Origin of the sequence: Pseudomonas sp. PSE14 (assembly GCF_029203285.1) — a bacterium.
Lineage (GTDB): Bacteria > Pseudomonadota > Gammaproteobacteria > Pseudomonadales > Pseudomonadaceae > Pseudomonas.
The window spans coordinates 4,532,270-4,588,928 of the sequence record NZ_CP115669.1 but is presented as its reverse complement, the minus strand read 5'-3'; the positions used below and the strand labels follow the sequence as shown (position 1 = coordinate 4,588,928).

General features: G+C 65.3%; 53 protein-coding genes (2 of these 53 cut by a window edge). 37 read left to right on the top strand and 16 right to left on the bottom strand.

What is annotated here, in order from left to right; all coding sequences use genetic code 11:
- On the bottom strand, positions 1-728 hold the 5' portion of the coding sequence (locus O6P39_RS20985; protein ID WP_275608352.1) for an aldo/keto reductase. 226 nt of this gene lie to the left of the window's left edge; only the first 728 of its 954 coding nucleotides appear in the window; its start codon is at positions 726-728; the stop codon falls past the left edge of the window.
- Positions 729-1,094: 366 nt separating this feature from the next.
- Here O6P39_RS20985 and dapA point away from each other — a divergent pair, with 366 nt between their 5' ends.
- Positions 1,095-1,961, top strand: coding sequence for a 4-hydroxy-tetrahydrodipicolinate synthase (gene dapA, locus O6P39_RS20980; protein WP_275608351.1), 867 nt, complete (start codon positions 1,095-1,097; stop codon positions 1,959-1,961).
- A gap of 64 nt (positions 1,962-2,025) precedes the next feature.
- Positions 2,026-2,358: a DUF5629 family protein gene (locus O6P39_RS20975; protein ID WP_275608350.1), complete on the top strand. Its 333-nt coding sequence runs from the start codon at positions 2,026-2,028 to the stop codon at positions 2,356-2,358.
- 55 nt (positions 2,359-2,413) lie between these two features.
- On the opposite strand, the gene O6P39_RS20970 is transcribed toward O6P39_RS20975, so the two are convergent.
- Both O6P39_RS20970 and leuA read right to left on the bottom strand, forming a co-directional pair.
- On the bottom strand, positions 2,414-2,890 hold the full coding sequence (locus O6P39_RS20970; RefSeq protein ID WP_275608349.1) for a hypothetical protein: 477 nt from the start codon (positions 2,888-2,890) through the stop codon (positions 2,414-2,416).
- Positions 2,891-2,964: 74 nt separating this feature from the next.
- Positions 2,965-4,635 carry a 2-isopropylmalate synthase gene (leuA, locus tag O6P39_RS20965; protein WP_275608348.1) on the bottom strand — a complete coding sequence of 557 codons (1,671 nt, stop codon included), beginning with the start codon at positions 4,633-4,635 and terminating at the stop codon, positions 2,965-2,967.
- Between the two features lie 446 nt (positions 4,636-5,081).
- Here leuA and O6P39_RS20960 point away from each other — a divergent pair, with 446 nt between their 5' ends.
- From O6P39_RS20960 to O6P39_RS20940, 5 genes are all read left to right on the top strand, one after another.
- Positions 5,082-5,483 carry a DUF2946 domain-containing protein gene (locus O6P39_RS20960; protein WP_275611996.1) on the top strand — a complete coding sequence of 134 codons (402 nt, stop codon included), beginning with the start codon at positions 5,082-5,084 and terminating at the stop codon, positions 5,481-5,483.
- A 107-nt stretch (positions 5,484-5,590) separates the two neighbouring features.
- Complete coding sequence (locus O6P39_RS20955) at positions 5,591-7,684, top strand: TonB-dependent copper receptor (RefSeq protein WP_275608347.1); 2,094 nt, start codon at positions 5,591-5,593, stop codon at positions 7,682-7,684.
- Between the two features lie 49 nt (positions 7,685-7,733).
- Complete coding sequence (locus O6P39_RS20950; RefSeq protein WP_275608346.1) at positions 7,734-9,104, top strand: PepSY domain-containing protein; 1,371 nt, start codon at positions 7,734-7,736, stop codon at positions 9,102-9,104.
- A gap of 133 nt (positions 9,105-9,237) precedes the next feature.
- Complete coding sequence (locus O6P39_RS20945) at positions 9,238-9,735, top strand: copper chaperone PCu(A)C (protein ID WP_275608345.1); 498 nt, start codon at positions 9,238-9,240, stop codon at positions 9,733-9,735.
- A gap of 103 nt (positions 9,736-9,838) precedes the next feature.
- On the top strand, positions 9,839-10,261 hold the full coding sequence (locus O6P39_RS20940) for a DUF6491 family protein (protein WP_275608344.1): 423 nt from the start codon (positions 9,839-9,841) through the stop codon (positions 10,259-10,261).
- Between the two features lie 41 nt (positions 10,262-10,302).
- Here O6P39_RS20940 and O6P39_RS20935 read toward each other — a convergent pair whose 3' ends face one another.
- The 4 genes from O6P39_RS20935 to xseA all read right to left on the bottom strand — a co-directional run bounded on the left by O6P39_RS20935 (position 10,303) and on the right by xseA (position 13,969).
- Entirely contained in the window at positions 10,303-10,692 is a 390-nt protein-coding gene (locus O6P39_RS20935; protein ID WP_275608343.1) for a DUF2809 domain-containing protein, read from the bottom strand.
- Positions 10,692-11,528 carry a M23 family metallopeptidase gene (locus tag O6P39_RS20930; RefSeq protein ID WP_275608342.1) on the bottom strand — a complete coding sequence of 279 codons (837 nt, stop codon included), beginning with the start codon at positions 11,526-11,528 and terminating at the stop codon, positions 10,692-10,694. Before O6P39_RS20930 ends, O6P39_RS20935 begins: the two co-directional genes overlap by 1 nt.
- 299 nt (positions 11,529-11,827) lie before the next feature.
- A complete protein-coding gene (locus tag O6P39_RS20925; protein WP_275608341.1) occupies positions 11,828-12,583 on the bottom strand; it encodes a M15 family metallopeptidase in 756 nt (251 codons plus the stop codon).
- Between the two features lie 6 nt (positions 12,584-12,589).
- Positions 12,590-13,969 (bottom strand): exodeoxyribonuclease VII large subunit, encoded by a 1,380-nt coding sequence (gene xseA / locus O6P39_RS20920; protein ID WP_275608340.1) that lies wholly within the window; start codon positions 13,967-13,969, stop codon positions 12,590-12,592.
- 148 nt (positions 13,970-14,117) lie between these two features.
- Between xseA and guaB the strand changes: the two genes are divergently transcribed.
- From guaB to O6P39_RS20895, 5 genes are all read left to right on the top strand, one after another.
- Positions 14,118-15,587 carry an IMP dehydrogenase gene (gene guaB, locus O6P39_RS20915; protein ID WP_275608339.1) on the top strand — a complete coding sequence of 490 codons (1,470 nt, stop codon included), beginning with the start codon at positions 14,118-14,120 and terminating at the stop codon, positions 15,585-15,587.
- An 81-nt stretch (positions 15,588-15,668) separates the two neighbouring features.
- Positions 15,669-17,246: a glutamine-hydrolyzing GMP synthase gene (guaA, locus tag O6P39_RS20910; RefSeq protein WP_275608338.1), complete on the top strand. Its 1,578-nt coding sequence runs from the start codon at positions 15,669-15,671 to the stop codon at positions 17,244-17,246.
- A gap of 239 nt (positions 17,247-17,485) precedes the next feature.
- The gene (locus O6P39_RS20905) at positions 17,486-18,889 is read left to right on the top strand and encodes a multicopper oxidase family protein (RefSeq protein WP_275608337.1); all 1,404 of its coding nucleotides are present in this window, start codon (positions 17,486-17,488) and stop codon (positions 18,887-18,889) included.
- Positions 18,880-19,410, top strand: coding sequence for a tRNA adenosine(34) deaminase TadA (gene tadA, locus O6P39_RS20900; protein WP_275611995.1), 531 nt, complete (start codon positions 18,880-18,882; stop codon positions 19,408-19,410). The genes O6P39_RS20905 and tadA overlap by 10 nt, the downstream gene beginning before the upstream one ends.
- Before the next feature lie 370 nt (positions 19,411-19,780).
- On the top strand, positions 19,781-21,037 hold the full coding sequence (locus O6P39_RS20895) for an amino acid permease (RefSeq protein WP_275608336.1): 1,257 nt from the start codon (positions 19,781-19,783) through the stop codon (positions 21,035-21,037).
- Positions 21,038-21,113: 76 nt separating this feature from the next.
- Here the strand turns inward: O6P39_RS20895 and mltF are convergent, their stop codons facing one another.
- Positions 21,114-22,586, bottom strand: coding sequence for a membrane-bound lytic murein transglycosylase MltF (mltF, locus tag O6P39_RS20890; protein WP_275608335.1), 1,473 nt, complete (start codon positions 22,584-22,586; stop codon positions 21,114-21,116).
- Positions 22,587-22,875: 289 nt separating this feature from the next.
- Here mltF and purL point away from each other — a divergent pair, with 289 nt between their 5' ends.
- The 3 genes from purL to O6P39_RS20875 all read left to right on the top strand — a co-directional run bounded on the left by purL (position 22,876) and on the right by O6P39_RS20875 (position 27,638).
- Positions 22,876-26,772 (top strand): phosphoribosylformylglycinamidine synthase, encoded by a 3,897-nt coding sequence (gene purL / locus O6P39_RS20885; RefSeq protein WP_275608334.1) that lies wholly within the window; start codon positions 22,876-22,878, stop codon positions 26,770-26,772.
- Between the two features lie 207 nt (positions 26,773-26,979).
- Positions 26,980-27,129 (top strand): CDGSH iron-sulfur domain-containing protein, encoded by a 150-nt coding sequence (locus tag O6P39_RS20880; RefSeq protein WP_331319312.1) that lies wholly within the window; start codon positions 26,980-26,982, stop codon positions 27,127-27,129.
- 191 nt (positions 27,130-27,320) lie between these two features.
- Positions 27,321-27,638 (top strand): YqfO family protein, encoded by a 318-nt coding sequence (locus O6P39_RS20875; RefSeq protein ID WP_207887456.1) that lies wholly within the window; start codon positions 27,321-27,323, stop codon positions 27,636-27,638.
- Between the two features lie 49 nt (positions 27,639-27,687).
- Here O6P39_RS20875 and O6P39_RS20870 read toward each other — a convergent pair whose 3' ends face one another.
- Positions 27,688-28,188, bottom strand: coding sequence for a L,D-transpeptidase family protein (locus O6P39_RS20870; RefSeq protein ID WP_207887455.1), 501 nt, complete (start codon positions 28,186-28,188; stop codon positions 27,688-27,690).
- A 52-nt stretch (positions 28,189-28,240) separates the two neighbouring features.
- On the bottom strand, positions 28,241-28,792 hold the full coding sequence (locus O6P39_RS20865) for an NUDIX hydrolase (RefSeq protein WP_275608333.1): 552 nt from the start codon (positions 28,790-28,792) through the stop codon (positions 28,241-28,243).
- 130 nt (positions 28,793-28,922) lie between these two features.
- Here O6P39_RS20865 and O6P39_RS20860 point away from each other — a divergent pair, with 130 nt between their 5' ends.
- Genes O6P39_RS20860 through O6P39_RS20840 form a run of 5 tightly spaced genes read left to right on the top strand, consistent with a single transcriptional unit; the run spans position 28,923 to position 32,241 of the window.
- Positions 28,923-29,528, top strand: coding sequence for a CoA pyrophosphatase (locus O6P39_RS20860; protein WP_275611993.1), 606 nt, complete (start codon positions 28,923-28,925; stop codon positions 29,526-29,528).
- 46 nt (positions 29,529-29,574) lie between these two features.
- Positions 29,575-30,099, top strand: a complete 525-nt coding sequence (locus tag O6P39_RS20855) for a gamma carbonic anhydrase family protein (RefSeq protein WP_275608332.1) — start codon at positions 29,575-29,577, stop codon at positions 30,097-30,099.
- A complete protein-coding gene (locus tag O6P39_RS20850) occupies positions 30,096-30,284 on the top strand; it encodes a DUF1289 domain-containing protein (protein WP_275608331.1) in 189 nt (62 codons plus the stop codon). The genes O6P39_RS20855 and O6P39_RS20850 overlap by 4 nt, the downstream gene beginning before the upstream one ends.
- A 53-nt stretch (positions 30,285-30,337) precedes the next feature.
- Positions 30,338-31,519 (top strand): formate-dependent phosphoribosylglycinamide formyltransferase, encoded by a 1,182-nt coding sequence (gene purT, locus O6P39_RS20845; RefSeq protein WP_275608330.1) that lies wholly within the window; start codon positions 30,338-30,340, stop codon positions 31,517-31,519.
- A complete protein-coding gene (locus O6P39_RS20840) occupies positions 31,516-32,241 on the top strand; it encodes an SGNH/GDSL hydrolase family protein (protein WP_275608329.1) in 726 nt (241 codons plus the stop codon). The genes purT and O6P39_RS20840 overlap by 4 nt, the downstream gene beginning before the upstream one ends.
- Positions 32,242-32,412: 171 nt before the next feature.
- On the opposite strand, the gene O6P39_RS20835 is transcribed toward O6P39_RS20840, so the two are convergent.
- From O6P39_RS20835 to O6P39_RS20825, 3 genes are all read right to left on the bottom strand, one after another.
- Entirely contained in the window at positions 32,413-33,726 is a 1,314-nt protein-coding gene (locus O6P39_RS20835; RefSeq protein WP_275608328.1) for an MFS transporter, read from the bottom strand.
- Positions 33,727-34,010: 284 nt separating this feature from the next.
- Entirely contained in the window at positions 34,011-35,306 is a 1,296-nt protein-coding gene (locus tag O6P39_RS20830) for an HlyC/CorC family transporter (protein WP_275608327.1), read from the bottom strand.
- A gap of 49 nt (positions 35,307-35,355) precedes the next feature.
- The gene (locus tag O6P39_RS20825; protein ID WP_275608326.1) at positions 35,356-36,156 is read right to left on the bottom strand and encodes an inner membrane protein YpjD; all 801 of its coding nucleotides are present in this window, start codon (positions 36,154-36,156) and stop codon (positions 35,356-35,358) included.
- A gap of 220 nt (positions 36,157-36,376) precedes the next feature.
- On the opposite strand from O6P39_RS20825, the gene ffh reads away from it, so the two are divergent.
- The 6 genes from ffh to O6P39_RS20795 all read left to right on the top strand — a co-directional run bounded on the left by ffh (position 36,377) and on the right by O6P39_RS20795 (position 40,406).
- The gene (gene ffh, locus O6P39_RS20820) at positions 36,377-37,750 is read left to right on the top strand and encodes a signal recognition particle protein (RefSeq protein ID WP_275608325.1); all 1,374 of its coding nucleotides are present in this window, start codon (positions 36,377-36,379) and stop codon (positions 37,748-37,750) included.
- Positions 37,751-37,894: 144 nt separating this feature from the next.
- The gene (rpsP, locus tag O6P39_RS20815) at positions 37,895-38,143 is read left to right on the top strand and encodes a 30S ribosomal protein S16 (protein ID WP_015478455.1); all 249 of its coding nucleotides are present in this window, start codon (positions 37,895-37,897) and stop codon (positions 38,141-38,143) included.
- Positions 38,144-38,148: 5 nt separating this feature from the next.
- The gene (rimM, locus tag O6P39_RS20810; protein ID WP_275608324.1) at positions 38,149-38,685 is read left to right on the top strand and encodes a ribosome maturation factor RimM; all 537 of its coding nucleotides are present in this window, start codon (positions 38,149-38,151) and stop codon (positions 38,683-38,685) included.
- A gap of 3 nt (positions 38,686-38,688) precedes the next feature.
- Positions 38,689-39,432, top strand: a complete 744-nt coding sequence (gene trmD / locus O6P39_RS20805; RefSeq protein WP_152225264.1) for a tRNA (guanosine(37)-N1)-methyltransferase TrmD — start codon at positions 38,689-38,691, stop codon at positions 39,430-39,432.
- A gap of 44 nt (positions 39,433-39,476) precedes the next feature.
- Positions 39,477-39,827 (top strand): 50S ribosomal protein L19, encoded by a 351-nt coding sequence (rplS, locus tag O6P39_RS20800; protein WP_009616363.1) that lies wholly within the window; start codon positions 39,477-39,479, stop codon positions 39,825-39,827.
- A gap of 165 nt (positions 39,828-39,992) precedes the next feature.
- Positions 39,993-40,406 carry an acyl-CoA thioesterase gene (locus O6P39_RS20795; RefSeq protein ID WP_275608323.1) on the top strand — a complete coding sequence of 138 codons (414 nt, stop codon included), beginning with the start codon at positions 39,993-39,995 and terminating at the stop codon, positions 40,404-40,406.
- Between the two features lie 70 nt (positions 40,407-40,476).
- On the opposite strand, the gene O6P39_RS20790 is transcribed toward O6P39_RS20795, so the two are convergent.
- Positions 40,477-41,154 carry a hypothetical protein gene (locus tag O6P39_RS20790; protein ID WP_275608322.1) on the bottom strand — a complete coding sequence of 226 codons (678 nt, stop codon included), beginning with the start codon at positions 41,152-41,154 and terminating at the stop codon, positions 40,477-40,479.
- A 98-nt stretch (positions 41,155-41,252) separates the two neighbouring features.
- Positions 41,253-43,097, bottom strand: coding sequence for a sodium:proton antiporter (locus O6P39_RS20785; RefSeq protein ID WP_275608321.1), 1,845 nt, complete (start codon positions 43,095-43,097; stop codon positions 41,253-41,255).
- A gap of 92 nt (positions 43,098-43,189) precedes the next feature.
- On the opposite strand from O6P39_RS20785, the gene xerD reads away from it, so the two are divergent.
- The 5 genes from xerD to O6P39_RS20760 all read left to right on the top strand — a co-directional run bounded on the left by xerD (position 43,190) and on the right by O6P39_RS20760 (position 48,419).
- Positions 43,190-44,086 carry a site-specific tyrosine recombinase XerD gene (gene xerD / locus O6P39_RS20780; RefSeq protein ID WP_275608320.1) on the top strand — a complete coding sequence of 299 codons (897 nt, stop codon included), beginning with the start codon at positions 43,190-43,192 and terminating at the stop codon, positions 44,084-44,086.
- Positions 44,087-44,311: 225 nt separating this feature from the next.
- The gene (locus O6P39_RS20775) at positions 44,312-45,040 is read left to right on the top strand and encodes a DsbC family protein (RefSeq protein ID WP_275608319.1); all 729 of its coding nucleotides are present in this window, start codon (positions 44,312-44,314) and stop codon (positions 45,038-45,040) included.
- Between the two features lie 174 nt (positions 45,041-45,214).
- Positions 45,215-46,519, top strand: a complete 1,305-nt coding sequence (locus O6P39_RS20770) for a homoserine dehydrogenase (protein ID WP_207888031.1) — start codon at positions 45,215-45,217, stop codon at positions 46,517-46,519.
- Between the two features lie 51 nt (positions 46,520-46,570).
- Positions 46,571-47,980, top strand: a complete 1,410-nt coding sequence (gene thrC / locus O6P39_RS20765; RefSeq protein ID WP_275608318.1) for a threonine synthase — start codon at positions 46,571-46,573, stop codon at positions 47,978-47,980.
- 157 nt (positions 47,981-48,137) lie between these two features.
- Entirely contained in the window at positions 48,138-48,419 is a 282-nt protein-coding gene (locus tag O6P39_RS20760; RefSeq protein WP_275608317.1) for a DUF3509 domain-containing protein, read from the top strand.
- 152 nt (positions 48,420-48,571) lie between these two features.
- On the opposite strand, the gene O6P39_RS20755 is transcribed toward O6P39_RS20760, so the two are convergent.
- A complete protein-coding gene (locus O6P39_RS20755; protein WP_275608316.1) occupies positions 48,572-49,771 on the bottom strand; it encodes a CaiB/BaiF CoA-transferase family protein in 1,200 nt (399 codons plus the stop codon).
- A gap of 259 nt (positions 49,772-50,030) precedes the next feature.
- Between O6P39_RS20755 and O6P39_RS20750 the strand changes: the two genes are divergently transcribed.
- The 6 genes from O6P39_RS20750 to O6P39_RS20725 form a co-directional block, all read left to right on the top strand.
- Entirely contained in the window at positions 50,031-51,209 is a 1,179-nt protein-coding gene (locus O6P39_RS20750) for a GGDEF domain-containing protein (RefSeq protein ID WP_275608315.1), read from the top strand.
- Between the two features lie 61 nt (positions 51,210-51,270).
- Entirely contained in the window at positions 51,271-51,810 is a 540-nt protein-coding gene (locus O6P39_RS20745; RefSeq protein ID WP_152225232.1) for a YaeQ family protein, read from the top strand.
- A gap of 68 nt (positions 51,811-51,878) precedes the next feature.
- Positions 51,879-53,594, top strand: a complete 1,716-nt coding sequence (recJ, locus tag O6P39_RS20740; protein WP_275608314.1) for a single-stranded-DNA-specific exonuclease RecJ — start codon at positions 51,879-51,881, stop codon at positions 53,592-53,594.
- 79 nt (positions 53,595-53,673) lie between these two features.
- Positions 53,674-54,417, top strand: a complete 744-nt coding sequence (gene hutC, locus O6P39_RS20735; RefSeq protein WP_275608313.1) for a histidine utilization repressor — start codon at positions 53,674-53,676, stop codon at positions 54,415-54,417.
- A 407-nt stretch (positions 54,418-54,824) separates the two neighbouring features.
- On the top strand, positions 54,825-56,498 hold the full coding sequence (gene hutU / locus O6P39_RS20730) for a urocanate hydratase (protein WP_275608312.1): 1,674 nt from the start codon (positions 54,825-54,827) through the stop codon (positions 56,496-56,498).
- 10 nt (positions 56,499-56,508) lie between these two features.
- Positions 56,509-56,659, top strand: the start of a protein-coding gene (locus O6P39_RS20725) for a CaiB/BaiF CoA-transferase family protein (RefSeq protein ID WP_275608311.1). Its footprint extends 1,022 nt past the window's final position; 151 of the gene's 1,173 nt are visible here — the first part of the coding sequence; its start codon is at positions 56,509-56,511; its stop codon lies beyond the right edge, outside the window.

Here is a 56,659-nt window from a genome sequence, read left to right as displayed (position 1 = left end):
ATGAAGTTCTTCACCTTGTAGCCGCGCACGCTGCTCTTGTTGAGGTCCGCTTCGCTGCGGTATTTGCCGGTGAGAAAACCCGCCGCGAGGGAGTAGAAGCTGATCACCCCGAGCCCCAGTTGCTTCACCGTGGGTTCCAGATTGGTCTCGTAGTTGGCGCGGTCGTAGAGGTTGTAGTTGGGTTGCAGGCTCTGGTAGTTCGGCAGCTTCAGGCGGTCGCAGAGCTCGCGGGCCTCGCGCAGACGCCGGGCATCGAGGTTGGAGGCGCCGATCACCCGCACCTTGCCGTTCTCCACCGCTTCGGCGAAGGCGCCCATGGTTTCCTCCAGGGAGGTGTGCGGGTCGTCGCAATGGGCCTGGTAGAGATCGATGTAGTCGGTCTGCAGGCGCTTGAGCGAGCGCTCCAGGGCCTGTTCGATGTACACCGCCGACAGGCCCTTGTGGCCGTTGCCCATGTCCATGCCGACCTTGGTGGCGATCTGCACCTGATTGCGCTTGCCGGTCTTCTTCAGCCACTTGCCGATCAGGATTTCCGACTCGCCGCCGACGTGCCCGGGCACCCAGCGCGAATACACGTCGGCTGTGTCGATGCAGTTGATTCCCGCGTCGACCACCGCATCCAGCAGGCGGAAGGAGGTGGCTTCGTCCGCCGACCAGCCGAACACGTTGCCGCCGAACACCAGGGGCGGAATCGCCAGTCCGGACTGGCCCAGTTCGCGACGTTTCATCTGTCAGGTCTCCCCCGGCTGCACTGTCGTTGAACCAGCATAGACGGCAGAGACGTGATAGACGTGGGACATGGTTGACAGGTGTATAGGAGCTTGCGCACTATCGGTGACCTGATTTCGCACACAGAAATTGCCCATGCTTGCCAACTTCGACTTCTCGCTGCCGCTCCCGGGCTTCTCCGCCCAGGCTGGCGTATGCGTCGTCGTTGCCAAGAAATCGAAGAAACAGTCGCTCATTTGACCGGGGCGTGCTGTCCCGTCAGATGGGCTGACAGGACACAAGGCGCCAGGTCTTCAATTCTCCCCGCTTGATTCCCGCATCCCTCCCTGACGGCGACCAGACGGTCAGCCACAAGGAGTTTTTGCATGTCTACGTTTCGTGGAATCTGGGTGGCCCTGGCCACTCCCTTCCGTGCCGGGGAAGTCGATTTCGCCGCGCTGCACAACCTGGTTTCCCGACTGCTGGAAGACGGCGTCGCCGGCTTCGTGGTCTGCGGCACCACCGGGGAGGCGGCGGCGCTGAGCCATGAGGAGCAACTCGCCGTCCTCGATGCCGTGCTGCAGTGGGTGCCGCCCGCGCAGGTGATCATGGGCCTGGCGGGCAATAACCTGCGTGAGCTGCTGGCCTTCCAGGAAGAGATCCAGCGCCGCCCGCTGGCCGGTCTGCTGGTGCCGGCGCCGTACTACATCCGTCCGTCGCAGGTGGGGCTGGAGTCCTTCTTCCAGACCGTGGCCGACGCCGCCACTGTGCCGGTGGTGCTTTACGACATTCCCTACCGTACCGGTGTGCGTATCGAGCGCGAGACCCTGCGGCGCATCGTGCGTCATCCGCGCATCGCCGCGATCAAGGACTGCGCCGGTGACCTCGAGACCACCCTGGCGCTGATCGCCGATGGCGAGGTCGAGGTGCTCACGGGCGAGGACCTGCAGATCTTCAACAACCTATGTCAGGGCGGTGCCGGGGCGATTTCCGCGTCGGCCCATGTGCGCGCCGATCTCTATGTGCGCATGCAGCGTCAGGTCGAGTCGGGCGATCTCGCCGCGGCGCGGGCGACCTTCTACCGTCTGCTGCCGTGGATCCAGGCCGCCTTCGCCGAGCCCAACCCGGCAGCAGTCAAGGCAGCGTTGGCCTTGCAGGGGGTAATCGCCGACGAACTGCGCGAGCCGATGCAGCGCTGCGCCCCGGCTACCATCGAGCGGCTGCGCGGCGTGCTGGCGGCGCTGGCGGATTAGGAGGGGAGGGCCGGCAATGGGTTTTGCTCTATCATGACGGCCTGCCCATTGCCGAGTGCCCATCATGACCACGACTCCCTACCTGCTGGACCAGCTGGAAACCGCCGACATGCTGTTGATCGACGGCCTTCACGCCTGGCAGTTCGAGCTGAACGAGTCACTGCTGGACCAGGCCGACGCTGCCGCCCACGCGGACCAACCCTTCGCCAGCGAGGAGGTGGTGCTGCTGATCGAGTCCATCGATGGCCGCGATCGCCGTCAGTGGGCCTTCACCTACAACGAGGTGATGGAGGCGCGTTATCAGGCTGGGGAGGAGACCTGGCTGCTGCATGCCGGTGACAAGGAACATCGCCTGTGCTGCCTGGGGGCCGTGACCGCCAGCGGCGACGACGAGTAAGACGTGAAGGCCCCCGATGGGGCCTTCGGTGTTTTGGGGCCTTGCCCGGCGAAACTCAGGTATTCATGCCCAGCAGGTAGGCAACGATCAGGGTAACGACGAAGATAGCCCCCCATGCCGCTAGCAGGAACAGCAGGCTGATGCCAAAGGCTCGCCAGTTGGAGAGGAACGTTCCGCCACGGCTCGCGTGCTGCTCCAATGCATCTCCGGTCACCTGTTTCGCGTATTCATGCATGGAGAGCACGGCGACGATGGTAAAGGGAGCCAGGGGGATGCCGTCCGGGAGCAGCCCAAGCAATGCAAGCCCGATAGAGATGGCAATTCCTACGTACCAGACTTGTTGAATGCGATCGTGAAGGCCCAGGTGGCGGAGGTTCTGCGTCATGACCCAGGCCCCGGCAAGCGGAGTGCCGAAAAAGGTGGCGATGCCAACAGCCCTGAGTCGGTAGAGCGCTTCGCCGCCAGCCATACTGGGCGCATTCTTCAGAACGGCGGACGGTGTCTGGAACGGATTGTCCTGCGGTGCGCTCATGTTTTCGTTCCTTCGAAAACGACCCTGGACGCGCGAGGCGTCCAGGGCAAAGGGGACAACGGTGCTACCGGGTTTTACGCGGCTTTCGCGTGGCCCAGCGTTACGGCGCGGTTCAGGGCGCTGAACAGCGCACGGAAGCTCGCGGTGGTGATGTTTTCATCGATGCCGATGCCGTGCAGCGAACGACCACCCTCGACGCGCAGTTCGATGTAGGCGGCCGCGCGGGCGTTGGTGCCGGCGCCGATGGCGTGCTCGTTGTAGTCCATGATCTCGACGTCCACCGGCAGCGAGGCGACCAGGGCTTCCAGGGTGCCCTTGCCCTTGCCGTGCCAGCGGTGCTGTTCGCCCTTGTGGGTCACGTCGATGTCGATGGCGCAGATGCCGTTCTCTTCCTGCAGGCGGTAGTTCTTCAGGCCGAACGGGGAGACGGCTTGCAGGTACTCGTTCTGCAGCAGGTTGTAGATCTGCTCGGCGGTCATTTCCAGGCCCAGGCGATCGGTTTCGTTCTGTACCACCTGGCTGAACTCGATCTGCATGCGGCGCGGCAGGCTGATGCCGTATTCCTGCTCCAGCAGGAAGGTGATGCCGCCCTTGCCGGACTGGCTGTTCACGCGAATGACGGCCTCGTAGCTGCGGCCGATGTCCGCCGGGTCGATCGGCAGGTAGGGCACTTCCCACACGGCGTCTTCCTTCTGCTGGGCGAAGCCCTTGCGGATGGCGTCCTGGTGGGAGCCGGAGAAGGCGGTGTGGACCAGGTCGCCGACGTACGGATGACGCGGGTGCACCGGGATCTGGTTGCACTCTTCGACCACCTTGCGCACGGCATCGATGTCGGAGAAGTCCAGTTCGGGATCGATGCCCTGGGTGTACATGTTCAACGCCATGGTCACCAAGCACAGGTTGCCGGTGCGCTCGCCGTTGCCGAACAGGCAGCCTTCGACGCGGTCGGCGCCGGCCATCAGGGCCAGTTCGGAAGCAGCCACGCCAGTGCCACGGTCGTTGTGGGTATGCAGGCTGATGATCACGCTGTCGCGCTTGTTGATCTGGCGGCCGAACCACTCGATCTGGTCGGCGTAGTTGTTCGGGGTGGCGCACTCGACGGTGGCGGGCAGGTTGAGGATCAGGCGGTTCGCCGGAGTCGGCTGGAACACCTCGATCACCGCGTTGCACACCTCGACGGCGAAGTCGGTCTCGGTGGAGCTGAACACTTCCGGCGAGTACTCGAAGCCCCACTGGGTTTCCGGCGCGGCGGCGGCCAGGCGCTTGATGGTCTGGCCGGCGGCCACGGCGATGGCTTTCACGCCGGCCTTGTCCTGGTTGAAGACGATCTTGCGGAAGCTCGGCGCGCAGGCGTTGTAGTAGTGGACGATGGCCTTCTTCGCGCCCTTCAGGGATTCGAAGGTGCGTTCGATGAGGTCGTCGCGGGCCTGGGTCAGCACCTGGATGGTGACGTCATCGGGAATGTGGCCGCCCTCGATCAGCTCGCGAACGAAGTCGAAGTCGGTCTGCGAGGCGGACGGGAAGCCCACTTCGATTTCCTTCAGGCCGACCTGAACCAGGCACTTGAAGAAGCGCATCTTCTTCTCGGCGTCCATCGGCTCGATCAGCGACTGGTTGCCGTCGCGCAGGTCGGTGGACAGCCAGATCGGCGCCTTGTCGATGATCTTGTCCGGCCAGGTGCGGTCGGGCAGGGTGATCTGGGTGAAGGGGCGGTACTTCTTCGACGGATCTTTCAGCATGCTCATGAGCGGAATCCTTGTTCTTTCTGGCCAGCGGGCCTGCGCGAAAAAATGAAAAAGAGATGAAACCGGGAAGAGGGTTCAGCCACGCAGTCGCGGGCTGACCAGGCGCAGGCAGGCGTGTTGGCGAAGCAGGATGAGGGTGTGTGCGGTTTTCATGAGTGCCAACCTAATGGCCTGAGAGGGTGATGGCAAGCATTCGTTAAAAATTGGTAGAAAAACTCTATTTGTTGCCTGGGATGATAAAAAATTGCTGAAATAATGTGGATTTGGCAATTTTTATTAGATGCCTTCGCTGTGCTTAACTGATTCTGCGTCCACGTGCCGCAGCGGAGCTGCGGAACTCCGTGCGATCATTGCGCACCCGCTCAAGGCGGGGCCTCCATCCGCAAGGACATTTCGTGACCCGTCGCACCCGACAAGGCATAGGAACCTGGCTGGCGCTGTTCGCCATGCTGATGATCTATGTCGGCCCGCTGGTATCCCAGTCGCTGCCGATGGATCACCCTATGCCCATGGATCACGTCATGCCGATGGAGCATGGCGCGTCCACGGCGCACGACATGGCCGACATGGACGAGATGGCCTGCTCCGACGGTCATCGCGCTTCGGGCCAGCACGCCGCCCCGGCCCCCCATGACGGGAAGCCGCTCACCGCCGATGCCTTCATGGAGAAGTGCGGCTACTGCAGCCTGCTGATCCATAGCCCCCCGCTGACGCCGCCGCCGGTCCTGCTGGACCACAGCCTGCCTGCCGTCGGTACACCCGCCGTCCAGTTCACCTCCAGCACCATTCCCGCCTCGCCGGTCTTCCCCGGCGCACGCTCCCGCGCTCCACCGACCCTGATCGGCTGATCCCTTCTCCCGAATCCATCGACCGCAGGCGCGGATGACCGCTGTTGCCTGTGCGCCGTGCGTGTCCGCGTGGAACGGGCGTATTCACCGATCATGGAATAGATGCAATGTCCCGCATGCCAATGCGCCGTCGGCCACGTGCCGTCGGCTTGCGCGCCCTGTGCGCGCTGACCGCCCTTGGCGGTTTCACTGCTGTCCCGGCCCTGGCCGAGAACGATGACCACGCCGTCCACGCCGTGGAACTGGAGCCCAGCGTCATCACTGCCGTGGCGCAGAGCTCGCCGCTTACCGTCGTCACCGACCCGAAGCAGCCGCGCCAGCCGATTCCGGCCAGCGATGGCGCCGACTACCTCAAGACCATTCCCGGCTTCTCCGCCATCCGCAACGGCGGCACCAATGGCGACCCGGTGCTGCGCGGCATGTTCGGCTCGCGCCTGAACATCCTCACCAACGGCACCACCATGCTCGGCGCCTGCCCGGCGCGGATGGACGCGCCGACCTCCTATATCTCGCCGGAAACCTACGACAAGCTCACCGTGGTCAAGGGCCCGGAAACCGTTATCTGGGGTCCGGGCGCATCGGCCGGCACCATCCGCTTCGACCGCGAGCCGGAGCGCTTCGGCGAGCTGGGATCGCGGATCAATGGTAGCCTGGTGGCCGGTTCCAACGGCCGCTCCGACCGTGTTCTGGATGCCGCCGCCGGCGGGCCGGAAGGCTACCTGCGCTTCACCGGTAACAAATCGCAGTCCGATGATTACGAGGACGGCGCCGGCGACACCGTGCCCTCACGCTGGAACAAGTGGAACGGCGACGTGGCCGTGGGCTGGACGCCGGATGCCGACACCCTGGTCGAACTCACCGCCGGCAAGGGCGACGGCGAGGCCCGCTACGCCGGACGCGGAATGGATGGCTCGCAGTTCAAGCGCGAAAGCCTCGGCCTGCGCTTTGAGAAGTCCAATCTCGGCGAGGTGCTCGACAAGCTGGAGGCGCAGGTCTACTACAACTACGCCGACCACGTGATGGACAACTACAGCCTGCGCACGCCCTCGGGTACAGGGATGATGGCGGGCCCCATGGCCTCCAACGTCGACCGCCGCACCCTCGGCGGGCGCCTGGCCGCCACCTGGCGCTGGGACGACTTCAAGCTGGTTTCCGGTGTCGATGCGCAGACCAACGAGCACCGCGAACGAATGGGCATGGGCATCAATACCTACGATGACCAGCCGTGGAACAAGGACGCGGTCTTCCACAACTACGGCGCTTTCGGCGAGCTGACCTGGTACGCCGCCGAGCGCGACCGGGTGATCAGCGGCGCGCGCCTGGACCGCGCCTCGGCCAAGGACTACCGGCAGACCACGGGATCGGGGCACATGACCCATTCCAATCCCACCGCCGACGATACTCGCGCCGATACCCTGCCCAGCGGCTTCGTACGCTACGAGCACGACCTGGCCGATACGCCGACCACCCTGTACGCCGGCCTTGGCCATGTGCAGCGCTTCCCCGACTACTGGGAGCTGTTCTCCCCTGATAGCGGCCCGGCCGGCTCGGTCAACGCCTTCGACAGCATCAAGCCGGAGAAGACCACCCAGCTGGACTTTGGCGCCCAGTACGAGGACGAGAAGCTCAAGGCCTGGGCCTCCGGCTATGTCGGCGTGATCCGCGACTACATCCTGTTCGAGTACAGCGACGGCATGATGGGCACCACCTCCCAGGCGCGGAACGTCGATGCGCGCATCATGGGCGGCGAACTGGGCGCGGCCTATGCACTCACCACGAACTGGACGACGGACGCGACCCTGGCCTACGCCTGGGGCAAGAACACCACCGACGACCGCGCCCTGCCGCAGATGCCGCCTCTGGAAGCGCGCTTCGGCCTGAGCTACGAGCGGGACGCCTGGAGCGCCGGCGGTCTCTGGCGGGTGGTGGCGCGCCAGGGCCGGGTCGCCGAGGGCCAGGGTAACGTCGTTGGTTACGACTTCGACGAAAGCCCGGGCTTCGCGGTGTTCTCGCTCAACGGCGCCTACAAGCTGAGCCAGCACTTCAAGGTCAGCGCCGGCGTCGACAACCTGTTCGACAAGGACTACGCCGAGCACCTGAACCTGGCGGGCAACGCCGGCTTTGGCTACCCGGCGGACAACCCCGAATCGATCCACGAACCGGGGCGCACTCTCTGGACCAAAGTGGACTTCTCCTTCTGAACCTGACTGGCCCCGCCAGTCGGGGCCTCCTTGCGTGGGGACATTACGAATGCAGAAGAAACCATTCGATTTCTACAACCTGGCCTGGCGCTGGCACTTCTACGCTGGGCTGTTCGTCGCGCCCTTCATGATCCTGCTGTCGATCACCGGGATCATCTACCTGTTCAAGCCGCAGCTCGACCCGCTGATGTACAGCGACCTGCTGCAGGTGAAACCGGGCGAAGTGCGGCTGTCCGCCGACGAGCAACTGATGCACCTGCATCACCAGAACCCGCAGCTGCAGGTCAGTCAGTACCTGCCGGCACCGGCGGCCGATCGCAGCGCGCAGTTCGTTGCCCAGCTCGACGGGCGCGAGGTGAACGCCTTCGTTGATCCTTATAGCGGCAAGCTGCTCGGCCTGCAGGATGCCAAATCCAACCTGCAGGCCATGGCCCGCGCGCTGCACGGCGAGCTGATGATCGGCACCGTGGGTGACCGGCTGATCGAGCTGGCCGCCGGCTGGGGCATCGTGCTGGTGGTGTCTGGCCTGTACCTGTGGTGGCCGCGCAAGCGTTCGCTGCGCGTGCTGCTCTGGCCGGACCTGTCGCGTCGTGGTCGCGCGCTGTGGCGGGAAGTCCACGTGGTGGTCGGTTTCTGGGGCTCGCTGCTGATGCTGTTCATGCTGCTCACCGGCATGACCTGGACCGGCTTCTGGGGCAAATCCTTCGCCGACGTTTGGAATCGCTTCCCGGCGGCCATGTGGAACGAGGTGCCCAAGTCGGACCTGGAGGCGCGCACGCTCAACGAGGCGCACCGCCAGACCATCCCCTGGGCCATGGAAAACACGCCGATGCCGATGTCCGGTGGCGCCCACGCCGAGCACATGGCCCACGGCTCCGGCGGCATGGCCATGCCGCAGATCAGTTTGCAGCAGGTGGTCGATAGCGCCGACCAGGCCGGCGTGACACCGGGCTATGCCATCGCGTTGCCCAAGGGGGCGGAAGGCGTGTTCACCGTTTCGGTGTTCGCCGACGACTCGCGCAACGACGCCACCCTGCATATCGACCAGTACACCGGCAAGGTTCTCGCCGACGTGCGCTGGAAGGACTACGGGCTGGTGGCCAAGGGCGTCGAATCCGGCGTGATGCTGCACGAAGGCAAGATGTTCGGCCTGTTCAACCAGCTGCTCATGCTCGGCGTCTGCCTGATGATCCTGCTCAGCGCCGTCAGCGGCCTGTGGATCTGGTGGAAGCGTCGCCCTCAGGGCCGCCTCGGCGTGCCACCGATGCCCCACGCGCTGCCGGTGTGGAAGGGCGGCGTGGTGATCATGCTCATCCTCGGCGTCGCCTTCCCGCTGGTGGGAGCCTCGCTGCTGCTGGTATGGGCGCTGGATTGGGCCGTGCTGTCGCGCTTCAAACCGCGCAGCCCGGCACTGGGTTGAGGGTGAAGCGGTTTTCCACCCTGACGCCTGCCAAGAGGCAGGCTATGCTGCGGCGCGATCGTTGCGCCTGCGGCTCGATGTTTCCCCCGCCGCAGTGGCGGATCTGATCACAAGCACAACTGGAGTCTCGAACATGCGTAAAACCCTGCTCGCTTTCGCTGTCCTGCTGGGCTTCTCCGGCGCCGCCATGGCCCACGAATACGAGGCCGGCAACCTGCACATCGACCACCCATGGTCGCTGCTGCTGCCGGCCAATTCGGTGAACGGCGCCGCCTACTTCGTCGTGGAAAACCACGGCAAGGAAGCCGACCGCCTGCTCGGCGCCGACACCGAGCGCGCCGCCAGCGCCGAGATCCACCAGCACGTGGAGAAGGACGGCATGATGAAGATGCAGAAGGTCGAGGGCGTGGACGTCCCCGCTGGCGGCAAGCTGGTCTTCGCACCCGGCCAGTACCACCTGATGCTGTTCGGCCTGAAGAAGCCGCTGGCCGATGGCGAGCGCTTCCCGCTGACCCTGCACTTCCAGCAGGCCGGCGACGTGAAGGTCGAGGTCGCCGTGCAGAAGGAAGCTCCCAAAGAAACCGGCGGCACCGACATGGGCCACGACATGCACGGCATGAAGATGGACTGACCGCCCGGCCGGCTACGCACCGCGGTGGCGGCTTGGTGGGAAAATGGGGCCGGATCCCAGGTGATCCGGCCAATGGCCACCGCCCGTGGCCGGGAGGTGCAGTATGCGCAGCGTACACGGTGCCGTCCTGCTGGCGGCTATTTCACTGCTGAGCGCCTGCAGCCAGTCCGGCCTGCATGATGACGAACTCCCGCTGGACCGGCACCTGGACAAACTCGGCCTGCGCCAGGGCGAGGCGGTGAAGTCGATCCCGGTATGGGATACCGCGGACTGGGAATACCTCGACAAGGGCCACATCATCCTTGGCCAATCGCCGGGGCGGCGTTACCTGGTGGTCTTTTCCGCGCGGTGCAACAACCTGGCGTTCAGCAATCGGTTGAATATCAGCAACACGGTGGGGTCGGTCACGACGCTCGACCGCATCATCTCGGTCGACTCGGCGGGCATCCCCGAGCCTTGCCAGATCGGCCAGCTCTACGAACTGGAGCGTGTGCCCAGGAAGCCGCAGCACGAGGGCGGCTATTGATTCGCCTCTGGGCGTTCCTCAAGGCGTGACGGCGCTGTTCTTCAGTTCCCCGCTGGCTTGACGGTCAGGCGCGTCCGGCGCACCGCGAGGATCAGGACGAAGCCGATGCAGTAGGCCAGCACATCCAGCCAGTCCGGCGTTGCGCCCAGCACGATACGCAGCGCGCGATTGCCGATCTGCCAGTGCAGCGTCGCCGCCAGAAACTGGCCGAACTCGATCAGCAACCCACAGGTAAGCGCCGCGCTGGCCAGCCAGTGTGCGGGCGTGTCCAGCGCGGCGCGCAGCAGGCAGTACAGCCAGATAACCGCCAGCACGTCGCCGCCGAAGCCGCGCAGCCAGCCGAGATGAGCACCGGCCGTGGCCAGCCAGACCAGCACGGCGAACCAGAGCAGCGCGAAGAGCGCGCTGGGCAGATGGAAGCGCAAACGCATCAGGGCTTGAATGCGCCAATGAAGATCGCCGGGTCGACGCGGGCGTCGTTCAGGCTGACGTTCCAGTGCATGTGCGGCCCGGTGGCCCGGCCGGTGGCGCCGACGCGGCCGACCACGCCGCCGCGCGGGAGCTGGTCGCCGAGTTTCACGTCGATCTTCGACATGTGGCAGAACATGCTGATGAAGCCCTGGCCGTGGTCGACGAACACGGTGTTGCCGTTGAAGAAGTAGTTGCCGATCAGGATCACCTTGCCGGCGGCCGGCGTCTTGATCGGGGTACCGGCGGGCACGGCGAAGTCCAGGCCCGAGTGCGGGTTGCGCTCCTCGCCGTTGAAGAAACGGCGCAGGCCGAAGGGGCTGGAGAGCGGGCCGTTGACCGGCTTGTCCAGCACCAGGTTGCTCGGCGTGCCGGGGCTGAAGCTGCGGTAGGCGGCGGTCTGCTCGGCCAGTTCGCGGTTGATGCGTTTGAGGTCCTCCGGCAGCGGGTTCACCTGGCGAGTGTTCTTCAGGGTGATGTGCTGCTCTTTATAGTGCTTGCTCTCGACGCTGAAGCCGAGGTTGCGGCTGGCGCCGGCCTGCTTGACGACGATCTGCTGGCTGCCGGCCTTGGTGGTCAGCGGAATGCCGACGATGGCGATCCAGTCACGGCCTTCCTCCTTTACCACCAGCACCGGTTTGCCCTGGTAGGTGGCGGTGGGCACGGCGGCGTCCTGGCCCAGTTGCACCACGGCGACGCCGCCGGGCACCGGCTTGTTCAGGGTGCGGCTGATGAAGCCTTCGGCGTGGGCGGGCAGGGCGAGAAGGGTGGCGATGAACAGGCAGAAGGGTCGGAACATTTTGCGATCCGTGGACGTGTCGGCGGATGAAGCGGGCAGTCTACACGGGCCTGTTCAGCGGGCGGGGCGATTTCGTCGAAAGCGGAACGTCGTGGCACGGCGGCTCTTCGTAGGAGCAACTGTCTTCTACCGGGTTAATCCCTGCCTGCGCTTCCCCCTCACCCCAGCCCTCTCCCTCAGGGAGAGGGAGCCGTCCGTGCCGGCTGACACTACGGTTTCATCCTGCACCGAACAGTCCCCTCTCCCGCTTGCGGGAGAGGGTTAGGGTGAGGGGCCCTTGATCTTGTAGGAGCGAAAAGCTACCGGCGCAGGCCTTCCAGTTGCTGGCGCCACAGCTGCTCCAGCGGCAGCACCTGCGCCGGGCCATAGATAGCGTGGGGCTTGCCCAGGTGCGCCGCCCACAACTGGTCGCCGTAATCGTAATGCCACCACTCGCTGGACAGGTTGCTGAAGCCCGCTGCGCTCATGGCGTTGAACAGGATTCGGCGGTTGTCGCGGATCTGCCGCTGTTGCTCGTCCGGCGCGGTGATCTCTTCGTAATGACGGGTATAGGAGCGTGGTGTGGCCTCGTCGAACAGGCTGCCCATGTCCAGCCAGCGGCCATCTCGGTCGCACAGGGTGAGGTCTATGGCGCCGCCGGTGAGGTGCGGGCTGGGTGATTCTGCACGGGTGCTGGGCGGGGCGACGAACTCTCGGGTACGGCGGGTCAGCTCGGCCGGATCGGCGTCCGGTTCGTGCTGGCGGAGGATGTCATAGAGCGTGTCGTACAGATGCTGCTGCACCGCGAACGGCCGCCAGGCATCGAGGATCACCAGGCGCAGACCGTCCGGCAGCAGACTGGCGGCCTGCAACAGGCGCTCGAACACTTCGCTGCGGGCGTAGCACTCCGGTTGTGCATTGGGGACGCCCAGGCGGTGATAGGCCGGCCACACCGCGAACCCGGTAGCGATGCTCAGCGCCTGCAGTGGCTGGCCGCATTCGACGATGGGCATGCGGAAGGCCTCGGCCCAGTCCGGTTCGGGCTGCGGCAGAATCGGTGCGAGCAGGTCGGTCATGGTTGATCAGTCCAGCAGCGACAGGGTGACGGGTGCCTGGTGGTTGTCCTCCACCCGCACCTCCAGTTCGCCTTCCGCCAGACGGGCTTTCAGGCGTTGGCCGTTCTTGGTCTGCGCAGCGCTGCGGATCGCCTGGCCACGATCGTCCAGCAGGATGCTGTAGCCGCGCCCGAGGGTCGCCAGCGGGCTGACGATGTGCAGCGTCTGCATCAGGCTGTCCAGGCGTTGGCGTTGTTCGCGCAGGATGGCATGGGTGGCGCGCGGCAGACGGGCGCTGAGGTTCTCCAGGCGCTGGCGCAGCAGGGCGAGGTTACGGCCGGGGTGCTGGGCGGCAAGACGGGTATCCAGGCGCGCGACGCGCTCCTGGCGGATGTGCAGCTGGCGCTCGAAGGCGCGGCGCAGGCGCATGTCCAGGTCGTCCAGGCGCTGGGCCTGCTGGCGCAGGCGTTCGCCGGGGTGGCGCAGGCGCCGGGCGGTGCCTTCCAGGCGCAGGCGCTCGCGGGTCAGGCGGTCCTGGATGCGCAGGATCAGCCGGCGGCGCAGGCCGTCCAGGCGCTGTTGCAGGTCGCCGCTGTGGGGCGCCAGCAGTTCGGCGCCGGCCGAAGGCGTCGGCGCGCGCACGTCGGCGACGAAATCGCTGATGGAGACGTCGGTCTCATGGCCCACGGCGCTGACAATGGGCGTCACGCAGGCGGCGATGGCACGGGCCACCGGTTCCTCGTTGAAGCACCAGAGGTCCTCCAGCGAGCCGCCTCCACGGGCCAGGATCAGCGCGTCGAAGCCCTGGGCGTCGGCCAGCTTCAGCGCGCGGACGATCTGCCCGATGGCCTCGCGGCCCTGCACGGCGGTGGGGATCAGGGTCAGCTCGACCTGTGGTGCGCGGCGGCGGAACACGCTGATGATGTCGCGAATCACCGCGCCGGTGGGCGAGCTGACGATACCGATGCGCCGTGGATGTGCCGGCAGCTCACGCTTGCGCTCGGCGGCGAACAGGCCCTCGGCGGCGAGTTTCTCCTTCAGCGCCTCGAAGGCCAGGCGCAGGGCGCCGTCACCGGCCGGCTCGACCGCATCGGCGATCAACTGGTAGTCGCCACGCCCCTCGAACAGCGAGACCTTGCCGCGCACCCGCACGGCCAGGCCGTCGCGCAGGGCCTGGCGCACGCGCAGGGCGTTCTGCCGGAACAGCGCGCAGCGCACCTGGGCGTTGCTGTCCTTCAAGGTGAAATACATGTGGCCGGACGCGGGGCGGGCGAGGTTGGAAATCTCGCCCTCGACCCAGACCTGCGGGAACACGTCCTCCAGCAGGTGGCGGGCGCGCTGGTTGAGCTGGCTGACGGTCAGAACCTCGCGGTCGAGGCCCAGCCGTTGGAAGGGATCATTCTGCATGGCGAAGGATGATAAGCGCGCCCGCGGACAGGGGCCAGCGCGCAAGGTTCAGAAGAGCTTTATTCAGATCGTCTGGTTACGTTGAGCCGCACGCCCCAGCTGGGATATAATGCCGCGCTTCCATTTTTCCCGATCGGGAGCCCCCGCCATGCTGCGCATCAGCCAAGAAGCCCTCACTTTCGACGACGTCCTCCTGATTCCCGGTTATTCGGAAGTCCTACCCAAGGACGTGAGCCTGAAAACCCGACTGACCCGTGGCATCGAACTGAACATCCCGCTGGTGTCCGCCGCGATGGATACCGTGACCGAATCCCGCCTGGCGATCGCCATGGCGCAGGAAGGCGGCATCGGCATCATCCACAAGAACATGGGCATCGAGCAGCAGGCCGCCGAGGTTCGCAAGGTCAAGAAGCACGAGACCGCGATCGTCCGCGACCCGATCACCGTAACCCCGTCGACCAAGATCATCGAGCTGCTGCAGATTGCCCGTGAATACGGCTTCTCCGGCTTCCCGGTGGTGGAAGAGGGCGAACTGGTCGGCATCGTCACCGGTCGCGACCTGCGCGTGAAGCCGAACGTCGGCGACAGCGTTTCCGCGATCATGACCCCGAAGGACAAGCTGGTCACCGCCCGCGAAGGCACCGCCCTGGAAGAGATCAAGGCCGCTCTCTACGAGAACCGCATCGAGAAGATGCTGATCGTCGACGAGAAGTTCCGCCTGACGGGCCTCGTGACCTTCCGTGACATCGAGAAGGCCAAGACCTACCCGCTGGCCTCCAAGGACGACGAAGGCCGCCTGCGCGTCGGCGCAGCCGTCGGCACCGGCGCCGACACCGGCGAGCGCGTTGCCGCACTGGTCGCCGCCGGCGTTGACGTCGTCGTCGTCGACACCGCCCACGGCCACTCCAAGGGCGTGATCGACCGCGTTCGCTGGGTGAAGGAAACCTTCCCGCACGTACAGGTCATCGGCGGCAACATCGCCACCGGCGAAGCCGCCAAGGCACTGGCTGACGCCGGCGCCGACGCCGTCAAGGTCGGTATCGGCCCGGGCTCCATCTGCACCACCCGTATCGTCGCTGGCGTCGGTGTGCCGCAGATTTCCGCCATCGCCAACGTCGCCGCAGCCCTCGAAGGCACCGGCGTTCCGCTGATCGCTGACGGCGGCATCCGCTTCTCCGGCGACCTGGCCAAGGCCATGGTGGCTGGCGCCTACTGCGTGATGATGGGTTCGATGTTCGCTGGTACCGAAGAAGCGCCGGGCGAGATCGAGCTGTTCCAGGGCCGTTCCTACAAGTCCTACCGTGGCATGGGCTCCCTGGGCGCCATGGCCGGCTCCACCGGTTCCTCCGACCGCTACTTCCAGGACGCCTCCGCCGGCGCCGAGAAGCTGGTTCCGGAAGGCATCGAAGGCCGCGTGCCGTACAAGGGCCAGCTGACCGCCATCGTCCACCAGCTGATGGGTGGCCTGCGCGCCGCCATGGGCTACACCGGCAGCGCCAACATCCAGGACATGCGCACCAAGCCGCAGTTCGTGCGCATCACCGGCGCCGGCATGGCCGAGTCCCATGTGCATGACGTACAGATCACCAAGGAAGCCCCGAACTACCGCGTAGGTTAAGGGTTTCAGGTTAATGAGTCGGACACGGGGCTGGTTGATACAGCCCCGTGTCGTTTAAGAATTTCGCTACGAGAGATGGCCATGTCCCAAGACATTCACGCTCACCGGATCCTGATCCTCGACTTCGGCTCCCAGTACACTCAGCTGATCGCCCGCCGCGTTCGCGAGATCGGCGTGTACTGCGAGATCCACCCGTTCGACATGAGCGACGACGAGGTGCGTGCCTTCGCCCCGCGCGGCATCATCCTGGCCGGTGGCCCGGAGTCGGTGCATGAAGCCAACAGCCCGCGCGCGCCGCAGGCCGTGTTCGACCTCAAGGTACCGCTGTTCGGCATCTGCTACGGCATGCAGACCATGGCCGAGCAGATGGGTGGCAAGGTGCTGGGTTCGGACCTGCGCGAGTTCGGTTATGCCCGCGTCGATGTGGTCGGCAAGGCCCGCCTGCTGGACGGCATCGAAGACCACGTCGATGAAGACGGCGTGTTCGGCCTCGACGTGTGGATGAGCCACGGCGACAAGGTCACCGAGATCCCGGAAGGCTTCCACATCCTCGCCAGCACCCCGAGCTGCCCGATCGCCGCCATGGCGGACGACGCCCGCGGCTACTACGGCGTGCAGTTCCACCCGGAAGTGACCCACACCAAGCAGGGCGGCCGCATCCTCTCCCGTTTCGTGCTGGACATCTGCGGCTGCGAAGCCCTGTGGACCCCGTCCAACATCGTCAACGACGCCATCGCCACCGTTCGCGCCCAGGTGGGTTCGTCCAAGGTGCTGCTGGGCCTGTCCGGCGGCGTGGACTCGTCGGTGGTCGCGGCCCTGTTGCACAAGGCCATCGGCGACCAGCTGACCTGCGTGTTCGTCGACAACGGCCTGCTGCGCCTGCACGAAGGTGACCAGGTGATGGCCATGTTCGCCGAGAACATGGGCGTGAAAGTGATCCGCGCCAACGCCGAAGAGCTGTTCCTCGGCCGCCTGGCTGGCGTCTCCGACCCGGAGCAGAAGCGCAAGATCATCGGCAAGACCTTCATCGAGGTCTTCGACGAGGAAGCCACCAAGCTGCAGGACGTGAAGTTCCTCGCCCAGGGCACCATCTACCCCGACGTGATCGAGTCGGCCGGCGCCAAGACCGGCAAGGCCCACGTGATCAAGTCGCACCACAACGTCGGCGGCCTGCCCGAAGACATGCAGTTCGAACTGGTCGAACCGCTGCGCGAGCTGTTCAAGGACGAAGTCCGCAAGATCGGCCTGGAGCTGGGCCTGCCCTATGACATGGTCTACCGCCACCCGTTCCCGGGCCCGGGCCTGGGCGTGCGCATCCTCGGCGAAGTGAAGAAGGAATACGCCGACCTGCTGCGTCGCGCGGACCACATCTTCATCGAAGAGCTGCGCAACTTCGACTGGTACCACAAGACCAGCCAGGCCTTTGTGGTCTTCCAGCCGGTGAAATCCGTCGGCGTGGTCGGCGATGGTCGTCGCTACGCCTGGGTCGTGGCCCTGCGCGCCGTGGAAACCATCGACTTCATGACCGCGCGCTGGGCGCACCTGCCGTACGAGCTGCTGGAGAAGGTCTCGAACCGCATCATCAACGAGATCGAAGGCATCTCCCGCGTCACCTACGACGTGTCGAGCAAGCCGCCGGCAACCATCGAGTGGGAATGATCGGGGAGATTTAACATCCCCTTAATGAAGAGGGCGGCATGCTCGCCGCCTTCTTCAGCAGGCGGGGCGGGTGAGAGCCCGTCCTTGACCTGGCGCATGAGCGGCGCCGCCGTCCTCGTGCACAGTCACCTCCGTGCAGCCGGCCGCAAGAGCCTGGCGCCGGGCGCAAACGCGCCAACCTCCGTGAAAGCCGATGGGGTCGCAAGTCCCTTGAGTCCCTTGTTCGAGGATCTGGACCCATGTCGTTTACCCGTAGACAAGTACTCGGCGGTCTCGCCGGCCTGGCCGTGCTCGGCCTGGGCGCCGGTGGCGCGCGCATCTGGCTGGCCCGCCCGCAGATTGCCGCCGAGCATGATTACGAGCTGATCGCTGCCCCGCTGGACCTGGAGCTGGTGCCCGGCCACAAGAGCCCCGGCCTGGCCTATGGCGGCCAGGCGCCGGGCGCGGAAATTCGCGCGCGCCAGGGCGACTGGCTGCGGGTGCGCTTCACCAACAAGCTGGACGAGCCCACTACCATCCACTGGCACGGCATTCGCCTGCCCATCGAGATGGACGGCGTGCCCTATATCTCGCAGCCGCCGGTGCAGCCGGGCGAGAGCTTCATCTATCAGTTCAAGACGCCGGATGCCGGCAGCTACTGGTACCACCCGCACCTGATGAGCAGCGAGCAGCTCGGCCGTGGCCTGGTCGGGCCGCTGATCATCGACGAGCGCGAGCCCACCGAGTTCAGCAGCGAGAAGACACTCTGCCTGAAGACCTGGCACGTGGACGAGGAGGGCAACTTCACGCCCTTCAGCGTGCCCCGCGAAGCCGCGCGTGAAGGCACCCGCGGGCGCCTGTCGACCATCAACGGCGAACGCACGCCGGTGATCGAGCTGCCGGCCGGCGAGATCGTCCGGGTGCGCCTGCTCAACGTCGACAACACCGTGACCTATCGCCTCAACCTGCCGGACGCCGAGGCGAAGATCTACGCCATCGACGGCCACCCGGTGGAGCCGCGCGATTTCGGCAAGGGTCCGAAGGACCAGTACTGGATCGGCCCCGGCATGCGCCTGGAGCTGGGTATCCGTGGTCCGGCCGAAGGTGCCGAACTGTCGCTGCGCAACGGGCCGGTTCGCCTGGCAACCATCCGTGGCGTGGCTAACCCGAAGGCGCCCACGGCCAAGTGGCCTGCCGCGCTGCCGCACAACCCGGTGTCCGAGCCGGACCTGAAGAACGCCGAGACCATCAACTTCAAGTTCGAGTGGGTCGGTGCCATCTCCGACTACTCCAAGGGCCAGTCGGCGCCTTCGCTGTGGCAGATCAACGGCGTGGCCTGGCAGGGTGGCGAGGAGCACAAGCACAACGCGCCGCCCCTGGCCAAGCTCAAGGAAGGCAACAGCTACATCTTCGTGCTGCGCAACATGACCCAGTACCAGCACCCGATCCACCTGCACGGTATGACCTTCAAGGTGCTGGACTCCGACCGCCGGGACATCATCCCGTACTTCACCGACACCTACCTGCTGGGCAAGAATGAGACGGCACGCGTGGCGCTGGTGGCGGATAACCCCGGTCTGTGGATGTTCCACTGCCACGTGATCGATCACATGGAGACCGGTCTGATGGGAACCATCGCGGTGGGCGAGGCATGGTGCGGCTGACGAACAGAAAGGGACATCCGACCGTGAAGGGGCTGCGGCCGATCATCGATCGCAGCCAGGATATCCCCTTCATGCGCGAAGCCCTGGCGCTGGCCGAGCAGGGCGCGGCCCTGGGCGAGGTGCCGGTGGGCGCGCTGCTGGTGCTGGATGGCCAAGTGATCGGGCGTGGCTTCAATCGGCCGATCACCTCCCATGATCCCAGCGCCCATGCCGAAATGGTCGCCATCCGCGAGGCCGCCGCCGCGGCGCAGAACTACCGCCTACCGGGCGCCACGCTGTACGTCACCCTTGAGCCGTGCAGCATGTGCGCCGGACTGATCGTCCATTCGCGCATCCAGCGCGTGGTGTACGGCACCACTGAGCCCAAGTCGGGCGTGGTGGTCAGCCGCGGTGCCTTCTTCGAGCAGGACTTCCTCAACCACCGTGTACTGGTGGAGGGCGGCGTGCTGGCCGAGGAGTGCAGTGCCATGCTCTCCGCCTTCTTCAAGGCGCGCCGGGCGAACAAGCCTCCAGTCGGTTGAGTTGTTCGATTGGGTGAACGCTCGGTCCTGGGCGATCTTGATCGAGTGCATTCACTGAATTTCATATGTTTCAGTAACTTGCTGTAATTATTGAGGCGCCTTTTCTGCGCCTAAAGTCGTATCTCGCCTCCCGGACTCCTGTTTTCTGTGTGTTATTTTGCACGTCCGCCCTCGCGGCGGCGCTGACAGGCGCGCAAGTCCAAGAACAAAAGCCAGGACGCCTGCGGCACTCCAACGATTCATGCTGCCCATGAACGACCCGGAGGCGCCCCTGTTCCTCGCTGTTCTGCAATGCCGTTGTCCTGGAAGGCCATCAGCACGCCGACGCTGGTCGCCCCGGAGCTCGTCATTAACATGTAGAGGACTTGTTATGAGCCAATCCGGGAACCCCACGTTCCAGGACCCCACCGCCAGCGAAGCGGTGGATTCGTCGGGCCTAGAGGTCAAGCGTCTGAGCTTCCTCGAAGCCGTGGCGATGATCGTCGGCACCAATATCGGCGCCGGCGTGCTGTCCATGGCCTACGCCAGTCGCAAGGCCGGCTTCATGCCGTTGCTGCTGTGGCTGGCGGTCGCCGGCATCTTCACCACCATCTCGATGCTCTACGTCTCCGAGACGGCGCTGCGTACTCGCACCCACAACCAGTTGAGCGGCCTGGCGCAGCGCTATGTCGGTTCCTTCGGCGCCTGGGCGATCTTCCTCTCGGTGGCGGTCAACAGTATCGGTGCGCTGATCGCCTACATGAGCGGCAGCGGCAAGATTCTCGCGGCCTTCTTCGGCATCAGCCCGGCGCTGGGCAGCCTGCTGTTCTTCATCCCGGCCGCCGCCGTGCTCTACATGGGCCTGGGCGCCATCGGCAAGGGCGAGAAGTTCATCAGCATCGGCATGGTCAGCATGATCCTGATCCTGGTGGCCGCCACCCTGCTGAACGAGAACACCGAGTTCGTCCGCCTGCTCGAAGGTGACTGGATCTACATGGTGCCGGTGTTCAACATCGCGGTGTTCTGCTTCTCCGCCCAGTACATCGTGCCGGAGATGGCAAGGGGCTTCAGTCATGCGCCCAGGCAGTTGCCCAGGGCGGTGATCACCGGGATGCTGACCACCTTCGTCCTGCTGAGCGTGGTGCCGATGTCGGTGATTGCGCTGACCGGCCTTGAGAACCAGTCCGAGGTTGCAACGCTGGCCTGGGGCCAGGCACTGGGGCAGTGGGCGTTCTTCACCGCCAACACCTTCGCCCTGTGCGCCATGCTGACTTCGTACTGGGGCCTGGGCGGCAGCTTCCTGACCAACATCTTCGACAAGTTCCACAAGCTCGGTCCGGAAAGCCAGCCGAAGACCCGCCTGCTGGTGCTGGCCATCGTGGCGTTGCCGCCGTTCGTGCTGGCCTACAGCGGCCTGGTGGGCTTCGTCAACGCGCTGTACTTCGCCGGTGCCTTCAGCGGGGTGATCCTGTCGATCATGCCGATCCTGATGCTGCGTTCGGCGCGCAGGAGCGGTGACTTCGAACCGGCCTGGAAATGCGGCTGGATCGCCCACCCGGCGATCCAGGTGGTGATCGTGCTGATCTACCTGTCCAGTGCCGTCTATGCGATCTGCAGTGCGCTGAACCTGTTGCCTTCGGGCTGGTGAGTCGCTCGATCGCGCCATGAAAAAGCCCGGCTGATGCCGGGCTTTTTCATGCCTGGATGCTCTTTCGTGGGGGGGCTCAGAGCTTCTCGTCCTGCGTATTGTCCTGTGGCTTGGTCTTGTTCACGCCCGGCAGGTGCAGGCCGCTTTCGGCGAGCTGGCCACCTTCCATCTGCGGCTGGGTCACCCAGGTCAGGATGTCGTAGTAGCGCCGCACGTTCTGTACGAAGTGCACCGTTTCGCCGCCGCGCGCATAGCCGTAGCGGGTCTTGCGGTACCACTGCTTCTGCGACAGGCGCGGCAGCATCTTCTTCACGTCGAGCCACTTGTTCGGATTCAGGCCCTCCTGCTCGGCGAGCTTGCGCGCATCGTCCAGGTGGGCGCCGCCGATGTTGTAGGCGGCCAGGGCGAACCAGGTGCGGTCCGGGTCCTGGATGCTCTCGGGCAATTCGTCCTTGATCTGGATGTAATACTTGCTGCCGCCCTGGATGCTCTGCCGGGCGTCGAGGCGGTTGGCCACGCCCATCGCCTGCGCAGTGCGGTTGGTCAGCATCATCAGGCCGCGCACGCCGGTCTTGGAGGTGGCATCGGGCTGCCACATGGATTCCTGGTAGCCGATGGCGGCCAGCAGGCGCCAGTCGGCTTCGAGCTTCTGGCCGCTCTGGCGGAAGTGCGGTTCGTACTTGGGCAGGCGTTGCTGCAGGTGCTGGGCGAAGGTGTAGGCGCCGACATAACCCAGTACGTCGACGTGGCCGTAGTAGCGGTCCTTCAGGCGCTGCAGCAGCCCGTCCTGCTTGGCCTTGTCGAGGAAGGCGTTGACCTTCTCCAGCAGGCTGTTGTCGTCGCCGGCCGGCAGCGCCCAGGCCAGGCCGCGGGAGTCGCCGAGGTCGAAGGCGACGCGGACGTTGGGGAAGTACACCTGGTTCATCGCCAGTTCATTGGAGTCGACCAGGGTGAGGTCGATCTCGCCGACATCCACCATGCGCAGCAGGTCGACCATTTCGTCGGCGTCGGATTCGCGATACGTGATCTTGGGGAACTGCTTCTTCAGCTCGGCCAACTGGGCGGCATGGCTGCTGCCCTTGAGCACGACGATGCGCTTGTCCTCGAGGTCTTCGGGGCGGGTAGGGCGCTGCTCGCCGTTGCGGTAGACGACTTGCGGCGTTACATCGAGGTAGGAGTGCGAGTAGCGTACCTGCGAGCTGCGGTCGCCTCCTGGCGTCAGGCCCGCGGCGGCGAGGTTGGGGCCGCCGTCGCGGCCGAGCTGGCCATAGAGGTCGTCCAGGTTGTCGGCGGTTTCGATCTGCAGCGAGACCCCCAGGCTGTCGGCAAAGCGTTTGGCCAGCTCGTATTCGAAGCCGGTGTCGCCGTTGCGATCCTGGAAGTAGGTGGCGGGGCTGTTGCGGGTGATCACGCGCAGGACGCCGTCCTTCTGCACACGCTCCAGGGCTGTCGGGACTTTCGCCTCGGTACAGCCGGAAAGCAGCAGAAAGATACAGGTCGCCAAGAACCAGGCGGTGCGACGCACGCGGGACGCAGTCAGGGCAAGCATCGAGGCAGTATACGCAAAGGCCGTGCGGCGCCATATATCGACAGCTTGACGCTTCTCTGCTAGCTGACGTGCCGTTCGTCGGCATTTTGGCGCATAACACCGGGCCAGGCGGGCTGGGAAGGGGCCGGTCGAAGCTGTTCGAAGGTTAAAAACCGATTGGATGGCGATGGTGGCGAGGAAGGCGCTGGACAGGTGCCGCCGCCCCGCGCTTTACGGTAGAATGCACGGCCTCTGTGGGCCGGCCCGCCCGGCCCCACACACTTCCCCGTCTCCAGAGGCTGTTCCGACAATGCTGATCCTGCGCGGTGCTCCCGCCCTTTCCGCTTTCCGCCACGGCAAACTGCTCGACCTGCTGACCCAGCAGGTGCCCGCCGTCACCGGGCTGTATGCCGAGTTTGCGCACTTCGCCGAGGTCACCGGAGCCCTCAACGCCGAGGAAGAACAGGTCCTCGCCCGCCTGCTGAAATACGGCCCGAGCGTCCCGGTACAGGAACCCGCCGGTCGCCTGTTCCTGGTGGTACCGCGTTTCGGCACCATCTCGCCCTGGTCGAGCAAGGCGTCGGACATTGCCCGCAATTGCGGCCTGGCCAAGATCGAGCGCATCGAGCGCGGCATCGCCTACTACGTCAGCGGTGAGCTGAGCGAGGCCGATGCGCAAGCCGTCGCCGCCCGCCTGCATGACCGCATGACCCAACTGGTCCTGGGCCAGCTCGAAGAAGCTTCCGCCCTGTTCAGCCACGCCCAGCCCAAGCCGCTGACCGTGGTGGACATCCTCGCCGGCGGTCGCGCCGCGCTGGAGAAGGCCAACCTCGACCTGGGCCTGGCCCTGGCCGAAGACGAGATCGACTACCTGGTGAAAAGCTTCGTCGAGCTGGGCCGCAACCCGCACGACGTCGAGCTGATGATGTTCGCCCAGGCCAACTCCGAACACTGCCGCCACAAGATCTTCAACGCCAGTTGGGATATCGACGGCCAGGCTCAGGACAAGAGCCTGTTCGGCATGATCAAGAACACCTATGAAATGCACCGCGAAGGCGTGCTGTCCGCGTACAAGGACAACGCCGCGGTCATGAAGGGCTACGTCGCCGGCCGCTTCTACCCGAACGCGGAAACCCGCCAGTACGGTGCCAGCGAAGAGCCGGTGCACATCCTGATGAAGGTGGAAACCCACAACCACCCGACCGCCATCGCTCCCTTCCCCGGCGCCTCCACCGGCTCCGGCGGCGAGATCCGCGACGAAGGTGCGACCGGCCGTGGCGCCAAGCCGAAAGCCGGCCTGGTGGGCTTCACCGTCTCCAACCTGAACATCCCCGGTTTCGAGCAGCCCTGGGAAGTGCCCTACGGCAAGCCCGAGCGCATCGTCACCCCGCTGGACATCATGATCGAAGGTCCGCTGGGCGGCGCCGCGTTCAACAACGAATTCGGCCGCCCGAACCTGGCCGGCTACTTCCGTACCTTCGAGCAGGCCATCGCCACCCCGCGCGGCGAGGAAGTCCGTGGCTACCACAAGCCGATCATGATCGCCGGCGGCATGGGCAACATCCGCGAAGACCACGTGCAGAAGGGCGAGATCTCGGTCGGCGCCAAGCTGATCGTGCTCGGCGGCCCGGCCATGCTGATCGGCCTGGGCGGCGGCGCCGCGTCCTCCATGGCCACCGGCGCCTCCGCCGCGGATCTGGACTTCGCCTCGGTGCAGCGCGAGAACCCCGAAATGGAACGTCGCTGCCAGGAGGTCATCGACCGTTGCTGGCAGCTGGGCGACAACAACCCGATCAAGTTCATCCACGACGTGGGCGCGGGCGGCATCTCCAACGCCCTGCCGGAACTGATCAACGACGGTGGCCGTGGCGGCCGTTTCGAACTGCGCGCCGTGCCCAACGACGAGCCGGGCATGAGCCCGCTGGAAATCTGGTGCAACGAGTCGCAGGAGCGTTACGTCCTGTCCGTCGACGCCGCCGACTTCGAGACCTTCAAGGCCATCTGCGAGCGCGAGCGCTGCCCGTTCGCCGTGGTCGGCGAGGCCACCGAAGAGAAGCAACTGACCGTAGCCGACAGCCACTTCGGCAACAAGCCGGTGGACATGCCGCTCGAAGTGCTGCTCGGCAAGCCGCCGCGCATGCACCGTTCGGTCACCCGCGAAGCGGAGCTGGGCGATGACTTCGCCGCCGCCGGCCTGGACCTGACCGAGTCCACCGAGCGCGTACTGCGTCACCCGGCCGTGGCCAGCAAGAACTTCCTGATCACCATCGGTGACCGCACCATCACCGGTCTGGTGGCTCGCGACCAACTGGTCGGCCCGTGGCAGGTTCCGGTGGCCGACTGCGCCGTCACCGCCACCAGCTTCGACGTCTACACCGGTGAAGCCATGGCCATGGGCGAGCGCACCCCGCTGGCCCTGATCGACGCCCCGGCCTCCGGCCGCATGGCGATTGGCGAGACCATCACCAACCTGGCCGCCGCCAGCATCGACAAGATTTCCGAGATCAAGCTCTCCGCCAACTGGATGGCCGCTGCCGGGCACCCGGGCGAGGACGCGCGCCTGTACGACACCGTCAAGGCTGTCGGCATGGAGCTGTGCCCGGCGCTGGGCATCACTATCCCGGTGGGCAAGGACTCCATGTCCATGAAGACCCGCTGGCAGGATGGCGATGCCGAGAAGAGCGTCACCTCGCCGATGTCGCTGATCATCTCCGGCTTCGCTCCGGTCAGCGACGTGCGCAAGACCCTGACCCCGCAGCTGCGCCTGGACAAGGGCGAGACCGACCTGATCGTCATCGACCTCGGCCGTGGCAAGAACCGCATGGGTGGCTCCATCCTCGCCCAGGTCAACGGCCAGATCGGCCGCGCTGCGCCGGACGTCGACGACGCCGAAGACCTGAAGGCCTTCTTCGCCGTGATCCAGGGCCTGAACGCCGACGGCCACCTGCTGGCCTACCACGACCGTTCCGACGGCGGCCTGATGGCTACCGTGGTCGAGATGGCCTTCGCCGGCCACTGCGGCCTGGACCTGAACCTCGATGCACTGGCCGAAAGCCGCGAGGAACTGGTTGCTGCGTTGTTCAACGAAGAGCTGGGTGCCGTCATCCAGGTTCGCAGCGGCGCCACTCCGGAAGTGCTTGCCCAGTTCAGCGCCGCCGGTCTGGAAGACTGTGTCGCGGTCATCGGCCAGCCGGTCAACGGCGCCGACATCGAACTGGCCTTCAACGGCGAGCAGGTCTTCAATGCCCTGCGCCGCGACCTGCAGCGCATCTGGAGCGAGACCAGCTACCGCATCCAGCGCATGCGTGACAACGCCGACTGCGCCGACCAGGAATTCGACGGCCTGCTCGACGAGAGCAATCCGGGCCTGTCGGTGAAGCTGAGCTTCGACGTCAACGACGACATCGCCGCGCCGTACATCAAGAAGGGTGTGCGTCCGCAGGTGGCCATCCTGCGCGAGCAGGGCGTCAACGGCCAGGTGGAAATGGCTGCCGCCTTCGACCGCGCCGGCTTCGCCGCGATCGACGTGCACATGAGCGACATCCTCTCCGGCCGCGTCAGCCTGGAGCAGTTCAAGGGTCTGGTAGCCTGCGGCGGCTTCTCCTACGGTGATGTACTGGGCGCTGGCGAGGGCTGGGCCAAGTCCATCCTCTTCAACACCCGTGCCCGTGATGGTTTCCAGGCCTTCTTCGAGCGCAAGGACAGCTTCGCCCTGGGCGTGTGCAACGGTTGCCAGATGATGTCCAACCTGCACGAGCTGATCCCCGGCACCGAGTTCTGGCCGCACTTCGTGCGTAACCGCTCCGAGCAGTTCGAAGCGCGCGTGGCGATGGTCCAGGTCCAGGAATCGCAGTCGATCTTCCTGCAGGGCATGGCCGGTTCGCGCCTGCCGATCGCCATCGCCCACGGTGAAGGCCATGCGGAGTTCGAGAGCGAGGAGGCGCTGCTGGAATCCGATCTGTCCGGCACCGTGGCACTGCGTTTCGTCGACAACCAGGGCAAGGTCACCGAAGCCTACCCGGCCAACCCGAACGGCTCGCCCCGTGGCATTACCGGCCTGACCAGCCGCGACGGCCGCGTCACCATCATGATGCCGCACCCGGAGCGCGTGTTCCGCGCCGTGCAGAACTCCTGGCGTCCGGATGAGTGGGAGGAGAACGGCGGCTGGATGCGCATGTTCCGCAACGCCCGCGTCTGGGTGGGTTGAGCCCGGTTTCCGGGTGAGACACGAAAAGGGGAAAGCTTCGGCTTTCCCCTTTTTCTTTGGGGTGTACGCCGTTTCATCCAGGACGCGGAGGAGAGGACTTTGGCTGATCAACGGCTTCCTGAAGTCCGCTCGGTCGAGGCGGGACAAATTCTGCGCCTGTGCCGATGCGGGCGGTGCCCGTGCCTCCCGGATGCCGCCGAAGGCTGTGTGGACACGCTGGAGCTGAGCGTGGGGCGCGAGCGTCACCTGTTGCTCTGCCGCTGCGGTCGTTCGGCTAATCTGCCTTATTGCGATGGTTCCCATGCGCCGGACGCGCCGGGCTTGAGAGCTCGCTGGCAGCGCTTCATGGGGCGCTGATCTCGAAGTCGGTCACAGATTTCGGACAAAGTCGCCTGAGGGCGAACGCCCACGGCACCAGGCGGTCGAACTTTCCCGATGACTCGTGAGTCATAAGAGGCAATGTGCCACTACTTATGGCAGCATTTGTCATACGTGGCGTCATTCGCCACGGCGTTTCCTGTTTCGATCTCCCTGTTTCGGAGCATTCGATGTACAAACTTTGTTTCTACGTTCCGGAGAGTCACCTGGAACCGGTCAAGAAGGCGGTATTTGCCGCGGGTGCTGGACGCATCGGTGCCTATGACAGCTGCTGCTGGCAGGCGCTGGGACAGGGGCAATTCCGGCCGTTGCAGGGCAGCAATCCGTTCATCGGCCAGGCGGGCACCGTCGAGCAGGTGGCCGAATGGAAGGTCGAGATGGTGGTGGCGGACGAGCTGATCCATGACTCGGTCAAGGCCTTGAAGGCCGCGCACCCTTATGAGACGCCGGCCTTCGAGGTGTGGCGGTTGTCGGACATGGTGTTCTGACGTAAATGAAAAAGGCGCCCAAAGGCGCCTTTTTCATTGGTGTGTCCGGTCAGGGACGGATCTCGATCAGCGTGCCGTCCTTCACCAGGCTCCAGACCTCGCGCAGGTCGGCGTTGGTCATGGCGATGCAGCCGTTGGTCCAGTCGAGGGTGGAGAAGTACCACTCGGGGTATTCCTCATCCAGCGGGGTGCCGTGGATCATGATCATGCCGCCCGGCGACAGGTTCTTTTCCCGCGCCTTGGCCACATCACGCGCGTTGGGGTAGGAGATGTGCATGGAGAGGTTGTACTTGTCGCTGGTCTTGCGCCAGTCGATCCAGTAGAAGCCTTCCGGCGTGCGGTTGTCGCCCTCGGCGAGCTTCGGTCCTTGCGGGCGCTTGCCCAGGGACACGCGGTAGCTCTTGAGAATTTTGCCGTTGCTCATCAGGTGCAGTTTGCGCTCGGACTTGAGCACGAGAATCTTGTCGATATGACCGTCGAGCGTAGGCGTCGCACTGGCGTTCGAGAACGCGGCGAAGGTAAGACAAAGGACGGCGATCAGCCAGCGCATTGAAACGTATTCCCCAGTGATCCTAATGCCTTAGAGGCGGTGTACAGGTCTTTTAGTTCTTTTTCTGTGCCAGCATCGGTGCGATGGCTTCGTTGCGCACCGGGAAGCTCCGCTTGATCCGGTCCGCAAAGTAGCATTCTAAGGTACGGCCCACGGTGGGGAAAGCCAGCTCACCCCACGGGATGTCGGATTCTTCGAACAGTTTTACCTCCAGGCTCTCCTCGCCGGCGCGGAAGTCCAGGTCGGCCAGTTCGGCGCGGAAGAACATGTACACCTGGCTGATGTGCGGCAGGTCGTAGAGGGTATAGAGCTGCAGGTCGTGGACGCGGGCGCAGGCTTCTTCGAGGGTTTCCCGCGCAGCGGCCTGCTCCAGGGTCTCGCCGTTCTCCATGAAGCCGGCGGGCAGGGTCCAGAAACCCTGGCGCGGCTGAATGGCGCGACGGCACAGCAGGATGCGCCCTTCCCACACCGGCAGGCAGCCGGCGACGATGCGAGGGTTCTGGTAATGCACGGTATGGCACTGGTCGCAGACGTAGCGCGGGCGGTTGTCGCCGCTGGGGATGCGCAGGCTCACGGGAGCGCCGCACTGACTGCAGAATTTCATGCCGTTTCCTTGTTCGAATATGCGCCCATCTTGCGCGCTGCGCCGGGCACGCAGCAAGGGGCGGGGCTTGGGCAGTTCGGTCTTTCGTGCCATGATCGTTCAATTAAAAGAATCGGCCCTTTCCCGCAGGATGTTCGGCATGCTGGACCAGCTGCGCCAACGCATACAGGCGCACACGCCTCGCGACTTCGAAACGGACCGCAGCTTCCCGGAAGCGGCGGTCCTGCTCCCCATCACTCCCCAGGAAGAACTCGTGCTCACGTTGCGCGCGACGGGGCTGTCCACCCACAGCGGCGAGGTGGCATTCCCCGGTGGGCGACGCGACCCCGAGGACGTCGACCTGATCCATACCGCCCTGCGCGAGGCGGAAGAGGAGATCGCCCTGCCGCCCGGGCTGGTGGAAGTGGTCGGGCCGTTGAGCACGTTGCTGTCCCGTCACGGTATCCTGGTCAAGCCATTCGTCGGCTTCGTCCCGGACTTCGTCGAGTACCGCCCCAATGACGGCGAGATTGCCGAAGTCTTCAAGGTGCCGCTGGAGTTCTTCCGTGGCGACCCGCGGGAAACCACTCATCGCATCGATTATTTCGGCCGCAGCTGGTACGTCCCCAGCTACCTCTACGAGGGGTACAAGATCTGGGGGTTGTCGGCGATCATGCTGGTCGAGTTGGTCAATCTGCTGCATGACGCCCGCATCGACCTGCACCAACCGCCCGCGCAGTTCATCAAGCTGAGCTGACGCCTATAAAGAGCCGAACGAGCGGCCCCCGCCTGAGGAGAAACCCATGAAGTACCGCCTGGGCTCGTCCCAAGTCGAAACCCATCCGGAAAGCTGGATCGCCCCCACGGCCACGGTGATCGGCAAGGTTCGCCTGGATGCCGGCGCCAGCGTGTGGTTCAACGCCGTGCTGCGTGGCGACAACGAGCTGATCCACATCGGCGAGAACAGCAACGTGCAGGATGGCACCGTGATCCACACCGACATGGGCTTCCCGCTGACCCTGGGCAAGGGCGTGACCATCGGCCACAACGCCATGCTGCACGGCTGCCAGGTGGGCGATTACAGCCTGATCGGCATCAACGCGGTGGTCCTCAACGGCGCGAAGATCGGCAAGTACTGCATCATCGGCGCCAACGCGCTGATCCCCGAGGGCAAGGAAATTCCCGACGGCTCCCTGGTGATGGGCTCGCCCGGCAAGGTGGTGCGCGAGCTGACCGAGGCGCAGAAGAAGATCCTCGAAGCCAGCGCCGCCCATTACGTGCACAACGCCCAGCGTTACGCCCGCGAGTTGGCCGAGCAGGAAGAATGACAGTAGAACGTCCCGTGGCCTCGCCCTGCGTGCATGTCTGCGCGCTGGATGACGCCGACATCTGCCTGGGCTGCCAGCGCAGCGCCGACGAAATCACCCGCTGGGGGCGCATGGACAACGCCGAACGCCGCGAGGTGCTCCGGCGTTGCGAAGAGCGCGCCCGCCAGCAGGGCGTGCTGATCTAGCACGCCGCCGAGCTTTTTCGTTTCAACACTTTCCCTTCCCGAGGTTTCACGCAATGCCCCGTATTGGAACTCCCCTGTCGCCGAGCGCGACCCGTGTACTGCTCTGTGGCTCCGGCGAGCTGGGCAAGGAAGTGGCGATCGAACTGCAGCGCCTGGGTTGCGAGGTGATCGCCGTTGACCGTTACGAGAACGCACCGGCGATGCAGGTGGCGCACCGTAGCCATGTGATCAGCATGCTCGACGGCGGGGCCCTGCGCGCGGTGATCGAGCAGGAAAAACCGCACTACATCGTGCCGGAGATCGAAGCCATCGCCACCGCGACCCTGGTCGAGTTGGAGAGCGAAGGCTACACCGTCGTCCCCACCGCCCGCGCCGCACAGCTGACCATGAACCGCGAGGGCATCCGTCGCCTGGCCGCCGAGGAACTGGGCCTGCCCACCTCGCCGTATCACTTCGCCGATACCTACGAGCAATATGCCGCCGGTGTTGCTGCCGTGGGCTACCCCTGCGTGGTCAAGCCGATCATGAGCTCCTCCGGCAAGGGCCAGAGCGTGCTGAAATCCGATGCCGACCTGAAGGCCGCCTGGGACTACGCCCAGGAGGGTGGCCGCGCCGGCAAGGGCCGGGTGATCGTCGAGGGCTTCATCGACTTCGACTACGAGATCACCCTGCTGACCGTTCGCCACATCGGCGGCACCACCTTCTGTGCCCCCATCGGCCACCGCCAGGTGAAGGGCGACTACCACGAGTCCTGGCAGCCCCAGGCCATGAGCCCAAAGGCGCTGGCCGAATCCGAGCGCGTGGCCAAGGCGGTCACCGAGGCGCTGGGCGGTCGCGGCCTGTTTGGCGTGGAACTGTTCGTGAAGGGCGATCAGGTGTGGTTCAGCGAAGTCTCGCCGCGCCCGCATGACACCGGCCTGGTGACCCTGATTTCCCAGGACCTTTCCGAGTTCGCCCTGCACGCCCGCGCCATCCTCGGTCTGCCGATCCCGGTGATCCGCCAGCTGGGCGATTCCGCCTCGGCGGTGATTCTGGTGGAAGGCAAATCGCAGCAGGTTTCCTTCGGCAACCTCGGCGCCGCCCTGAGCGAGCCGGATACCGCGCTGCGCCTGTTCGGCAAGCCGGAAGTGGATGGTCAGCGCCGCATGGGCGTGGCCCTGGCGCGCGACGAGTCCATCGACGCGGCCCGCGCCAAGGCGACCCGTTCGGCCCAGGCGGTCAGCGTCGAGCTGTGAGCCGCTGGGCGGGGTTGATGTGGTGGGCGGCGGCATTGCCGCTGCTGCCGCTGGCCCTGCCCATGGCCGTGCGCACCCGGCGCACGGCCTTGCGCCTGGCTCCCGCGGCGGGTGTCTGCGAAGGCGTCGCCGGCATCGAGATGCCAGGCGAACCCTTCCGTCTTCTACTGCTGGGTGAGTCCACGGTCGCCGGAGTCGGCGCATCCTGCCTGGATTTTGCCCTGGCCGGGCGCCTGGCGCTGGCGCTTTCCTGTCGGCTGGAGCGTCCCGTCGCCTGGCGTGCGATCGGGGAGAACGGTATTACCGCCGGCGAGGCCTGTGAGCGCTTGTTACCAATGGCGGCGGATCAGGATTACGACCTGGTGGCGCTGGTCTTCGGCGTCAACGATACGACCCACTTCAGTTCCAGCCAGCGCTGGTTGGGCTCTCTCAAACAACTGATCGGGCATTTCCGAACCCGTGGCGCGCGCGTGGTATGCACGGCGGTGCCGCCGCTGCAGCATTTCACCGCGCTGCCGTGGCTGTTGCGGCAACTACTGGGCTGGCGCGCGGCGTTGCTGGATCGCCAGCTCGGTACGCTGGCCCTGACGCAGGGCGCCGGTTATTGCGAGGTCAGCCTGGAAATGCAGCCGCAGTTCCTCGCCATCGACGGTTATCACCCCTCGGCGCTGGGCTATCAGGTCTGGGGCGAACACCTGGCGCAGTGGCTGGTGCAGTCGTAGGGCGTACAACCGTCCGCGGTTGTACGCCGATACACCTTGGTCTGCCGCGCCTCCGGGGCTGAGCCCGGAGCGCCTTGCATGTTGTAGGAGCGAGCTTGCTCGCGAACCGCCCAGCGCTGAAGTAGCCGGATACCTCTGTTCGCGACCACGCTCGCTCCTGCAGGTCGGACTTCAGTCGATGTTGTCCAGATCGCTCTCGCGCGTCTCCCGCAGGCACAGCACGGCCAGCAGGCTGAGTGCCGCCGCCACCGAAACGTAGCCACCCACCCAGCTCAGTCCGCCCATGCCCACCAGCTTCTGCGCGATGTACGGCGCCACCGAGGCACCGAGGATGCCGCCCAGGTTGTAGGCCGCCGAAGCGCCGGTGTAGCGCACGTGGGTGGGGAATAGCTCTGGCAGCAGCGCGCCCATGGGGGCGAAGGTAACGCCCATCAGGAACAGCTCCAGCGCCAGGAAGATCGCCACCTCGACCGAGGAGCCCTGGCTCAGCAGTGGCTGCATGGCGAAGCCGGAGGCGATCGCAGCGATACAACCAACGATCAGCACCGGCCTGCGCCCGAAGCGGTCACTCAGCCAGGCGGAGAGCGGCGTGGCGGCGGCCATGAAGAGCACGGCGAAGCACAGCAGGCCAAGGAACTGTTCGCGGCTGTAACCCAGGCTGGTCACGCCGTAGCTCAGCGAGAACACCGTGGAGATATAGAAGAGGGCGTAGCACACCACCATTGCCAGGGCGCCGAGCAGCGTCGGCCGCCAATGTCTGGCGAACAGCTCGGCGATCGGCAGGCTGGAGCGTTCGTGACGCGCCATGGCCTTGGCGAACACCGGGGTTTCCACCAGCTTCAGGCGCACGTACAGGCCGACGATCACCAGCACGGCGCTGAGGATGAACGGGATGCGCCAGCCCCACGCGCGGAACTGCTCCTCGCTGAGCAGCATGGCCAGGCAGAGGAACAGGCCGTTGGCGGCGAGGAAGCCGATCGACGGGCCCATCTGCGGGAACATGCCGAACCAGGCGCGACGGCCCTTCGGCGCGTTCTCCGTGGCTAGCAGCGCGGCGCCGCCCCATTCCCCGCCCAACCCCAGGCCCTGGCCGAAGCGCAGCACGCAGAGCAGGATGGGCGCCCAGGCACCGATGCTGTCATAGCCCGGCAGCAGGCCGATCAGGGTGGTCGACACGCCCATCAGCAGCAGCGAGGCTACCAGGGTGGATTTGCGTCCGATGCGGTCGCCGAAGTGACCGAACAGCGCCGAGCCCAGCGGGCGGGCGAGGAAGGCGATGCCGAAGGTGAGGAAGGCGCTCAGCGCCTGGGCGGTGCCCGATGTCTGTGGGAAGAACACTGGGCCGATTACCAGCGCGGCGGCGGTGGCGTAGACGTAGAAGTCGTAGAACTCGATGGCGGTGCCGATGAAGCTGGCCACTGCGACACGGGTGGTGGAGTTGGTCTGTTCGGCCGGCTGTTCGGCGTCGAAGGTGGTGCTGGTCATGCGGGTCGGTCCCTGGCAGTCCTGCTCGGCGACGACTCTGCGGTCGTGTCCGGCATCATGAAGAGGCATCGCCGTGGCGCGAGAAGGAAGCGCGGCCCGGGTCGGGGCAGGGGGACGCGGCTCGCGGCGGGTCAGGGCGAGGCCGGCTGCTTCGCAAGGCAACGACGCGGGGTCGAGGCTCGGCGGGGCGTGCGATTGACTGGCCAGCGGGGTGTCGTGGGTAGCGGCGGGCGCTGGCGGGAGGCTGGGTAAGCCGTCCGGATTATAGGGGCGGGTGGGGCCGCTCAGGCAAGCTCGTCGCGGTGCGGCGCGGGTGGCGTAGGAATGCCGGGTTGCCAGACGCGCACGCTTTTCACGCGGTTCTCGCCGGACTGGAGGATTTCCAGGCGGTAGCGGCCGATCTTCAGGCACACCGCGCAGTCGGGAATCTGTTCAAGGGCTTCGGTGACCAGGCCGTTGAGGGTCTTGGGGCCGTCGCTGGGCAGTTGCCAGCCCAGGGCGCGGTTGAGGTCGCGCAGGTTGGCCGAGCCGTCGATCACATAGGTGCCATCGGCCTGCGGGTGGATATCGGGGTTGCGCAGGGCGTCCTGGTTGCTGAATTCGCCGACGATCTCTTCGAGGATGTCTTCCAGGGTGATGATGCCGATCACCTCGCCATACTCGTCAACGACGATGCCGATGCGTCGCTTCTGCTTCTGGAAGTTGATCAGCTGGGTCGACAGCGGCGTGCTCTCGGGCACGAAGTAGGGCTCCAGGCACGCGGCCTTGAGGCTGTCCTTGGTCAGCTGGTTGTGGGTCAGCAGGCGGGCGATCTGGCGCATGTGCACCACGCCCTCGACCTGGTTGATGTCATTGCGGAACACCGGCAGGCGGGTGTGGGTGGTGTTGCGCAGCTGGCCGATGATGGTTTCCAGCTCGTCGTCCAGGTCGATGCCCTGCACCTCGTTGCGTGGCACCATCAGGTCGTTCACGGTGATCTTTTCCAGATCGAGGATGCTCAGCAGCATGTTCTGCCGGTTGGCGGTGAGCTTCTCGCTGGACTCGCTGACCACGCTCTTGAGCTCCTCGCTGCTCAGCGGCTTGCTGACACGCTGGGTCGGGTCGAGGCCGCAGGCCCGCAGCAGCAGGTTGCTCACCCCGGTCATCAGCCACAGCAGCGGGCTGAACAGCTTCTGCAGCCACAGCAGCGGCAGACTGGCGGGGAAGGCGACGTTTTCCGGGCGCAGCGTGGCGTAGGTCTTGGGGGTGATCTCGCCGAAGATCAGCAGCACCAGGGTCAGGACGATGGTGGTCGGCGCGACGGCGGCTTCGCCCCACAGGCGCAGGGCCAGCAGGGTGGCCAGGGCGGAGGCGACGATGTTGACGAAGTTGTTGCCGATCAGGATGGTGCCCAACAGCCGGTCGGTGCGCAGCAGCAGCCAGCTGGTGCGCCGTGCACCGCGGTTGCCCTGCTTGGACAGGTGGCGCAGGCGGTAGCGATCGAGGCTCAGGACGCCGGTCTCGACGCTGGAGAAGAACGCGGAACACACCAGCAGGAAGACCAGCAGGCCAATCATGTAGCCGGGGTGGATGTCGCCCATGCGTCGGGTTCCTTCGGCGTTTCGCGGCGGTGCGGCACCGCCGCCAGCGTCAGATGTGCAGGATGAATTCCTTGACCAGCTTGCTGCCGAAATAGGCCAGCATCAACAGGCAGAAACCTGCCAGGGTCCAGCGAATGGCCTTGTGACCACGCCAGCCGAGCTGGTGGCGGCCCCACAGCAGCACTGCGAACACCACCCAGGCGAAGCAGGAGAGGATGGTCTTGTGCGCCAGGTGCTGGGCGAACAGGTTGTCGACGAACAGCCAGCCGGAGATCAGCGACAGCGAGAGCAGCGACCAGCCGCCCCAGAGGAAGCCGAACAGCAGGCTTTCCATGGTCTGCAGCGGCGGGAAGTTGCGGATCAGGCCCGACGGGTGCTTGTGCTTGAGCTGATGGTCCTGCACCAGCAACAGCAGCGCCTGGACCACGGCGATGGTCAGCAGGCCGTAGGCGAGGATCGACAGCAGGATGTGCGCGAGGATGCCCGGCTGTTCATTGATCGGCTCGATGGTGCCGTGGGGCACGAACGCCGCCAGCAGGGTGGTCAGGGCGCCCAGCGGATAGAGGAAGATCAGCAGGTTGTGCACCGGGATGCGCAGGCAGGCCAGCAGCGTCAGTGCGGTAACCGCGGCGGAGATCAGGCTGGCGGCGTTGAAGAAGTCCAGCACCAGGCCGCCGGGCGTCAGCAGCTCCTGGCTCAGGCTGTAGGCCTGGCAGAGCAGGGCGGCCAGGCCCAGCAGGAGGAGCAGCGGTTTCTGCGGCGGGGTGCGGCGGGCCAGGCTAACGCTCTGGTAGACGGTAGTGCCGATATAGAGGACGGCGGCGATCAGGCTGGGCAGCAGAGGTTGCATAAGTCCTTGGAACAGTCCTTGGAAGGGGGACCCGAAAGGCCGTGAGTGTGGCACAGAACGGCCGGGTCTAGAAAGCCGCTGAGAACAGTTCGCTTCTAGCCTGGGCGCGGTCCGTCACAGAGGGATCATCGGCGGTGTTGGCGCTGGCCGCACTTCGCTATAATCGCCGGCTTGCTGACAAGCCAAACCCTGACCCGACCGGGTCTGATTAGGAACGCGCATGTTCGAAAACCTTACAGATCGCCTCTCGCAAACGCTGCGCCACGTTACCGGCAAGGCCAAGCTGACCGAGGACAACATCAAGGACACGCTCCGCGAAGTGCGGATGGCCCTGCTGGAGGCCGACGTGGCCCTGCCGGTGGTCAAGGACTTCGTCGCCAAGATCAAGGATCGCGCGGTCGGCACCGAGGTTTCCAAGAGCCTGACCCCGGGCCAGGCCTTCGTGAAGATCGTCCAGGCCGAACTGGTCGAGCTGATGGGCGCGGCCAACGAGGACCTCGATCTCGCCGCCGCTCCACCGGCGGTCATCCTGATGGCCGGCCTGCAGGGCGCGGGCAAGACCACCACCGCCGGCAAGCTGGCGCGCTTCCTCAAGGAGCGCAAGAAGAAGTCCGTGCTGGTGGTATCCGCCGACGTTTACCGCCCGGCGGCGATCAAGCAGCTGGAAACCCTGGCCAATGACATCGGCGTGACCTTCTTCCCGTCCGATACCAGCCAGAAGCCGGTGGCCATCGCTGAAGCTGCGATCCGCGAGGCGAAGCTGAAGTTCATCGACGTGGTGATCGTGGATACCGCCGGTCGCCTGCACGTCGACGCCGAGATGATGGACGAAATCAAGCAGGTCCACGCGGCGATCAAGCCGGTGGAAACCCTGTTCGTGGTCGACGCCATGACCGGCCAGGACGCTGCCAACACCGCCAAGGCCTTCAACGACGCCCTGCCGCTGACCGGCGTGGTGCTGACCAAGGTCGACGGCGACGCCCGTGGCGGTGCCGCGCTGTCCGTGCGCGCCATCACCGGCAAGCCGATCAAGTTCCTCGGCATGGGCGAGAAGAGCGAAGCGCTCGATCCGTTCCACCCCGACCGCGTGGCCTCGCGCATCCTCGGTATGGGCGACGTGCTCAGCCTGATCGAGCAGGCCGAGCAGAACATGGACCGCGAGAAGGCCGAGAAGCTCGCGAAGAAGATCAAGAAGGGCAAGGGCTTCGACCTCGAAGACTTCCGCGACCAGCTGCAGCAGATGAAGAACATGGGCGGCCTTGGCAGCCTGATGGACAAGCTGCCGATGCTCGGCGGCGTCAACCTGTCGCAGATGGGCAACGCGCAGAACGCGGCGGAGAAGCAGTTCAAGCAGATGGAGGCGATCATCAACTCCATGACCCCGGCCGAACGCCGTGACCCGGAAGTGATCAGTGGTTCGCGCAAGCGCCGCATCGCCCTGGGTTCCGGTACCCAGGTTCAGGATGTCGGCCGTCTCATCAAGCAGCACAAGCAGATGCAGAAGGTAATGAAGAAGGTCACCGCCAAGGGTGGCATGGCGAAGATGATGCGCGGCATGGGCAGCATGTTCCCCGGCGGCATGCCCAAGATGTGACCCCAGACGGCCCGCCGCCCGGCGGGCCGGACGCGCTGCGGCTTGCGGCGCGGGGCTTTAGCTCATAGAATATGCGGCCTTTCGGGCTCTGTGCCCGGGGGCTGCATTTCTTTTTTGCAAGCAAACCATAGGAACAACGTACGCATGGTAACCATTCGTCTGGCTCGTGGCGGCTCCAAGAAGCGCCCGTTCTATCACCTGACCGTGACCAACAGCCGCAACGCTCGTGACGGCCGTTTCGTTGAGCGCGTCGGCTTCTTCAACCCTGTTGCAACTGGTGCCGAGGTCAAGGTCTCGATCAACCAGGAGCGTCTGAACTACTGGCTGAGCCAAGGCGCTCAACCGTCTGAGCGTGTTGCTCAGCTGATCAAGGAAGCCGCCAAGGCTGCCTGAGATCGATGAACACGAAGCCTGCTCCCGCCGAGGAGATGATCGTTCTCGGCAAGATCGTATCGGTGCACGGCATTCGTGGTGAGGTGAAGGTGTATTCCTTTACCGATCCGTTGGACAACCTGCTGGATTACCGTCGCTGGACGCTCAAGCGTGGCAACGAGGTTCGACAGGCTGAGCTGGTTCAAGGTCGCGTGCAGGGCAATGTCCTGGTCGCGAAGCTGAAGGGACTGGATGATCGCGAGATCGCCCGCACCTTCGCTGAATTCGAAATCCTGGTTCCGCGCAGCGAGCTGCCGGTGCTGGACGATGGCGAATTCTACTGGAGCCAGTTGGAAGGTCTCAGGGTGATCGACCAGAACGGGCAACTGTTCGGGATTCTCGACCACATGCTGGAGACCGGCGCCAACGATGTGATGGTAGTCAAGCCCTGCGCAGGCAGCCTGGACGACCGTGAACGCCTGCTCCCGTATACGGATCAGTGCGTGCAAGCGGTGGACCTGGAAGCTGGCGAGATTCGGGTGGACTGGGACGCGGACTTCTAATTCATGTGGATTGGAGTCATCAGCATCTTCCCGGAGATGTTTCGCGCCATCAGCGACTATGGCATCACGAGTCGCGCGGTCAAGCAGGAGCTGATTCAGCTTCAGTGCTTCAACCCGCGGAGCAACACCGAGGACCGTCACCAGACGGTGGATGACCGGCCTTTCGGCGGTGGTCCCGGCATGGTGATGAAAATCAAGCCGCTTGAAGGCGCACTGGGCGATGCCCGGCAAGCCGCTGGCGGACCGGCGAAGGTGATCTACCTCTCGCCGCAAGGTCGCAAGCTCACGCAAGCGGCCGTGAAGGAACTGGCGAACGAGGAACGACTGATCCTGATCGCCGGGCGTTACGAAGGCATCGACGAGCGCTTCATTGAAGAGCATGTCGATGAGGAATGGTCAGTTGGCGATTATGTCCTGTCCGGGGGTGAGCTTCCGGCCATGGTGCTGATTGACGCGGTCACGCGATTGTTGCCCGGTGCACTGGGCCACGTGGACTCCGCCGAGGAGGACTCCTTCACGGATGGCCTGCTCGACTGTCCGCACTACACCCGACCCGAGGTGTACGCAGACAAACGTGTTCCTGAGGTGCTGCTCAGCGGCAACCACGAACACATCCGGCGCTGGCGTTTGCAGCAGTCCTTAGGCAGGACCTGGGAACGACGTGCCGATCTTCTGGATTGCCGCTCGCTTTCTGGAGAAGAGAAGAAGCTGCTGGAGGAATACATCCGCCAGCGGAACGATAGTTAACGTATCGATGGCGAGCGCCGAGCGCTTGTCTTAGGAGCACTGAAATGACCAACAAGATCATTCAGCAGATCGAAGCTGAACAGATGAACAAAGAGATTCCGGCGTTCGCCCCCGGCGACACCGTAATCGTCCAGGTTAAAGTGAAGGAAGGCGACCGTCAGCGTCTGCAGGCCTTCGAAGGCGTTGTCATCGGCAAGCGCAACCGCGGCCTGAACAGCGCGTTCACCGTTCGCAAGATCTCCAACGGCGTAGGCGTAGAGCGTACCTTCCAGACCTACAGCCCGCTGGTAGACAGCGTTTCCGTCAAGCGTCGCGGCGACGTGCGCAAGGCCAAGCTGTACTACCTCCGCGAACTGTCCGGCAAGGCAGCGCGCATCAAGGAAAAACTGGTCTAAGTCACCGGTCTTTCCCGAAAAAAGCAGCCCACGGGCTGCTTTTTTCTTGTCCGGCGTTTGCCGGCTGGCCACTTCGGCCCCGTTCCCATCTGCCCCCGGCAGCGCACGACAAGCACAACATCCGCAGCACCGGCAGCCACCTTCAATGCATCAGGTAGCAGTGGCATGAGCCCCAGAGAGCAAGAAATCCTTCGCCGCACGACGCTTTCGGAAACCCGCGTGACCAAGGCGATCTTCCCGCCCACCACCAACCACCACAACACCCTGTTCGGCGGCACCGCGCTGGCCTGGATGGACGAAGTCTCGTTCATCGCCGCGACGCGCTTCTGCCGCCTGCCACTGGTGACCGTGTCCACCGACCGCATCGATTTCAAGCACCCGATCCCCGCCGGCTCCATCGTCGAGCTGATTGGCCGGGTGGTGAAGGTCGGCAACACCAGCCTGAAGGTCGAGGTCGAGGTTTTCGTCGAGAGCATGTCCGCCGACGGCCGCGAGAAGGCCATTCACGGGTTGTTCAGCTTCGTCGCCATCGATGATGAGAAGCGCCCGGTGCCGGTCCTGCCGGGTTTCGAGGCCTGATACGCAAGAAGGCGCCCGTGGGCGCCTTCTTTCATTTCGATGTCGGTCAGCTCGTTCCTACACAAAAGACTCAGTGGCGCAGGCTGATCTTCAGCGAAGCCTGGGACAGGTCGATGTTCTGCAGGCTCAGGCTGCCCATGCTCTGGGTCTTGGGCGCGCCGGCGACACGGATGTTGTCGAAGCGCACTTCGCCGATGGAGCTGGGCAGGCGCACGTTGATCGAGCCGTCGGCATTGAAGGTCGAGGAGGCGTGCGCGGTGTCGTACTGCACGTCACGCATGGAGGTTTCGGCGTCCAGGCTGTCCACTACCGGCAGCACCAGGCGCGCGAGCTGCTTGACGGTGCCCACGCCGTCGCCGCCTTCGGCACTGACCAGGAGGCTTTGCAGGGTGTCATCGAAGCCCTGGGCGTTGATGTTGCTCATCTCATGGTCGCTGAGCGGTTTCAGGCCGTGGGGCGCTTCATGGCGGGTGATGCTGGTCGGAGCCTGACGCTGCACGTCCGCGCTGGCCAGCTGAAACGGGCTGAGCAATGCCGCCAGGAGCGTCGCCGCCAGGCGCACGTTGTTCTGCTTCTTCAGGGCCCGCCCGAGCTGGCGTTCGCTGATCCAGCCCTGCTGGATCAGCGTTTCGCCCAGGCGCAACCCGTTGCTGAGCTGGAGCTGGATGGCGTGGTCCAGCTGTTGGGAGGTGATCAGTCCCTTGCTGACCAGGATCTGACCGAGGCGGGAGTTCTGCTGACTGGGCATGGCGGTAAGCTTCATTGGTGCAATGATGGCGTGATGCAATCATTGTCTGTCAGACGAATTCTGTCACCCACCTAAAGATAGGCTGACGCGGCCGATTGTCAGGTTATTGCGGCTTGCGCTGTTTCATTTGTACCCGCGACATTTTCCGGGGCTTCCTCCACCAGTGAGATCACCGTCCAGCCGGTGCCGGGCGTCAGCGGCCGGTCCGGGCTGGCGATGTGCAGGCGGCCGTTCGGGTCGCGGGCGAACAGCAGCAGCGCCCGGCTGCCGTGCTGGGCCTGGTATTCCTCCCAGCCGAAGTTGTCGCTGAGCAGCGTCGAGCGGACTTCCGCGCCGCGCGCGATCAAGCCGGCCATCTGCGGGTAGGTGATGGGCGTCTGGCCCAGGGGATGGCCGCGATGGCGGTCGCTGACACGATGCTTCTGGCTGCGGCGGCTGTCCTGGCTGCTGGGCAGGATGAAGCGCTGCCAGGGGCTGAATTCGTGGCGGAAGCTCATACACATCAGGGCATTCAGCTCGGCGTTGGGGGACAGCGCCAGCAAATGCCCCAGGCCGATCAGGTCCAGGTGCGCCTCGGCATGTTGCGAGGCGGGGTTGCCGAAGTAGGTTGGCAGGTTCTCCATGCGCGCGGCGCGGGTGTTCTCCCAACTGGAGTCGGTGAGCAGCACCTGCACCCCGGCGTTCTGCAGGCCGACGCCGATGGCCCGCGCCACCGGGTTGGCACCGACGATCAGGAAGCCGGTGGGCACCGGCTCGGCGACTTTCAGCAGGCGGGCCAGTGGGCGCGCGGTGGCGCTTTGCAGGACCACGGTGCCGATGATCACCAGGAAGGTGAGGGGCACCAGTACGCCGGCCTGGGCGTGGCCGGCTTCCATCATGCGAATGGCGAAGATTGCCGATACTGCTGCGGCGACGATGCCGCGTGGCGCGATCCAGCTCAGCAGCGCGCGTTCGCGCCAGTTCAGTGCGGAGCCGGCGGTGGAGATCATCACGCTCAGTGGCCGGGCGACGAACTGGATCAGCGCCAGCACCAGCAGTGCAACCGGGCCAAGGCCGAGCAGCGCCGACATGTCCAGGCGCGCGGCCAGCAGCACGAACAGCCCGGAGATCAGCAGCACGCTGAGGTTTTCTTTGAAGTGCAGGATGTGCTTCACGTCGACGCCCTGCATGTTGGCCATGCGCAGGCCCATCACGGTCACGGCCAGCAGTCCCGATTCCGACATGACGTTGTTCGACAGCACGAACACGCCCAGAACCACGGACAGGGATGCCAGGTTGTGCAGGTAATCCGGTAGCCAGTGCCGACGCAGGGCGACCCCCAGCGCCTGGCCGCCGACCAGGCCGAAGGCGATGCCGCAGCCGATCACGCTGACGAAGGTCAGCAGGCTGTCGGCCCAGCCCTGGCCGACGTCGCTGGCGGCGATGAAGGTGTAGACCACGACGGCCAGCAGGGCGCCGATGGGGTCGATGACGATGCCTTCCCAGCGCAGGATGTTGGCGATGGTCGCGTTAGGACGTACGACCCGCAGCATCGGCACGATCACCGTGGGGCCGGTGACCAGGGTGAGGGCGCCGAACAGCAGGGCCATTTCCCAGGTGAAGTCCAGCAGGTAGCGGGTCGCCAGGGCGATCACCCCCCAGGTGGTGAGCGCGCCGACGGTGACCATGCGACGGACCACGGTGCCGATTTCCTTCCATTCGTCCAGGCGCAGCGTCAGGCTGCCCTCGAACAGCACCAGGGCCACTGCGAGGGATACCACCGGGAACAGCAGCGGGCCGAACAGGTGTTCCGGGGTCAGGAGGTGCAGGACAGGGCCGATCAGAATACCGCTCAGTAGCAGGAACAGGATCGCCGGCAGGCGCAGGCGCCAGGCCAGCCACTGGCTGAGCAGGGAGGCGATGCCAATGCCGGCGAAGGCGAAGTAAGTGCTGTGTTCGTCCATGGTGGAGCCGGGTCCTTGCGCTGTTGACGGTGGAGTTGCGGGGGGCGGCTGTGGAAGACTAGTTCCACGCTTTTCTATTGATATAGCCTGACATGATGCCGGTTTCACATTCACTGATCGACCGATTCCTCGACGCCCTCTGGTTGGAAAAGGGTCTCTCCGACAACACTCGCAGCGCCTACGGCAGCGACCTCGCGCTGTTCAACGGCTGGCTCGACGAGCGCGGGGTGGCGCTGGAGTCGGCAGGGCGCGAGGTGATCCTCGATCATCTGGCCTGGCGCCTGGGCGAGGGTTATAAGGCCCGCTCCACGGCGCGCTTCCTCTCGGGGCTGCGCGGCTTCTATCGTTACTGCCTGCGAGAAGGGTTGATCGAGGAGGACCCGACGCTGCTGGTGGAACTGCCGCAACTGGGCAAGCCGCTGCCCAAGTCGCTTTCGGAGGCCGATGTCGAAGCGCTGCTGGCGGCGCCGGAGACGGACGATCCGCTGGGCCTGCGTGACCGCACCATGCTGGAAGTGCTCTACGCCTGCGGGCTGCGGGTCAGTGAACTGGTCGGGCTGACCCTGGAACAGGTCAACCTGCGCCAGGGCGTGGTGCGCGTCATGGGCAAAGGCAGCAAGGAGCGGCTGGTGCCGCTGGGCGAGGAAGCCATCCTGTGGATCGAGCGCTACATGCGCGAAGCGCGGGCGGACCTGCTGGGCGGGCGTCCCAGCGATGTGCTGTTCCCGAGCCTGCGCGGCGAGCAGATGACCCGCCAGACCTTCTGGCACCGCATCAAGCTGCACGCGAAAGTCGCCGGCATCGGCAAGAACCTGTCGCCACACACCCTGCGCCATGCCTTCGCCACCCATCTGCTCAACCATGGAGCCGACCTGCGTGTGGTACAGATGCTGCTGGGGCACAGTGATCTTTCCACCACGCAGATCTACACCCATATCGCCCGGGCGCGCCTGCAGGACCTGCATGCACAGCATCACCCCAGGGGGTGAGCGGGGGCTCTAGCAACGCATGCGTTGCCCCGCAAACGACCGGCCATGGATGGCCGGGCCGGGTTGCGCTTGGGCAGGCTGTACCGACAGGGACGTGTACACCTTGTTCGATCTTTGCGATGCAGTCGTGAACCCCCGGTACGCCGAAGCTTCTCGCTACAGCCTGCGGCTCGGCCTGACCAGTAGGGTGTGATAGTCTTCGCCGACCGACATCAGGAGTTTTCCATGCGTTTGTCCCGACTTCTGGCTGCCGCGGCCCTTGGCCTCGTCAGCACCCTTGCTCTGGCCGCCGAGCCGGACCAGGCAATCCGCACCACCCTGCAGTCCCTGCAACCTGACCTGCCCATCGAGGCTATCGCCAAGAGCCCCCTCGAAGGCATCTACCAGGTGCAGCTCAAGGGCGGCCGCGTGCTCTATGCCAGCGCTGACGGCCAGTTCGTCGTTCAGGGCAACATCTATCAGGTGAAGGACGGCAAGCCGACCAACCTGACCGAAGCCGCCGAAAGCGCGGGCGTGGCCAAGACCATCAACGCCATCCCGACCGCCGACATGGTGGTCTTCCCGGCCAAGGGCGAGACCAAGGCGCACATCACCGTGTTCACCGATACCACCTGCCCGTACTGCCAGAAGCTGCATGCCGAAGTACCGGAACTGCAGAAGCGCGGTATCGAAGTGCGCTACCTGGCCTTCCCGCGCCAGGGCCCGAACTCGCCGGGTGATGCGCAGCTGCAGGCCGTGTGGTGCTCCAAGGACCGCCAGGCGGCCATGAGCGACATGTTCCACGAGAAGGAAGTGAAGGCCGCCAAGTGCGACAACCCGGTGAACAAGCAGCTGGAGCTGGGCCAGATGGTCGGTGTGCAGGGCACCCCGGCGATCATCCTGGCCAACGGCCAGATGCTGCCGGGCTACCAGCCGGCCGGCCAGATCGCCAAGCTGGCGCTGGAAGCCAAGTAAGTCGCGGGCTGCGCTTGCATTGACTAATGGGGAACCGCTTCGTAATGTTCGGTTCCTTTTGACTATGGAACAGGCAGTCCGCCTGTTCTGATTTGGTGCCTGCTCCCATGCCCGCCTCGTTGCGGGCTTCGGTGCGTCAGGCGCCCCGATGCTGTAATCATGGGGAGTTTCAGCGTGAATCCGGTGAAAGTGGGAATCTGTGGGTTGGGGACCGTCGGTGGCGGTACCTTCAATGTACTCAAACGCAACGCCGAGGAGATTGCCCGCCGTGCCGGGCGTGGTATCGAGGTTGCGCAGATTGCCGCCCGTCGCCCCAATCCGAAGTGTGATACCGGCAGTACCCCCATTACTGCCGACATCTTCGACGTGGCGAACAACCCGGAAATCGACGTTGTCATCGAGCTGATCGGCGGTTACACCCTGGCCCACGAGCTGGTGCTCAAGGCCATCGAGAACGGCAAGCACGTGGTCACTGCCAACAAGGCGCTGATCGCCGTGCACGGCAACGAAATCTTCGCCAAGGCCCGCGAGAAGGGCGTCATCGTCGCCTTCGAAGCCGCCGTGGCCGGCGGCATCCCGGTGATCAAGGCGATCCGCGAGGGCCTGGCCGCCAACCGCATCAACTGGCTGGCCGGCATCATCAACGGCACCGGCAACTTCATCCTCACCGAGATGCGTGAGAAGGGCCGCGCCTTCGCCGACGTGCTGAAGGAAGCCCAGGCGCTGGGTTATGCCGAAGCCGATCCGACCTTCGACGTGGAAGGCATCGACGCCGCGCACAAGCTGACCATCCTGGCGTCCATCGCTTTCGGCATCCCGCTGCAGTTCGACAAGGCCTACACCGAAGGCATCACCCAGCTGACCACTGCCGACGTGAACTACGCCGAGGCACTGGGCTACCGCATCAAGCACCTGGGCGTTGCGCGCCGTACCGACAGCGGTATCGAGCTGCGCGTGCACCCGACCCTGATCCCGGCCGACCGCCTGATCGCCAATGTGAACGGCGTGATGAACGCGGTCATGGTCAACGGCGATGCCGCCGGTTCCACGCTGTTCTACGGCGCTGGCGCCGGCATGGAGCCCACCGCATCCTCGGTGGTCGCCGACCTGGTGGACGTGGTTCGCGCCATGACCGCCGACCCGGAGAACCGCGTGCCGCACCTGGCCTTCCAGCCGGACTCGCTCTCCGACCACCCGATCCTGCCGATCGACGCCTGCGAAAGCGCCTACTACCTGCGCATCCAGGCCAAGGACCATCCGGGCGTACTGGCCCAGGTGGCGACCATCCTCTCCGAGCGCGGCATCAACATCGAATCGATCATGCAGATGGAAGTCGAAGAGCATGACGGTCTGGTGCCGATGATCCTGGTTACCCACCGCGTGCTCGAGTCCCGCATCATCGAAGCCATCGCCGCGCTGGAAGCGCTGGATGACGTGGTCGGCAATGTCGTACGCATCCGCGTCGAACAACTGAACTGAATCGATCGCGGCGGCGCCTGCGCGCCGCCGCCCACCCGAAGGTTTCACACCATGCGTTACATCAGTACCCGCGGCCAGGCGCCCGCGCTGAACTTCGAAGACGTGCTGCTGGCTGGCCTGGCCAGCGACGGCGGCCTCTACGTGCCGGAAAACCTGCCGCGCTTCACCGTCGAGGAGATCGCCTCCTGGGCCGGCCTGCCGTACCACGAGCTGGCCTTCCGCGTGATGCGCCCGTTCGTTGCCGGCAGCATCTCCGACGCCGACTTCAAGAAGATCCTCGAAGAGACCTACGGTGTCTTCGCCCACAACGCCGTGGCGCCGCTGCGCCAGCTCAACGGCAACGAGTGGGTGCTGGAGCTGTTCCACGGCCCGACCCTGGCCTTCAAGGACTTCGCCCTGCAACTGCTCGGCCGCCTGCTCGACCATGTGCTGACCAAGCGCGGCGAGCGTGTGGTGATCATGGGTGCCACCTCCGGCGACACCGGCTCGGCCGCCATCGAAGGCTGCAAGGCCTGCGAGAACGTCGACATCTTCATCATGCACCCGCACAACCGTGTGTCCGAGGTGCAGCGCCGTCAGATGACCACCATCCTTGGCGAAAACATCCACAACATCGCCATCGAAGGCAACTTCGACGACTGCCAGGAGATGGTCAAGGCCAGCTTCGCCGACCAGGGCTTCCTGAAGGGCACCCGTCTGGTGGCGGTGAACTCGATCAACTGGGCGCGGATCATGGCCCAGATCGTTTACTACTTCCACGCCGCCATCCAGCTCGGCGCCCCGGCCCGTTCCGTGGCCTTCTCGGTGCCCACCGGCAACTTCGGCGACATCTTCGCCGGCTACCTGGCGCGCAACATGGGCCTGCCGGTCAGCCAACTGATCGTCGCGACCAATCGCAACGACATCCTGCACCGCTTCATGTCCGGCAACCGCTACGACAAGGACACCCTGCACGCGTCGCTGTCGCCGTCCATGGACATCATGGTCTCGTCCAACTTCGAGCGCCTGCTGTTCGACCTGCATGGCCGCAACGGCAAGGCCGTCGCCGAGCTGATGGACAACTTCAAGGCCACCGGCAAGCTGGCCGTCGAAGATGACCGCTGGACCGAAGCCCGCCGCCTGTTCGACTCCCTGGCGGTGAGCGACGAAGAGACCTGCGAAACCATCGCCCAGGTCTACGCCGAATGTGGCGAACTGCTGGACCCGCACACCGCCATCGGCGTGCGCGCGGCCCGCGAATGCCGCCGCAGCCTGGCCGTGCCCATGGTCACCCTGGGCACCGCGCATCCGGTCAAGTTCCCGGAAGCGGTGGAGAAGGCCGGCATCGAGGCCGTTCCGGCACTGCCGGCGCACCTGGCCGACCTGTTCCAGCGCGAAGAGCGTTGCACCGTGCTGCCGAACGAACTGGCCAAGGTCCAGGCCTTCGTCAGCGCTCACGGCAACCGTGGCAAGCCGCTCTGATCCCTCACGGATCGATGAAAAAGCCCGCCTCATGGCGGGCTTTTTCATGGGCGACTATCTGGGTCTTATGGACCAGCGGTAATAAGCAGGACGAACTTAATCGCCGGCGGTGATGTCTTCTCTTCAGGTTTTTCATTTCGCAACAAGGAGATATGACATGGACCGGCTGAGCGTACTGCTGACCGAGACCTTCGCTCCCTATACTCCGTCCCTGGGCTTGGCGCGCCCCGATGGCGGCCGCATCCTGACCCTGACCAACGACGAAGGCGAGGTTGTATTGCGCCGGGTGATCGATGGCCAGCAACTGGCCGATGAGAACCAGCGCGAGGAAGCGATCCAGTCGGTTCGCCGCGACCTGCTGATCCAGGAGGGGCGGATGGAGGACGATGTCATTGCTGCCCTGCGGCAGCGTGCTCAGGTGCTTAGCTACGGGATGTGATTGGGCCTGGTTTGCGCAAGTTAAAACGCCGCCCTGGGGCGGCGTTTGCGTTACTGGTCTGTAGCTACGGGGACGTGCTTTTGTAGGAGCGGACAGAGTCCGCTCCTACAAAAGCCGTGTTCCCCGGGAGAATGGCCGTAACGGCGTACGCCCTACACCGCCCCCTGCTGACGCAGCGCAGCGATAGCCGCCGCGTCATAACCCAGTCCACCGAGCACCTCATCGGTATGCTCGCCCAGAGCTGGACCGATCCAGTCGGCTGAGCCGGGGGTGTCGGAGAGCTTGGGCACGATGCCTGGCATGCGGAAGGGCTTGCCGTCCGGCAGCTTCGCCGAGAGGAACATCTCGCGGGCGAGGAATTGCGGGTCGGCGAACATGTCCTCGGCGGAGTAGATGCGGCTGGCCGGCACTTCGGCTTCGCCCAGGACCTTCAGCACGGTGTCCAGGGGCTCGGAGCGGGCCCAGCGGTCGATCACCCCGTACAGCTCGTCACGCCGCTGGTCGCGTCCGGCGTTGTCGGCCAACTGCGGATCGTCCGCCAGGTCGGTGCGGCCGATGGCGAGCATGAAGCGGCGGAAGATCGCGTCGCCGTTGGCGGCGATCTGCACGTGCTTGCCGTCGGCCGTGGTGTGCACGGAGGAGGGCGTGATGCCGGGCATGATGTTGCCGCTGCGCTCGCGGATGAAGCCGAACACGTCGAACTCCGGCACCATCGATTCCATCATGGCGAATACCGCTTCATACAGCGCCACGTCCACTACCTGGCCCTGGCCGCCGTTGACCTCGCGGTGACGCAGCGCCATGAGCGCGCCGATCACGCCCCACAACGCGGCGATGGAGTCGCCGATGGAGATGCCGGTGCGTACCGGCGGGCGGTCTTCGAAGCCGGTGATGTAGCGCAGCCCGCCCATGGACTCGCCCACCGCGCCGAAGCCCGGCTGGTCCTTGTAGGGGCCGCTCTGACCGAAACCGGACAGGCGCACCATCACCAGCTTCGGATTCAGCGCGCGGATCACGTCCCAGCCCAGGCCGAGCTTTTCCAGCACGCCGGGACGGAAGTTCTCGATCAGGATGTCGGCCTCAGCCAGCAGTTTCTTCAGCACCTCGCGCCCGGACTCGTGTTTGAGGTTCAGGGTCAGCGAGCGTTTGTTGCGGGCCTGCACGAACCACCACAGCGAGGTGCCTTCGTAGAGCTTGCGCCACTTGCGCAGCGGGTCGCCGCCGTCGGGTGATTCGACCTTGATCACCTCGGCGCCGAATTCCGCGCACAGGCGCGAGGCGAAGGGACCGGCGATCAGCGTGCCCAGTTCGATCACTTTGAGGCCGGCGAGGGGTTTGGTGGTGGTGTTCATCGGTCGGTCCGTTCGGCGAGTGGTCGGCGGACTTTACCGCCCGCGCGGACGTTCGAACAGGCCGCCGGGCCGACCGTCTACCATCGGAGCTTTGCGCCGACGATGGGCACGCGTAGAGTAACCTTATCCGAGGACACTTCTGTCAGCTCGTCCGACTCTGGGCAGGGTAACCCCCGATGCGCGCGCTTCCGTCATTCCACTTCCCCGGCCCTCCGGCGCTCCCTGCGGGATGCGTGCAGGCGGAAGGCGAGGGGGTGGCATGGTCCTGAGCCTGCCAACGCTGGTCGTGGTCGATCTCTACGTGCTCACCCTGGTCGGGGTGCTGATGGCGTTCGCCTGGCACAGCGGCCGCCGCGAGCCGACGCTCGGCTACATGAGCGCGATGCTCCTGCTGGGGGCGCTGGGCACCTTCCTGGGGACCTTGCGGGGAATGGGCATCGATCTGGTGCCGATCCTGCTGGGCAACGTCATCCTGCACCTTTGCGCGGCGATGAACTGGACGTCCATGCGGGTGTTCGCCGGGCGCCGCCCGCACTGGCCGTTGATCGGCGCTGGCGCGGCCCTGTGGGCGTTGCTGTGCCTCTGGCCTGCGTTCTACGAGTCCCTGTCGGCTCGAGTGTTCGTCAGTACCTCGATCACCATCGCCTATTGCCTGGCGTCCGTCAGCGAGCTGCTGCGCAGCCGCCGCAAGCTGGAGGTGGAGCTGCGTCCGCCCCTGGCGCTGATGCTGTTCCACGGCGGCTTCTACATGGTGCGCCTGGCGGTCGACCGTGGCATGCCCTTCGAGAGCGCCAGCAACAATGGCCAGGGCAGCACCTTCTTCACCTTGCTGGTCTTCGAAACCATGCTCTACGCCATCGGCATCGCCTTCGCGACCCTGGCGATGGTCAAGGAGCGCGCCGAGCTGGGCTTCCGCAGCGCCGCGCTGAGCGATCCACTGACCGGCGCCGGCAATCGCCGGGCTTTCATGGATTCCGGCGAGCGCGCCTTGCGCCTGTGCGCCGAGCGCGGCGAGCAGGCTTCGCTGCTGCTCTGCGACCTGGACAACTTCAAGCGCCTCAATGACTCCTTCGGCCATCCCGCCGGCGACCGGGTGCTGGTGGAGTTCAGCCGCATCACTGCCTCACGCATGCGCAAGCAGGACCTGTTCGCACGCATCGGCGGGGAGGAGTTCGCCTGCCTGCTGGTGTCCGCCGATACCGAAGGCGCCTGCCAGGTGGCCGAGCGGGTGCGCCGCGAATTCGCCGAACTGCCGTTCATGGCCGAAGGGCAGCTCAGCGTGAGCATCGGCATCGCCACCACCCGCGAGGCCGGGCACGATCTGACGCGCCTGCTGGCGCTGGCCGACCAGGCGCTCTACGCCGCCAAGGCCAAGGGGCGCAACCGCATCGAGCTGGCCGCTCCGGAGCCGGGAACCGACCGCCGTACGCGCGAGTGAGCCACCAACCCGGTGCTTTCGCGGTAGACTTGCCGCCTTCCAAAATTCGCCGGGAATCCCCATGGCCCTGTCCGCCACGCCCTACAAAGCCGATATCAGCCTGACCGACCTCGACCGTGGGGTCTACGAGACTCTGCGCTTCACCGTCGCCCGCCACCCCTCGGAAACCGAGGAGCGCCTGGCGGTGCGTCTGCTGGCCTACGTCATCTGGTACAACGAGCAGCTGGCCTTCGGCCGCGGTCTGTCGGACGTGGAAGAACCTTCGCTGTGGGAAAAGAGCCTGGATGATCGCGTCCTGCACTGGATCGAAGTAGGCCAGCCTGACGCCGAGCGCCTGACCTGGTGCTCGCGCCGCTGCGAGAAGCTGACCCTGGTCGCCTACGGCAACCTGCGCGTGTGGACCACCAAGGTGCTCGACACGGTGCGCCACCTGAAGAACCTCAACGTCGTCGCCATGCCCCAGGAACCGCTGGAGGAAATCTCCCGCGACCTGCCGCGCTCGATCAACTGGACCGTAATGATCAGCGAAGGAACCATCTTCGTCACCGACGAGCGTGGCCAGCACGAGCTGCAAGTAGAGTGGCTGATGGGCGAGCGTTGATCGCCAGAGTTACCCGCTGTAACCAGGGCGCCGGGATCGGCGCCTGAGACGAAATCACCGGAACCTCCATGCGCATTGAATCCCGCCCGCTCCCGGAGCAATTGCCCGACCTCGGCGACCTGCCGCCACTGCTGACCCGCCTCTACGCCGCCCGTGGTGTACAGAGCGCCGCCGAGCTGGACAAGGGGCTGGCGCGGTTGATCCCGTATCAGCAGCTCAAGGGCGTCGATGCGGCGGTGGAGCTGCTGGTCGATGCGCTGGAGAAGGGCCAGCGGATTCTCTATGTCGGTGACTTCGACGCCGACGGCGCCACCGCCAGCAGCGTTGGCGTGCTGGCGTTGCGCATGCTCGGCGCGGCCTGGGTCGATTACCTGGTGCCGAACCGCTTCGAGTACGGCTACGGCCTGACCCCGGAAATCGTCGCCGTGGCGCTGGAAAAGCGCCCGGACCTGCTGGTGACCGTGGACAACGGCATCTCCAGCATCGACGGCGTCGCCGCTGCCAAGGCCGCCGGCCTGCGTGTGCTGGTCACCGACCACCACCTGCCGGGGCCGGAGCTGCCCGCCGCCGATGCCATCGTCAACCCGAACCAGCCCGGCTGCGACTTCCCCAGCAAGGCCATGGCCGGCGTTGGGGTGATCTTCTATGTGATGCTCGCCCTGCGCGCGCGCCTGCGTGAGCGCGGCTGGTTCGCCGCGCGCGGCATCGCCGAACCGAACCTCGCCGAATTGCTCGACCTGGTATCCCTGGGCAGCGTCGCCGACGTGGTGCCGCTGGACGCCAACAATCGCATCCTGGTGCACCAGGGCCTGGCGCGCATTCGCGCCGGCCGGGCCCGTCCGGGGCTGCGCGCGCTGCTGGAAGTGGCCGGGCGCGATTGCCGGCGGATCACCTCCACGGACCTGGGCTTCATCCTCGGCCCACGCTTGAACGCCGCCGGCCGCCTGGACGACATGTCCCTGGGTATTGAAATGCTGCTCTGCGAGGACGAGGGCCGCGCCCGCGAGATGGCGGTGCAGCTCGACGCGCTCAACCAGGACCGCAAGGCCATCGAGCAGGGCATGCAGCGCGAGGCGCTGGCCCAGCTCAAGGAGCTGCCGATGGAGGAGATGCCCTTCGGCCTGTGCCTGTTCGACCCGGAGTGGCACCAGGGCGTGATCGGCATCCTCGCCTCGCGCCTGAAGGAGCGCTACCACCGTCCGACCATTGCTTTCGCCGATGCCGGCGACGGTAGCCTCAAGGGTTCGGCGCGCTCGGTACCGGGTTTCCACATCCGCGATGCGCTGGACGCGGTGGCCGCGCGTCATCCGGGGCTGATCAGCAAGTTCGGCGGCCACGCCATGGCTGCCGGCCTGTCGCTGCCGCAGGAAAACTTCGGCGCCTTCGCCGCCGCTTTCGATGCCGAGGTGCGCCGCCAGCTGGATGAGGAGGACCTCACCGGTCGCCTGCTCTCCGACGGCCAACTCGGCGCAGAGGAGTTCCACCTGGAGCTGGCGCGGGCGATCCGCCAGGCCGGACCCTGGGGGCAGCACTTCCCCGAACCGCTGTTCCACGGGGTGTTCCAGATTGTCCAGCAGCGCGTGGTCGGCGAGCGTCACCTCAAGCTGGTGCTCAAGACCGAATGCGGTTCGCTGCAGCTGGACGCCATCGCCTTCAACATCGACCGCGAGGTCTGGCCCAACCCCACCGTGCGTTGGGCGGAAGTGGCCTACAAGCTCGACGTCAACGAGTTCCGCGGCAATGAAAGCGTGCAGCTGATGGTGGCGCATATCGCGCCGCGCTGATCTGTGGTGGCGCCGCATAGGCGGCGCCATGGTGGAAGGTTAAACTGACCGTCGTCCCCACCTGTGAGCAGGAGCTGCCGTGTCCCAAGATCATTCCTCCCTGGCCGCGTTCGCGCTGGAAACCCCGGCGCCGCTGTACGCGCGGGTCAAGGAGATCATCCTGCAGCAGATCCGCAACGGTGTCTGGAAGCCCAACTCCAAGCTGCCGTCGGAGAGCGAACTGTTCACCCTGCTGGGGGTGAGCCGGATGACCATCAACCGTGCGCTGCGCGAGCTGACCATCGAGGGAGTGCTGGTGCGTCTGCAGGGCGTCGGCACCTTCGTCGCCGAGCAGAAGGGGCATGCCGCGCTCTTCGAGATCCACAACATTGCCGAGGAGATCGCCGCTCGCGGTCATGAGCACCGTTGCGAGGTAGTGCTGCTCGAGCCGCTCCCCGAAGGGGCGGACCTGGCCATGCCGTTCGAACTGGAGAACGTCAGCCGTATCTTCCACTCGGTGGTGGTGCACTACGAGAACGAAGTGCCGGTGCAACTGGAGGAGCGCTTCGTCAACGCCGAAGTCGCGCCCGAGTACCTGCAGCAGGACTTCACCCGCATCACGCCCTACGCCTACCTGATCCAGCTGGCGCCGCTCACCGAGGGGGAGCACGTGGTGGAGGCGATCAATGCCGAGGCGGCGGACTGCAAGCTGCTGCGGATCAAGCGTGGCGACGCCTGCCTGCTGATTCGCCGGCGTACCTGGTCGGCGAAGGGGCAGGTGGGTGCGGCGCGGCTGGTCTATCCGGGATCGCGCTATCGCCTCGAAGGCCGCTTCGGGCAGTAACCGTTCCGCGGTCTTTCCGGGGCGGAATCGCCGCTCCGGATGCACCGTTTTGTTACCTTCGCGCACCGCGCTGTTACTTTTTCTCCTCTCCTTCCCGCCTCAAAGTTCGCCACCTGCACGTCGTGCAGCTTCCTTCCGGAAGTTTTGCGATGACTTCATCTATTTGAAATAAAAGATCTTTTCTCAAGTATTGGGAACCCCAGGGCGGCTGCCCGTCTCTTCTGGCCCTTGCTTTGCATTGTGTTGTATATACAGGTTGATATAAGGCTATATGCATATCAGGTGACAGTAGAGGAGCAAGTTGCCGACCAGGGCATCGGGGCCTCTTCTGCGCACCCTTTTTCCGCCACGCCGGGATGGCTCCTGGCGATCCACTGGCGACACCACCCGCAAGCGAGGAAGACCCGATGAGTTCCACCGGCCGTTACCGCGATACCGAAATCCGTGCCCCGCGCGGCACTCAACTGAATGCCAAGAGCTGGCTGACCGAAGCACCGCTGCGCATGCTGATGAACAACCTCGACCCGGAAGTCGCGGAGAACCCGAAGGAACTGGTGGTCTACGGCGGCATCGGTCGCGCCGCGCGCAACTGGGAGTGCTACGACAAGATCGTCGAGACCCTGAAGGAGCTGAATGAGGACGAGACCCTGCTGGTGCAGTCCGGCAAGCCGGTCGGCGTGTTCAAGACCCACGCCAATGCCCCGCGCGTCCTGATCGCCAACTCCAACCTGGTGCCGCACTGGGCCAACTGGGAGCACTTCAACGAACTGGACGCCAAGGGCCTGGCCATGTACGGCCAGATGACCGCCGGCTCCTGGATCTACATTGGCAGCCAGGGCATCGTCCAGGGTACCTACGAAACCTTCGTCGAGGCCGGTCGCCAGCACTACGACGGCAACCTCAAGGGCCGCTGGGTGCTCACCGCCGGCCTGGGCGGCATGGGGGGCGCCCAGCCGCTGGCCGCGACCCTGGCCGGCGCCTGCTCGCTGAACATCGAATGCCAGCAGAGCCGCATCGACTTCCGCCTCGCCAGCCGTTACGTCGACGAGCAGGCCAAGGACCTCGACGACGCCCTGGCGCGCATCGCCCAATACACCGCCGAAGGCAAGGCCATCTCCATCGCCCTGCTGGGCAACGCCGCGGAAATCCTCCCGGAACTGCTCAAGCGCGGCGTGCGCCCGGACATGGTCACCGACCAGACTTCCGCCCACGACCCGCTCAACGGCTACCTGCCGGCCGGCTGGACCTGGGAGCAGTACCGCGACCGCGCGCAGACCGAACCGGCCGCCGTGGTGAAGGCCGCCAAGCAGTCCATGGCCGTGCACGTCAACGCCATGCTGGAGTTCCAGAAGCAGGGCATCCCGACCTTCGACTACGGCAACAACATCCGCCAGATGGCCAAGGAAGAGGGCGTCGAGAATGCCTTCGACTTCCCCGGCTTCGTTCCGGCCTACATCCGCCCGCTGTTCTGCCGTGGCATCGGCCCGTTCCGCTGGGCCGCGCTGTCCGGCGATGCCGAGGACATCTACAAGACCGACGCCAAGGTCAAGGAGCTGATCCCGGACGACGCCCACCTGCACAACTGGCTGGACATGGCCAAGGAGCGCATCAGCTTCCAGGGCCTGCCGGCGCGCATCTGCTGGGTCGGCCTGGGCCAGCGCGCCAAGCTCGGCCTGGCGTTCAACGAAATGGTGCGTCGCGGCGAGCTGAAAGCCCCGATCGTGATCGGCCGCGACCACCTGGACTCCGGCTCGGTCTCCAGCCCGAACCGCGAGACCGAAGCCATGCGCGACGGCTCCGACGCCGTGTCCGACTGGCCGCTGCTCAACGCCCTGCTGAACACCGCCAGCGGCGCCACCTGGGTTTCGCTGCACCACGGCGGCGGCGTGGGCATGGGCTTCTCCCAGCACTCGGGCATGGTGATCGTCTGCGACGGCACCGACGAGGCCGCCGCGCGTATCGCCCGTGTGCTGACCAACGACCCGGGCACCGGCGTGATGCGCCATGCCGACGCCGGCTACCAGATCGCCATCGACTGCGCCAAGGAACAGGGCCTGAACCTGCCGATGATCACTGGCTGAGGAATAGAGCATGAGCAATGTGACTGAACTGCCCACGCCGCAGCCGCTCAACGGCGTGCGCGTGCTGGACCTGAGCCGCGTGCTCGCCGGGCCGCACTGCACCGCCATGTTGGCCGACCTTGGCGCCGAAGTGATCAAGTTCGAAGTGCCCGGGCACGGTG

Coding starts and splice junctions, on each gene's coding strand:
- dapA (WP_275608351.1), top strand. CDS start 1,095: ATGTCTACGTTTCGTGGAATCTGGGTGGCCCTGGCCACTCCCTTCCGT.
- purL (WP_275608334.1), top strand. CDS start 22,876: ATGCTGATCCTGCGCGGTGCTCCCGCCCTTTCCGCTTTCCGCCACGGC.
- O6P39_RS20960 (WP_275611996.1), top strand. CDS start 5,082: ATGCTGATGATCTATGTCGGCCCGCTGGTATCCCAGTCGCTGCCGATG.
- O6P39_RS20950 (WP_275608346.1), top strand. CDS start 7,734: ATGCAGAAGAAACCATTCGATTTCTACAACCTGGCCTGGCGCTGGCAC.
- O6P39_RS20955 (WP_275608347.1), top strand. CDS start 5,591: ATGTCCCGCATGCCAATGCGCCGTCGGCCACGTGCCGTCGGCTTGCGC.
- O6P39_RS20895 (WP_275608336.1), top strand. CDS start 19,781: ATGAGCCAATCCGGGAACCCCACGTTCCAGGACCCCACCGCCAGCGAA.
- thrC (WP_275608318.1), top strand. CDS start 46,571: ATGCGTTACATCAGTACCCGCGGCCAGGCGCCCGCGCTGAACTTCGAA.
- O6P39_RS20945 (WP_275608345.1), top strand. CDS start 9,238: ATGCGTAAAACCCTGCTCGCTTTCGCTGTCCTGCTGGGCTTCTCCGGC.
- O6P39_RS20875 (WP_207887456.1), top strand. CDS start 27,321: ATGTACAAACTTTGTTTCTACGTTCCGGAGAGTCACCTGGAACCGGTC.
- O6P39_RS20790 (WP_275608322.1), bottom strand. CDS start 41,154: ATGCCCAGTCAGCAGAACTCCCGCCTCGGTCAGATCCTGGTCAGCAAG.
- rpsP (WP_015478455.1), top strand. CDS start 37,895: ATGGTAACCATTCGTCTGGCTCGTGGCGGCTCCAAGAAGCGCCCGTTC.
- O6P39_RS20745 (WP_152225232.1), top strand. CDS start 51,271: ATGGCCCTGTCCGCCACGCCCTACAAAGCCGATATCAGCCTGACCGAC.
- O6P39_RS20795 (WP_275608323.1), top strand. CDS start 39,993: ATGAGCCCCAGAGAGCAAGAAATCCTTCGCCGCACGACGCTTTCGGAA.
- hutU (WP_275608312.1), top strand. CDS start 54,825: ATGAGTTCCACCGGCCGTTACCGCGATACCGAAATCCGTGCCCCGCGC.
- O6P39_RS20870 (WP_207887455.1), bottom strand. CDS start 28,188: ATGCGCTGGCTGATCGCCGTCCTTTGTCTTACCTTCGCCGCGTTCTCG.
- O6P39_RS20930 (WP_275608342.1), bottom strand. CDS start 11,528: ATGTTCCGACCCTTCTGCCTGTTCATCGCCACCCTTCTCGCCCTGCCC.
- O6P39_RS20865 (WP_275608333.1), bottom strand. CDS start 28,792: ATGAAATTCTGCAGTCAGTGCGGCGCTCCCGTGAGCCTGCGCATCCCC.
- guaB (WP_275608339.1), top strand. CDS start 14,118: ATGCTGCGCATCAGCCAAGAAGCCCTCACTTTCGACGACGTCCTCCTG.
- rimM (WP_275608324.1), top strand. CDS start 38,149: ATGAACACGAAGCCTGCTCCCGCCGAGGAGATGATCGTTCTCGGCAAG.
- O6P39_RS20940 (WP_275608344.1), top strand. CDS start 9,839: ATGCGCAGCGTACACGGTGCCGTCCTGCTGGCGGCTATTTCACTGCTG.
- O6P39_RS20760 (WP_275608317.1), top strand. CDS start 48,138: ATGGACCGGCTGAGCGTACTGCTGACCGAGACCTTCGCTCCCTATACT.
- O6P39_RS20905 (WP_275608337.1), top strand. CDS start 17,486: ATGTCGTTTACCCGTAGACAAGTACTCGGCGGTCTCGCCGGCCTGGCC.
- O6P39_RS20785 (WP_275608321.1), bottom strand. CDS start 43,097: ATGGACGAACACAGCACTTACTTCGCCTTCGCCGGCATTGGCATCGCC.
- O6P39_RS20750 (WP_275608315.1), top strand. CDS start 50,031: ATGGTCCTGAGCCTGCCAACGCTGGTCGTGGTCGATCTCTACGTGCTC.
- recJ (WP_275608314.1), top strand. CDS start 51,879: ATGCGCATTGAATCCCGCCCGCTCCCGGAGCAATTGCCCGACCTCGGC.
- trmD (WP_152225264.1), top strand. CDS start 38,689: ATGTGGATTGGAGTCATCAGCATCTTCCCGGAGATGTTTCGCGCCATC.
- guaA (WP_275608338.1), top strand. CDS start 15,669: ATGTCCCAAGACATTCACGCTCACCGGATCCTGATCCTCGACTTCGGC.
- xseA (WP_275608340.1), bottom strand. CDS start 13,969: ATGCAGAATGATCCCTTCCAACGGCTGGGCCTCGACCGCGAGGTTCTG.
- O6P39_RS20860 (WP_275611993.1), top strand. CDS start 28,923: ATGTTCGGCATGCTGGACCAGCTGCGCCAACGCATACAGGCGCACACG.
- rplS (WP_009616363.1), top strand. CDS start 39,477: ATGACCAACAAGATCATTCAGCAGATCGAAGCTGAACAGATGAACAAA.
- O6P39_RS20775 (WP_275608319.1), top strand. CDS start 44,312: ATGCGTTTGTCCCGACTTCTGGCTGCCGCGGCCCTTGGCCTCGTCAGC.
- purT (WP_275608330.1), top strand. CDS start 30,338: ATGCCCCGTATTGGAACTCCCCTGTCGCCGAGCGCGACCCGTGTACTG.
- O6P39_RS20825 (WP_275608326.1), bottom strand. CDS start 36,156: ATGCAACCTCTGCTGCCCAGCCTGATCGCCGCCGTCCTCTATATCGGC.
- O6P39_RS20975 (WP_275608350.1), top strand. CDS start 2,026: ATGACCACGACTCCCTACCTGCTGGACCAGCTGGAAACCGCCGACATG.
- O6P39_RS20850 (WP_275608331.1), top strand. CDS start 30,096: ATGACAGTAGAACGTCCCGTGGCCTCGCCCTGCGTGCATGTCTGCGCG.
- xerD (WP_275608320.1), top strand. CDS start 43,190: ATGATGCCGGTTTCACATTCACTGATCGACCGATTCCTCGACGCCCTC.
- O6P39_RS20755 (WP_275608316.1), bottom strand. CDS start 49,771: ATGAACACCACCACCAAACCCCTCGCCGGCCTCAAAGTGATCGAACTG.
- O6P39_RS20970 (WP_275608349.1), bottom strand. CDS start 2,890: ATGAGCGCACCGCAGGACAATCCGTTCCAGACACCGTCCGCCGTTCTG.
- O6P39_RS20925 (WP_275608341.1), bottom strand. CDS start 12,583: ATGACCGACCTGCTCGCACCGATTCTGCCGCAGCCCGAACCGGACTGG.
- leuA (WP_275608348.1), bottom strand. CDS start 4,635: ATGAGCATGCTGAAAGATCCGTCGAAGAAGTACCGCCCCTTCACCCAG.
- ffh (WP_275608325.1), top strand. CDS start 36,377: ATGTTCGAAAACCTTACAGATCGCCTCTCGCAAACGCTGCGCCACGTT.
- O6P39_RS20855 (WP_275608332.1), top strand. CDS start 29,575: ATGAAGTACCGCCTGGGCTCGTCCCAAGTCGAAACCCATCCGGAAAGC.
- O6P39_RS20835 (WP_275608328.1), bottom strand. CDS start 33,726: ATGACCAGCACCACCTTCGACGCCGAACAGCCGGCCGAACAGACCAAC.
- mltF (WP_275608335.1), bottom strand. CDS start 22,586: ATGCTTGCCCTGACTGCGTCCCGCGTGCGTCGCACCGCCTGGTTCTTG.
- O6P39_RS20830 (WP_275608327.1), bottom strand. CDS start 35,306: ATGGGCGACATCCACCCCGGCTACATGATTGGCCTGCTGGTCTTCCTG.
- O6P39_RS20935 (WP_275608343.1), bottom strand. CDS start 10,692: ATGCGTTTGCGCTTCCATCTGCCCAGCGCGCTCTTCGCGCTGCTCTGG.